Source organism: Rathayibacter sp. AY1E6, assembly GCF_002931115.1.
Taxonomy (GTDB): Bacteria; Actinomycetota; Actinomycetes; order Actinomycetales; family Microbacteriaceae; genus Rathayibacter.
The window spans coordinates 1-55,047 of record NZ_PSVK01000003.1 but is presented as its reverse complement, the minus strand read 5'-3'; the positions used below and the strand labels follow the sequence as shown (position 1 = coordinate 55,047).

The window sequence follows — 55,047 nt, the reverse complement described above, 5'->3', positions numbered from 1 at the left end:
CTGGTCGATCACGCCGCGGGCGGTCGACCAGTCGATGAGGAGCTGGCGGATCTCGAGACGCTCGTCGTAGACGAGCGGTGCCTGCGCGACGGCCGGGTAGGCGCCTCCGCCGCTCTGGCGGTAGTTGTTGACCGCCATCACGAAGCGATCGTCGTCGGCGACCGGGGTGCCGTCGGCGTGGGCGAGACCGCGGATCCGCGAGCCGGCGGGCTGGGAGACGTCGATCACGTAGTCCAGGCCCGAGATCGCGTCGTAGTTGTAGTCCGGGATGCCGTCGGGGCGGTCCTCGGTCGTCGCGTTGGTGCCGGTCTCGGGGTCGAACACGGCGCCCTCGGCGGTCTGCACGAAGTAGCGGGCCGAGAACTCGAGGTAGTCGCGCACCTCGGCTCCGGTCAGCTCCACTCCGCGGAGGGTGTTCTCGTAGATGTACAGGCCCGCGATGTCGCGGATGCTGACCTGCCCCTTCGGGAAGACGGCGGTGCGCGAGAACGGCGACGCCTGCGAGATCACCGGCAGGTCGGCCCACTCGGTGCCCTCGAGCGCCGACTCGACGGTCTCGGCCTGGACGGTGTTGATGAAGTCGATGATCGGGGTGTCCTCGTAGCGCGAGGTCGCGGCCGAGAGCTCCTCGACCGAGTCGGCGACGGGGGTGTTCACGTACTCGATCGTGGCGGCGCGCTGCTCGGCGAGGGCGTCGACCAGTGCGGGCGACTCCTCGGCGATGTCCTTCGCGTAGACGGGCTGCGTGACGGGTGCGTTCCCGGCCGACCAGTCGACCTCGAGGCCGCCCGCGGCGTCCGGCACCAGGTTCAGGGTGACCTCGGTGAGGCCCTGCGCCCAGAACTCGGGCTGGGTGACCAGCACCTGCTCGCCGGCGACGTTGGTGAACAGCGTCTGCGGCAGGTCCTTGTGGCTGTGGCCGGCGACGACCACGTCGATGCCGGGGACCTGCGTCGCGATGTTGTTGACGACGTCCTCGTTGAGTTCGGCGGCGTCGTACTCGGCGTCCGGCACCGTGCCCTGGCCGGTGTGCGCGAGGACGACGACCACGTCGGCCTGCTCCTGCACGATCGGGACCCACTGCTTCGCGGCGGCGACCATGTCCTGGAACTCGAGGACGCCGTCGACGTACTGCTTGTCCCAGACGCGGACGCCGGGCGTGACGAGGCCGAGGACGCCGACGGTGACCGTCTTCCCGTCGATCTCGCGCTCGATCAGCGTGTAGGGGTCGTGGTACGGCTTGCCGGTGGCGACGTCGACGACGTTCGCGCCCAGCAGCGGGGCGTTCAGGTCGCCCTCGTACGCGCTGAGCATGTCGAGCCCGTAGTTGTACTCGTGGTTGCCGACGACCTGCGCGTCGTAGCCGATGGTGTTGAACGCGGTGGCCATCGGGTGCGTCGTCTCGCCGGAGAGGACGCCCGCGGCGCCGTCGCCGAGGCCGTAGTAGTAGGTGAGCGGCGTGCCCTGGATCGCGTCGCCGTTGTCCATGACGAGCACGGACTCCTCGCCCTTCTCGGCGCGGAGGCGGTCGACCTCGGTCGCGACGCGGGTGAGGCCGAGCGCACCGTCGGCCGGGTACGGCGCGTTCGCGAAGTAGTCCCAGTCGTAGACGTGCCCGTGCGTGTCGGTCGTCGACACCAGGGTGAGCTCGACGCCGTCGTCGAGAGGGGCGGCCGAGGCGATCGGAGCGGCGGTGGCGGCTCCGAGTGCGACGACGGCGAGGAGGCTTGCGGCGCGGAGTCTGCGCATCGTGGTCCTGTTCGCGTGATGAGTGGAGTGTGAACGTCCTCGAATCTATGCGCCGCGTGTGAACTGCGCATGACGGGATCGAGAGCATTGCTCGGCGATGCGTCCGCGGTGCCGGCCCGGAGCCGGGGGAGTCCGCGGTGCCGCCCCCGCGCGCTGGAGCCGTCCTCCGGCCCCTCCGCTAGAATCGAGCGGCTGGTCGCGCGGAGGCGGCACGACTGCCGCGCCGCACCCGCCCACCCCCGCCCCTCCCGTCGAGAAGGACACGCCATGCCAGCAATCGTCATCACCGGCGCCCAGTGGGGCGACGAGGGCAAGGGACGCGCCACCGACCTCCTCGGCAGCCGCGTCGACTACGTCGTGAAGTTCAACGGCGGCAACAACGCCGGGCACACCGTCGTCGTGGGCGACGAGAAGTACGCCCTGCACCTGCTCCCCTCCGGCATCCTCACCCCGGGCGTCGTCCCGGTCATCGCGAACGGCGTCGTCGTCGACATCGAGGTGCTGTTCCACGAGCTCGAGGCGCTGAGCGCGCGCGGGGTCGACGTGTCGAAGCTGCTCGTCAGCGCCAACGCGCACGTCATCACCAGCTACCACCGCACCCTCGACAAGGTGACGGAGCGCTTCCTCGGCAAGCGCCAGATCGGCACCACCGGCCGCGGCATCGGCCCGGCGTACGCCGACAAGATCAACCGCGTCGGCATCCGCATCCAGGACCTCTTCGACGAGAACATCCTCCGTCAGAAGGTCGAGGGCGCCCTCGACCAGAAGAACCACCTGCTGGTGAAGGTCTACAACCGCCGCGCGATCCTGGTCGAGCAGGTGCTGGAGGACCTGCTGCAGTACACCGAGCGCCTGCGCCCGATGGTCGCCGACACGTCGCTCGTCCTCTCGCAGGCGCTCGACGCCGGCAGGACGGTGCTGTTCGAGGCCGGCCAGGCCACGATGCTCGACGTCGACCACGGCACCTACCCGTTCGTCACCTCCTCCAACGCGACCTCGGGAGGAGCGGCCACCGGCTCCGGAGTCGCGCCGAACCGCATCGACCGCGTCATCGCGGTCATCAAGGCGTACACGACCCGTGTCGGCGCCGGCCCGTTCCCGACCGAGCTCTTCGACGAGTGGGGCGAGTACCTCCGCCGGCAGGGCTTCGAGTTCGGCACCACGACCGGCCGCCCGCGCCGCTGCGGCTGGTACGACGCCCCGATCGCCCGCTACTCGGCGCGGATCAACGGGGTCACCGACTTCGTCCTCACCAAGCTCGACGTGCTCTCGGGCCTCGAGACCATCCCCGTCTGCGTCGCCTACGACGTCGACGGCGTGCGCCACGACGAGGTCCCGGTCTCGCAGAGCGACTTCCACCACGCGAAGCCGATCTACGAGGAGTTCCCCGGCTGGCAGGAGGACATCTCCGGCTGCCGCGAGTTCTCGGACCTGCCGCAGACCGCGCAGGACTACGTGCGCGCGCTCGAGGCGATGAGCGGCGCCCGGTTCTCGGCGATCGGCGTCGGCCCGGAGCGCGAGCAGGTCGTCGTGCTGCACGACCTGCTCGACTAGAAGCGGCGAGGAGCCGGGCCGGGCAGCCCTCTCGGAGGCGGCCCACGTGTTCACAACCGAGGAAGAACATCGGGGACCTCGCGGAGTGACGCGGATCCCGGGCCCTCTCGACGAATCCTGCCTCCGGTGTGGACACGACCGCCGCCGAGCGCGCCGGATAATCGGCGCATGCAGATCTACGCCGACCTCCCGGCCGTCCGCGCGCGGCAGATCCTGGCCGACGCCCTCGCTCTCGGCGTGGCCGTCGTGGCGATCGCCGCGGGGATCGCGGTCGGCTCGCTGATCGCCGGCCTGGCCGAGATCGGCCGTCGGCTCGAGAGCGCCGGCAGCGGCTTCGGCTCGACCATGAGCGACGCCGGGACCACCCTCGGCGGCATCCCCCTGCTCGGCGACGCCGTGCGCGCGCCGTTCGACGAGGCGAGCGGGGCCGGCTCCGTGCTGGCCGCCGCCGGACGCGACCAGCAGCAGCTCGCGAGCGCCCTGGCCGTGGTCGCCGGGCTCGCCGTCGGGGGCCTCCCGCTCCTGCTCCTGGCCGTGCTCTGGCTCCGGCCCCGGCTCCGCTTCGCCCGCCGGACCGCCGAGCTGCGCGCCCTCGGCTCGACCGGCGGCGGAACCGAGCTGCTGGCCCTGCGCGCGCTCACCCAGGCGTCCCCCCGCGACATCCTCGCCGCGCACCCGGAGGCCGCCGCGGGCTGGAGGACCGGCGACCCCGCCGTCACCGCCGCGCTGGCGGCCCTCGCCCTCCGCCGGGCGGGACTCCGGCCCCGCTGACCCCGCAGGACCATCGCGGGTCCGCCGGAGGGATGACGCCGCGAGCCACTGCGGACGACGCCGGCGACACGGGTGCCTCCGTAGCGTCGAGGACATGCAGAACCAGACCTCCTCCGTCGTGGCGCGCGTCGAGGGCGTGCGCAAGCTCTACGGCAGCACGCCGCCCGTCGTCGCCCTCGACGACGTCACGCTCTCGATCGAGCGGGGCGAGTTCACCGCGGTGATGGGCCCCAGCGGATCCGGCAAGTCGACGCTCATGCACGTCCTCGCCGGCCTCGACACCGCCTCCTCCGGCCGCGTGTTCCTCGGGGACGCCGAGATCACCTCGATGAGCGACGCCGAGCTGACCGTGCTCCGCCGCCGCAGCGTCGGCTTCGTCTTCCAGGCCTTCAACCTCGTCCCCACGCTCGACGTGCGCAACAACATCCGCCTCCCGTTCGAGCTCGACGGCCGCTCCGTGACCGGCGACGAGGAGCAGTGGATCGCCCGGCTGATCGAGTCCCTCGGGCTCCGCGAGCGCCTCACGCACCGGCCCCACGAGCTCTCGGGCGGGCAGCAGCAGCGTGTGGCGATCGCCCGCGCCCTCGCCACCCGGCCGCAGCTGATCTTCGCCGACGAGCCCACCGGCAACCTGGACTCGCGCACCGGTCGCGAGGTCCTCAGCCTGCTCCGGGCATCCACCCGCGAGTACGGCCAGTCGATCGCCATGGTCACCCACGACCCGATCGCGGCGGCCTATGCCGACCGCATCGTCTTCCTCCGCGACGGGGCCGTGGTCGACGACCGCCGCGGGATGAGCGCCGAGGAGATCTCGCGCGCGATGCTCACGATGGAGGGCGCGGCGTGAGCGGCGTGCGCACGGGCTCGAGCCAGGGCGGGGGCGCCATCGTCACCGTCGCCGCGCTCGCCGCGGCGTTCGGCGCCGTGCTGGTGCAGGTCATCGCCGACATGGTCGCGGCCTTCGCGGCAGCGGGGATCGACGGCATCGGCCAGGTCGCACTCATGCTCGGGATGGTCGGCGCCGTCTTCTTCGGCATCGCGGTGTTCGTGGGCGGGATCGTCACGGCCAACGCCGTCTCGACCGTCATCGCCGGGCGCACCCGCGAGATCGCCCTGCTGCGCCTGCTCGGCGCCTCCGGCCGGTCGCTGCGCAGGGGGATCGTCCGCACGGGCCTCCTGCAGGGGCTCCTCGGAGCGGCGATCGGCCTGGTCGCCGGCGTCGCTCTCGTGGCGCTCGCCGCGGAGCTCGCCATCCGGAGCGGCACCCTGCCCCGCTTCGACTACCCGCTCGTCTCGCCCGGCCTCGTGCTGCCGCTGATCGCCGTGGTCGCCTCGACGGTCATCGCCTCGTGGTCCGGATCGCGCCGCGTGCTCGCGGTCGCGCCGTCGCAGGCCGCCGGATCGTCCGCCGAGCCCCGCTACGAGGAGCTGCGCGGCCGCACCGCCCGCAACGTCACGGCGATCGTCTTCGTCGTGGTCGGCGCGCTGCTGCTCGCCGCCGGCGTGGTGTTCGGGCTCGCCAACCCCGGCGGCGTCCTCCTCGGGCTGGTCGGAGGCATGGCGTCCTTCACCGGCGTGATCCTCGGGGCGCCCGTCCTGCTCCCTCCGCTCACGGCCCTCGTGGGCCGCGCCTTCGGCCGGGGCCCCGTCGCCCGCCTGGCGTCCGCCAACGCCGTCCGCAATCCGGCGCGCAGCGCCCGCGCCGTCATCGGACTGGTCATCGGAGTGTCGCTGGTCACGATGTTCGCGGTCGCCGCCGCCACGTTCGGCACGATCATGGAGCGCTCGGGCGAGACGAACCCCGAGGTGATCGCGGCGTTCGAGCAGTTCATCCAGGTGAGCACCGCGGTGATGAGCGTCCTGCTCGGCTTCTCGGTCGTCCTGGCCGCCGTCGGCATGGTCAACACGCTGTCGCTCAGCGTGCTGCAGCGCCGGCGCGAGCTGGGCCTGCTCCGCGCGCTCGGCTTCACCGGCTCGCAGGTGCGGTCGATGGTGGTGCTCGAGGCGGCGCAGATGATCATCGCTGCCGCGGTGCTCGGCATCGTGCTCGGGATCGTCTACGGCTGGTGCGGCGCGATCTCGGTGTTCGGCTCGCTGCCGGGCATCGGACTGATCCCGCCGACCGTCCCGGTGCCGATCCTGGTGGCGGTGCTCGTGGTCGGTGTCGTGATCACGGTCGTCTCGGCCGTGCTGCCCGCCCGCCGCGCCACGAAGGTGTCGCCGGTCGCCGCTCTCGCCGTGGCCTGAGGACCGGCACCACGTAGAACCCGCAGCCGGGGGCCGGCGCCCTCACACCACCGAGAACCCCGCGGCGAGGGGCTCCCGCCCGCTCAGCGCGAGCAGGAGCTCCTCGCCGCGTCCGGATCGAGCGGCCAGCCCGCCGGTCAGCGCGCAGCACGCCTCGACGGCCTCGCCGGGCAGCGCGTGCGGGATCCCGGTGGCCCGCGAGAGGTCGAGCGTGTGCACGACCAGCTCGAGCAGCCGGGTCCGGAGGTACTCGTCCAGCTCGATCGCGTGGCCGCCCACGGCGACGAGGCGGCCGGGACGCTGGGCGGCGACCAGCTCGACCGCGCGGCCCGCCGCCTCCGCCAGCGCCTGAGCCGGCCTGTCGCCGAGCAGCAGCCCAGCCTCGACCCCGCGCCGCGCCACCGCCGCGGGGTCGGCGACGTTCCCGGCCAGCGCGGCGTAGTAGTCGAGCGCGTCCTCGATGGTCGGCTCGGGCGGCTCCGGAGCGAGGAGGTACGCCTCGACCGTCAGCACCGCCCGCGACGCGTGTCCCGCGAGGCCGCGGACGTCCCAGGCACCGAGCCCCGGCTGCTCCCACTGGTCCTCCCGCACCTGCGCGAGCAGGCCGACGAGGGCGGCGGCGGCGGACTCGAACAGCGCGGCGGTGCTCATGGAGCCATGCTGGCACGGTGCCCCACACTGATCGCATGAGCAGTCCCCGCCGCCCCGGTCCCGTCACGCTCGTCGGCCGCTCGATCGTCCTCGAGCCGCTCGCCGCCGACCACGTCGAGCCGCTCGGGCGGGCGATCGGGCATCCGGCGGTGTTCGCCGGCGGCTACGGAGGAGGACCCGCCGGCCTCCCCGGCACCCCGGAGGAGTTCCGCGCCTTCGTCGACCGCTACTACCCCTGGGGCACGGGCCTGCCATTCGCCGTGCTGCAGGAGGGGCGCGTCGTCGGCACGACCTCGCTGGCTGACTTCGACGAGACGCGCGAGGCGGCCCACCTCGGCTGGACGGCCTACGCGCCCGAGACGTGGGGCACCGTCGTGAACCCGGAGGCGAAGCGGCTGGTGCTCGGACTCGCCTTCGACAGCGGCTACGAGCGGGTGAAGCTCCAGGCGGATGCGGTGAACGCGCGCTCGCGGGCCGCGATCCTCCGCCTCGGCGCCGTGTTCGAGGGGGTGCTCCGCCACGACCAGCGGCGGGCCGACGGCTCGTGGCGCGACACGGCCGTCCACTCGATCCTCGCGGCCGAGTGGCCGGCCGTCCGCGACGCGCTCGACCGCCGGATCGACGCGGCGCTAGCGCTCCCTCCCTCGACCGCGCAACCGCTGACCGGGCGGCCGCCCGAGGAGTAGGAAGGAGGCATGGAACGCATCCACTACGCCGGCAGCTCCGTGCTGACGGGTACCGCCATCGCGCGGTCGCTGCTGGCCTACGCGGAGGCGCTGGCGCTCACCAAGGGGTCGATCACGGTCGACATCCCGATCCGCCAGGAGTCCGGCCGGCCCGGACGGGCGGCGCTGCTGATCGGACCGGCGAGCCAGCTGTTCTCGGAGTCCGAGGACGACGGAGCCGAGGAACTGCTCGACGAGGAGCTCGTCGAGCGCTTCACCCGCGAGACGGCCCGTCTGGGCGTCTCGCACCCCGTGGCCGAGGAGGACGGCGGCGCCGGGCCGCTCTCCGCTGTCGACACCGAGATCCCGCAGTTCCACGGCGAGGACGACTCCTGGTGAGCATCCGGGGCGCCGGTAGGATCGACACTCACGACTCCGCCCGACCCTTCGCGGACGGGCGACTTCCCGAACGGAGAACCGCCTGATGGGGCGACTGATCTACGACTCGACCCTCGAGGCCGACTTCGACGACCGTCTGCTGGCGCACCTGCAGATCGTGATCGGCTCGAAGCTCGCGCGCAACGAGTCCTTCTACTTCTCGTGGAAGGACTCGCAGGCGGTCGGCGACGGACGCACCTCGATCTGGCTGCACCCCGCCATCCCGCTGCGCTTCAAGTACCACGGCGGCCGTGCCCCGAACATCAACCCGGACTGGATCCGCCAGCTGCTCGCCGATTCGCACACGGCGCACGGGCTGCGGATCAGCGAGGAGCCCCACGGGACCGCCCGTCAGAGCGAGGAGAGCATGCTGTGAAGCGCGTCGAGATCATCTACGGCGGAGCGCCGTTCAGCCTGAGCGAGACGTCGGCCGCGGAGGTGCGCGAGAGCATCGACCGCGCCCTGGACGGCTCCGCGTCGCGCTGGATCACGGTGAACCAGGGCGAGGGCGAGCCCCGCGAGACCTCGATCCTGATCACGCCGGGAGTGGCGTTCTCGGTCGCCGACGTCGCGCACTGAGGTCGACGCCGCGGTCACGGTGATCGCCGCCGCTCACGCCGCCGGCTCGGTCCGGGGCGCTCGCACCGCCGGCCCGCCTCGGAACGACTGCCGTCCTCAGTGCACCCGCGCCGCTCAGCCCGCCAGCACGCGCGGGAACTCCCCCGGGATCTCGCTCGCGAGGTACCCGGCCGGGCCGATCCGCGCGGAGAGGCGCGTGTCCGCCTCCGTGTGCAGGAACGCGCCCCACGCGGCCGCGCCCATCGGATCGACGCCGCGCCCGCGCAGGCCCGCCGTCGCTCCGGCGAGCACGTCGCCGCTGCCCGCGGTGGCCAGCCCGGGGTGCTCGTCCTCGATCCGCACCGCGTCGCCGTCGGGCGAGGCGATCGTGTTGAACAGGCTCACCACCGCGCCGTAGCGCTTGGCGACCGCGAGGGCGGCCCGCTCGACGTCGTCGACCTCCTCGCCGAGGAGCCGGGACGCCTCCTCCGAGTTCGGGGTCAGCAGGAGCCGGCCCGCGAGCCTCCGTGCGAGACGGCGCTGCCCGGGCAGGACTCCGAGCGGGAAGGCGTCGAGGTGCACGGCCGGCACGTCGTCGAGGAGCGGAGCGAGGGCCCGCAGGGTCGCGGCGGTCGCGCGCGGGTCGTCCAGGCCGGGTCCGATCAGGGCGACGTCGGCGGAGGAGAGCTCGCCGGCCAGGACGTCGAGCCCGCGGCCCGAGACGGAGCCGGTCCGGGTCTCCGCGAGCGGGACCACTCCGCACTCCGGCAGCGCGACCGCGGTGGCCGACGCGACCGACTCGGCGACGCAGAGCGTGATGCGCCCCGCGCCGGTCCGCAGCGCGGCGATCCCCGCGAGGATCGCGGCGCCGGGCGTCTTGCGGGCGCCGCCGACGACGACCACGTCGCCGCGGGAGTGCTTCGAGCCTCCGGGCTCCGGGAGGGGCCAGCGCTGCTCGAGCAGGGCGCGGGAGACGAGGTCACTCATGAGGGTCTCCTTCTCCGTCCGCGCGGTCGTCGTGCCGGGTGACGGGGGCGCCGGAGCGCTCGAGGTGGGACGTGCGGTTGAAGAGGTCGAGGCGCCACGCGCCGCCGTCGCGGACGAGACGGGTGACGGAGCCGTTGGCGACGGGCGTCGAGGCGCCGATGTCGAGCAGCTCGTGCTCGGAGAGGCCCTCGAGGACGTAGCGGAGGACGAGGACGACCGCGTCGTGGCAGAAGAGGATCGCCGGCCCGGGAGGCGCGGCGACGGCGAGGTGGTCGACGAAGGCGCGGACGCGGAGCGCGAGGTCCGTCCAGGCCTCGCCTCCCGGCGGCCGGTAGTAGAACTTGCCGAGCCACTCGCGCCGCGCCGCCTCCTCGGGCATCCGGGCCCGCACGCCGGCGGAGGTGAGGCGGTCGGTGACGCCGAGGTCGCGGTCGCGCAGGCGCTCGTCGGGGCGCAGCCGCAGGTCGATGCCGGCCTCGCCGAGGGCGAGACGCGCGGTCGCGGAGGCGCGGCGGTAGGGCGACGTCCAGGCGGAGGCGGGCCGCGCCTCCTCGGCCAGCCAGCGGCCGAGCGCGCGCGCCTGCTCCTCGCCGGCGGGGGAGAGCTCGACGTCGGGGTCGCGGCGGTCGACGGCGATCTCGTGAGCCCCCGAGGCCTCGGCGGCGCTCGCCGCGATGTTGGCGAGGCTCTCGCCGTGACGGACGAGGAGGAGCTCGGTCGGGCCGGTGGAGGAGGTGGGCATGGCTCCACGCTCCGCCTCGCGGGCCGGAGGCGCCAGGGGGTTCCGCCGCGGCGACGCGGGTTGCTACGGAGTCGTCAGGGGTTCCGCCGTCGTCAGGGCGCCTCTCCGTCGGCGCGCTCCTCCGCCGAGACCGCCGTGACGACCGCGGTGAGCGTCTCGGGGTCGCTCAGGATGCGGAAGTGCCCGCCGGTCTCGATCCGGACGTTGACCGCGCCCTCGAGCATGCTGCCCTCGGGGATGTGCGGATCGAAGAGGCCGAACACGGAGGTGATCCGCGCGTTCGCTCCGGAGCGGCTCGACAGCAGCAGGGTCGTGGCGTCGCGCGGCGAGAAGGCGCGCAGGCTCCGGAGGACCAGGTAGGGCGCGTAGCGGGAGCCGCCGAACGGGGTCGCCACGGCGACCATCCGGTCGACCCGGCCGTCCGGGTCGAGCTCGGTCATCACGTACTTGCCGATCAGCCCGCCCTTGCTGTGGGCGACGATCACCACGTTGCGGAGCCCGTGCTCGGCGAGGTAGGCGGCCACGTCCTCGGCCGTCCGGGCGACCGGGCGGCCGTTGCGGCCGAGGCTCGTCAGCACGTGGAGAGGGTGCCCGCGCTCGTGCAGCGGATCGATGATCGGGCGGAGGAAGGACCAGGTCTCCCAGATCCCCGGCAGGACCACGACGGGCCGCCGGTCGCCGTCGAGGTAGTCGTCCGGGGCACGGCGCGAGAGGACGCCGCGCACCTGCCAGGCGACGGCGTAGGCGTAGTCGCGGATCCACCAGACGGCGTCGCGGACCAGGCGCCGGAGCCGGCTCATGCGGCGGGCTCCGACCGGAGGGGCAGCGGGGCGGCGGGCCTCTCGCCGAGCGCGGCGGCGAAGCGGAGGATCTCGCGGGCGAGCGCTCCGGGCTCGGTGCGGGGGACGACGTGGCGCGAGCCGGCGAACTCGACGAGCCGCCCCTCGCGCGCGCGGGCCGTGAGCCGCTCGCACCAGTCACGGGTGGCGATCGGATCGTCGCGGCCGCGGGCGACGAGGACCGGCACCTCCAGCTCGGCGACGCGCACCTGGACCGGATGCCGCAGCATCTCGGGCAGCTGGCGCAGGTACCAGCGCAGGCCGCCGCGCAGGTAGTCGGCCAGCAAGATCGCGTCGACGCCCACCGGCTCGCCGAGGCAGTCCCGCAGCAGCGCGAGCCCCTGGCGGACCGCTCCGGGCCGCTGCGGATCCACCACCGGCCCGATGAGCACCGCGCCGTCGACCAGGCCGGGCGCGCGCAGCCCCAGCTCGACCGCCACCTGCGACCCCATCGAGTGCCCGACGACGACCGCGCGCGAGACGCCCAGTCCGCGGAGGACCTGCTCGACCTGCCGCGCGTGGTCCTCGAGGCCGACCCTCCGCCGCGGTCGCGCGTTCGCGCCGAAGCCGGCGAGGTCGACGCCGATCACCCGGCCGTGCCGCTTCAGGCGGGCGGCGAGCGGCGAGAAGGTGTGGTGCGACATCCCGATCCCGTGGATCAGGACGAACACCGCGCCCGCTCCGGCCGGACCGGTGTCGACCGTCCGCAGCGTGACGCCCTCGACCTCGTGTCGCACGGGGAGGACGCGGCGGGGCGGTGTCGGCAGCATCGTCCCAGGCTAGGGATCGGCGGCCGGCCGCGCGGGGGGATGCGCCCGCTCCCGCCGTGGTCTAGGCCGCATCCGCCCTGGGGAGGAGCGTCCACCCCGCCGGCCGCCGGCGGTCCCCGCCGAGCGTCCCGTCGTCCCCGCTGTCAAGCGGCTCCTCCGCGGCGGCGCCCCTGCCTAGCCTCGGAGGAGGGGGCCGGCATGCGCCGCTTCCGGAGGGATGACGCCATGCGGATCGCGATCGTCGGGGCGACCGGCAACCTGGGTACGGCGCTGCTGCGGCGCCTGCACGGCGAGGCCGGGGTGGAGGAGATCGTGGGCATCGCCCGCCGGGCCCCTCGGCTCCGCTCGGAGGAGTACCGCGACGTGCGCTGGGTCGAGATCGACCTCGCGTCGAGCGTCGCCCCGCGGCGGCTCCGCGAGGCCTTCGCCGGCGTCGACGCCGTCGTGCACCTCGCCTGGGCGCTGCAGCCCAGCCATGACGAGCCGTTCCAGCGGCTGGTCGACGTCGGAGGCACCGCGGCCGTGCTCGAGGCGGTCGCCGCCGCGGGAGTCGGCCAGGTCGCCGTCGCCTCGTCCGTGGGTGCCTACAGCGCGGCGCCGAAGTCGATCCGGGTGACCGAGGACTGGCCCACGGGCGGCCTGCACACCTCGACCTACAGCCGCCACAAGGCCGCGAACGAGCGGCAGCTCGACGCCTTCGAGGAGCGGCACCCCGAGATCGTCGTCACGCGCCTGCGCCCGGGGCTCGTCTTCCAGCGCGGAGCGGCGACCGAGATCGCCGGGCTCTTCGCCGGACCCCACTACCCGACGCGGTGGCTGAAGGCGGTCCGGATCCCGGTCCTTCCGCTGCCGAGGAGCATCGTCTTCCAGGGCGTGCACGCCGACGACGTGGCCGACGCCTTCTGGCGCGCGCTCGACCGGCGCGCCGGCGGGGCCTTCAACATCGCGGCCGAGCCGGTCCTCACTCCGGAGCGGCTGGCGCACGCCTTCGGCGCCCGCCTGGTCACGGTGCCGTTCGGGCTGCTCCGCTCCGTCGTCACCGCGACCTGGCACCTGCGCCTGCAGCGCACCGACGCGGGCTGGCTCGACATCGCGGGCAACGTCCCTGTGATGTTGACCGAGCGCGCCCGCGCCGAGCTCGGCTGGGCGCCGACCCGCACGGCGGAGGAGGCGCTCGCCGAGCTCGTGGCCGGCCTGGCCGACCGCTCGACCGTCCCGGGCTCGCCCCCGCTCCGGGGCTGATCCGGCCGGGAGTCGATCAGAGGCGAGCCCTCGCGGTCAGTCGGCGACGCGGATGAGCACCTTTCCCGTCGCGCCCTGCTCGACCGCGTCGTGGGCGGCCGCGATCTCCTCGAGCGGGAACCAGGTCAGCGGGAGGCCCGCCTCCTCGCCCACCGGGAGCGCGCCGTCGACGAGCGCCGCGGTGATGTCCTCGGCCGCGGCCTGCAGCGCCTCCTCGCCCACCGTGTAGAGCAGCAGGCCCTGCCACCGGGCGTTCTTCGCGAAGCTCGCGACGATCGGCACGGTGAACTCGTCGCCGTTGTTGTTCGCGTAGTACCCGATGCTGCCGTGGTTGGCGAGCACCTCGACGTCGAGCGCGGCGTTCTGAGCCGGTGCGACCTCGACCACGTGCTGGACGCCCTCGGGGGCGAGCTCGCGGATCCGGTCGGCGAGCGCGTCGTCCGGGTACTGCAGCACGTGCTGCGCACCGGCCGCACGGGCGAGCCGCTCCTTGGGGTCGCTGCTCACCGTCGCGATGACGGTCGCCCCGGCCCAGACCGCGAGCTGGATCGCGGCGTGCCCGACGGCTCCGGCGCCGCCCTGGACCAGGACGGTGCGGCCGGCGAGGGTGCCGGGCGCGAGACGGGAGGGGCCGTGCTCGTGCACGGTGAGGGCGCGGTGGGCGGTCATCGCGGGGACGCCGAGGCTCGCGGCGACGTCGGCGCCGACGCCCTCGGGCAGGCGCACGACGTGCTCGGCGGCGAGCACCGCCGACTCCTGCGCGGTGCCGGTGGGGCGGCGGTGCGCGGAGAGGTACATCCAGACCCGGTCGCCGACGGCCAGGCCCTCGACGCCCTCGCCCAGCGCCTCGACGACACCGGCGCCGTCCTGGTTCGGCACGACCTCGTCGAACGCGAGGTCGCCGTCGGCGCGCGCCTTCCAGTCGGTCGGATTCACGCCCGACGCCAGGACGCGGACGCGGACCTCGCCGGCGCCCGGCGCCCGCTCCTCCCGGTCGACGAGGGAGAGGACGGAGGAGTCACCGGTGCGGGAGTAGACGATCGATCGCATACGGAGGGCAAGGAGCGCGGGCGGCGGTGTATTCCCGGCGGCACGACGAAGGGCGGCGGGCCCGGAGGCCCACCGCCCTGTCAGCGCCGACGGATCAGTGCTGCACGTCCTCCTGGACGGCGTGCTTGGCCTCGCGGGCCGAGTCCTTCACGTCGTCGGTGGCGGAGGTGCCCGCCTCCTTGACGTTCTGCGCGGCGTCGGTCGCGGTCTCCTTGACGGAGGCGAAGGCCTGCTGCGCGGGCTCGCGGAGCTCGCTCGCCGCCTCCTTGGCCGCGTCGGTCACCTTGTCGACGACCGGCTGGGCCTGCTCCTTGACGCGGCTCGCCGCCTCCTTCTCCTTGCTGGAGGCGGGGATGAGCGAGGCGACGAGGAGTCCGGCGCCGAGGGCGATGAGCCCCACGGCGAACGGGTTGCCCTCGGCCTTGGCCTTCGCCGAGCCCGCACCGCTCGAGAGCGAGTCGGAGGCGTCGTGCGCCGAGCCCATCACCCGGTCGCGGACGGAGCCCACGGCCGACTTGACCTTGTCGGTCTGACGCTGCGCGATGGCGGACGGGCTGACCTTCTCGGCCAGCGCATCGACGTCTCCGCCGAGCTCGAGGCGCGTGCGCTCGATGTCCGCCCGGATCTCCTCGGGTGTCTTGTTCTGTCCTGCGTCGTACGTCATCGTCCTGCCCCGTTCGGCTTGAGGGTGTCGGGAATCTTCTTGAGGGAGTCGACCGTCTCGGGAGCGCCGTCGACCTGCTTCAGGCTCTTGCGGCCCACCGCGTAGAGGATCGCGGCCACGATCGCCCAGATGACGGCCACGACCACTCCGGACCAGCCGTTGCCGATCAGAGTGCCCAGGCCCCACCAGAGGGCGATCGAGAGGAAGAGCACGGCCATCAGCGCGGCATAGCCCGCCCCGCCGAGGAGGCCCGCTCCCTTGCCCGCCTTGCCGGCGGACTCCTTGAGCTCGGCCTTCGCGAGGGCCATCTCCTGGCGGATCAGCGTGGAGAGGTCGCGCGAGACCTCGCCGAGCAGATCACCCAGCGACGTCGACCCGGCCCGCTGGTCGGGCGTCTCCGTCGAGCGGTGGACGCCCGTCGGGTCGGTCACAGCCGGCCGCCGTTCGGGAAGCCGCCGTCGAGCGGGTCGGCGACGGGCTCGGTCGGCGCGTAGTCGCGCTCGAGGGAGCTCGAGCCGACGGTGCCGTAGGCGGACGCGACGGGCGCGTCGTACGCGGAGGCGTCGGAGTACGCGGTGGTCGAGGCGGGGGCGTCGAACTCGGGCCCGTCGGTGCGGGTGCTCGTCGCCTCCTTCTCGTCCTTCGCCTCGGCGGTCAGGGCGCGGATGAGGCGCCCGCCGACGAGTCCCGTCGCCGCGGCGATGAGGATGAAGGCACCCGGACGGCGGCGGGCGAACGCGCGGACGTCGTCGAGGAGCTCGGACGGGTCGCGGTTCTCGAGCCACGAAGCCACACCCTGCACGCGGGTGGCCGCCTGGGAGACGAGCTTCGCCGCGGCGTTGTCGCTGCCGCCCTCGCCGTTGGCCAGCGCGGTCAGGTCGTCGCTGAAGGCGCGGGCGCCCTTGGCGGCGTTCTCCTTCTGGGCGTGGGCCTGCTCGGTGAGCTGGGTGCGGCTCTGGTCGTAGAGGTCCTTGACCTGGACCTTGGCCTCCTGGACCACGTTGGCGGCCTCGTCCTTGCCGGTCGAGAGCACTTCGCTCGCGGCCTGCTTGGCGTCGCCGGCGACGGCGCCGGCCTGGTCCTTGGCGGTGCCCGCGGCGGCGCTCGCCTTCTCCTTCGCGGAGTCGGCCGTGCCGCCCGAGGAGGAGCCGGAGGAGGTGTCCGTGGAGGCGACGTGCGCCCCGCTGTCGATGGGGGTCTCGGTCGCGCCGAAGTTCGCGGCGCCGTCTCCGAACGGAGGTGAAGCGGGATCGATGTTCGACATCGTCTGTCCCTTCCAGGATCGAGTGGGGAATGAATGCGTGCCGGCGTCGCCAGTCTGTTCGGGCCCTCGAGTACCGGGAAGGGCATAGCGGCTGACCCCCCGATGGGGCTACCATCCCGCGCCCACGAGGGCGGGTCCCGAGGGCCCGTGGATCGACTGCTCCGCCGCCGCGTCAAGCCCCTTCTGACCCGCGAACAGGGCTCCCTACCGTCGAGAGGACAGACATCGGACGTCCGCACCCGGATCCGCCCGGCTACCCCGGAAAGGCAACCAGTCATGTTCTTCCACCGTCAGGAACTCCAGTTCACGTCCACGCCCTCGAAGCCCGACGCGGTCTTCGCCCGCCGCTTCCAGGAGGTGCTCGGCGGCCAGTACGGCGAGATCACCGTGGCGATGCAGTACGGCTTCCAGGCCTGGAACGCCCACGACCCGGGCAAGTACCGGGACCTGCTCTTCGGCATCGGCGCCGAGGAGTTCGGCCACGTCGAGATGATCGCCGTGATGATCGCCCAGCTGCTCGAGAAGGCCCCGGTCGAGCAGTCCGAGGACGCGATGAAGAAGGACCCCGTGCTCGCGGCGGTCATCGGCGGCTCCGACGTGCAGCACGCCATCGTGGCCGGCGCCGGCGCGCGCCCCGTCGACAGCATGGGCAACCCGTGGCAGGGCTCCTACATCACCGCCAGCGGCAACCTGCTGGCCGACTTCACCGCCAACGCGAACGCGGAGATGCAGGGCCGGCTCCAGGTCGCCCGGCTCTACCACATGACCGACGACCACGGCGTGCGCGACCTCCTGTCGTTCCTCCTGGCCCGCGACACCATGCACCAGAACCAGTGGATCGCGGCGGCCGCCGAGCTGCGCGCGGAGGGCCGGGAGGACCTGCCCGTGCCCTCGAACTTCCCGATCTCGAAGGAGGAGCGCTCCGTGTCGTACGAGTACATCAACTTCTCGGACGGAGCAGCGGCCTCCGAGGGCAGCTGGGCCTCGGGCCCGACCCCGGACGGCAAGGGAGAGTTCAGCTACCGCGTCGCGGAGCCCGGCGGCGACGTCCCGATGCCCCCGCCCACCCAGCCGGACGAGCGCCTCTACGGCACCGACCCGAAGCCGAACATCGTCGAGAAGGCAGTGGGGGCCGTCAAGGACGCGGTGACGGGCAAGTGAGCGCCGCACGGGTCCTCGGGGCGCTCGGCGCCTCCGCCCTGACGATCGGCCTGCTGGCCGGCTGCACCGGCGACGCCCAGACGCCGTACCAGTCGGGGAGCGCGGTGCCCACCAGCGCCGACGACGGATCGTCGCAGACGCCCACGAACGCGCCCTCGCAGTCCGCTCCGTCCGAGTCCGCCGCCCCGGCGACCTGATCCCGCGCCCTCGGCCGGCCGGCCCCGGTCGAGGGCGCGAATCATCGCAGTCCAGCGGGCACCCGGGCAAGCCCCTTCCCGCTCCCAGGAAGCGGGCAGTTCCCGGTCCTACGGTCGTGCCAACGATCAGCGAAGGAGGCACCACCATGGGGCTCGATGACAAGATCAAGAACGCCGCTCAGGACATCGCCGGCAAGGCGAAGGAAGCCCTGGGCGACCACAAGAACGACGACAGCCTGAAGGCCGAAGGCCAGAAGGACCAGGCCGCGGCCTCGGCCAAGAAGGCCGGCGAGGACGTCAAGGACGTCTTCAAGTAGGTCTCGGCAGTACCGCGAAGGCGGCGCTCCCCTCGGGGGGCGCCGCCTTCGCTGTTCCCCGGCTAGGGGTGCAGGACGACCTTGATGCAGCCGTCCTCCTTCTTCTGGAAGGTCTCGTAGAGGGCCGGAGCGTCCTCGAGCGGCGCCCGGTGGGTCACGAGGTCCATCACGCCGAGCGGATCGGAGGAGTCCTCCACCAGCGGCAGCAGGTCGTCGATCCAGCGCTTCACGTTGCACTGGCCCATCCGCACCGTCACCTGCTTGTCGAACATCGACTTCAGCGGCATCGGGTCGGCCTCTCCGCCGTAGACCCCGCTCAGCGACACGGTGCCGCCGCGGCGCACCAGGTCGAGGGAGGCGTGCACCGCGGCGAGGCGGTCGACGCCGACCGTGTCCATCGCCTTGCGGGCGATCGGGTCGGGCAGGAGCCCCGCCATCGACTGCGCGAACGAGCCGACCGGCGAGCCGTGCGCCTCCATGCCGACTGCGTCGACGACGGAGTCGGGGCCGCGCCCGTCCGTGAGGTCGCGCAGTTGCGCGGCGATGTCATCGGACAGGTCGAACGTCTCCACGCCGTACCGCTCGGCCATCGCGCGCCGCTCGGCGACGGGCTCCACGGCGAGGACGCGGTAGCCGCGGTGGGCGCCGATCCGCGCCGCGAACTGGCCGACCGGGCCGAGTCCGAAGACGACGAGGGTCCCGCCGTCGGGCACCTGCGCGTACTCCACCCCCTGCCAGGCGGTGGGCACGATGTCGCTGAGGAAGAGGTAGCGCTCGTCCGGCAGGTCCGTGCCGACGACGATCGTGTTGTAGTCGGCCAGCGGCACGCGGAGCAGCTCGGCCTGCCCTCCGGGGACCTGGCCGTACATCTTCGTGTAGCCGAAGAGCGCCGCTCCCGAGCCGTACTCGGTGACCTGCGTCGTCTCGCACTGCGACTGCAGCCCTCGGCGGCACATGAAGCACTCGCCGCAGGCGATGGTGAAGGGCACGACGACGCGGTCGCCGGGCTTCAGGGTGGTGACTCCGGAGCCCACCTCCTCGACGACGCCCATCGGCTCGTGGCCGAGCACGTCCCCGCGGTCGATGTAGGGCCCGAGGAGGCGGTAGAGGTGCAGGTCGGAGCCGCAGATCGCGGTCGAGGTGATCCGGACGATCGCGTCGGTCGGCTGCTGGATGCGGGGGTCGGGGACGGTCTCGACCGAGACCTTCTCGATGCCCTGCCAGGTGAGTGCTCGCATGCTCGTGTCCGTTCTCCGGCTCGCGCCGGTCGGGGTCGGTGTCCCTCCACCGCACACCCGGAGGGCGCCGAGGGGGAGGGGCTTGACGCTCCCCGGAGCGCTTCCGAGGGGGATTCCCGGGAGAACGCACGGACGTGCATCCCGCGTTCACCCGACTCACGGCGGCCGAGTGGTGGGATGGGGGGATGGATGCTCTCTACACCGCCATCGCCCACGCCTCCGGTGGAGGACGCGACGGCCACGTCCGCACCGAGGACGACCGTCTCGACCTCGACACCCGCGCCCCGCAGGAGCTCGGCGGCTCCGGCGAGGGGACCAACCCCGAGCAGCTGTTCGCGGCCGGCTACTCCGCCTGCTTCCTCAGCGCCCTGCACGGAGCCGGTCGCCAGCTGAAGATCGACACGACCGACGCGGCCGTCTCGGCCAGCGTCTCGATCGGGAAGAACGACTCCGACGGCTTCGGCCTCTCGGTCGAGCTCGACGTCTACGTGCCGAAGGCGAGCTCCGAGGACGCGCAGAAGGTCGCCGACGCGGCGCATCAGCTCTGCCCGTACTCCAACGCCACCCGCGGCAACATCCCCGTGCAGATCAACCTGGTCGACTGACCGGGCCCTCTCGACGGCCCCTCCCGGACTCCGGGCAGGGGCCGTCGTCGTGTCCGGGGGCGGTCCGTTAGGGTCGGGGCATGACCGAGGAGCTGTCGCACGAGGAGCCGTCGCACGAGGAGTCCCTGGCGCGGGCCGAGCTCGTGCAGATCCGTCAGAGCATCGACAACATCGACGCGGCGCTGATCCACCTGCTCGCCGAGCGCTTCAAGTTCACGCAGAAGGTCGGCCGGCTGAAGGCCGCGCACGGGCTGCCCGCCGCGGACCTCGAGCGCGAGGCCCGCCAGATCGCGCGGCTGCGGGCGCTCGCCGAGGAGTCGCACCTCGACCCGGCGTTCGCCGAGAAGTTCCTCGGGTTCATCGTCGCCGAGGTCATCCACCACCACCAGCGCATCGCCGACGGCGCCGAGGACTGAGGCTCAGCCCTCGATCCGCAGCAGCCCCGCCGTGCGCTCGCGCAGCACGCCGAGCAGCAGCGGGTAGTCGGGGAAGAGCTGGTCGCGCCGCAGCGTCGGCACCCGCAGCCCGAGGGGGACCTCCGTGATGCGGCCGTTCGTCTCGGTGAGGGTCAGGCGGAGGCTATGGCTCCCCGTCGGGCTCGAGGCGACGACCGAGCGCAGGGCCTCGAGCGGGAAGATCAGCCCGTCGATCTGGATGGCCGACTCCGACACCACGATCGAGCCCGGCAGCCCGGGCCGCAGCGCCAGCCGCGCCGCGACCAGCCCGAGCGGGAGGGAGAGCGCCACGACGACCGCCCCCAGCGCGATCTGCGCGCGGTCGCCCGACGGGGATCCCGCGAGGGCGACGGCCAGGACGCCGGCGGCGAACGCCTCCGTGGCGACGACGACCAGGGCGACCGCCCGGCGCTGGAGCGGAGCGCGGTGCGGTCGGAAGCGGACGGCCGAGGCGGGCCCGGCCAGAGCGGGCGGCAGGGCGTGGCGGACGCGGGCGGCGGCGCCGAGGTCGGCGAGCAGGGCGGCGAGGTCCTCCGGGCGGAAGTGGCCGCAGCGCACCTCGACTCCGTCGCCGCGGCACCAGGCGACGAAGCCGTCGCCGTCGGCGGACTCGAGGAAGCGGACCGACCGGCGGGGCCACTGCTCGCGGCGGCGGCGGCCGCGCATCAGCACGACCTGCGTCTCGGTCGTCATCACGCGGGTGGGGGAGACGACGAAGAGCGAGACCGCCGAGGCCAGTCCGATGACGACGGTGAGGGCGAGGAGGCCGAGCGCGAGCACCGACTCGTCGAGGACGCCGCGGCGGTCCGCGAGGACGGCGAACGGGATGAGCACGGCCGCGAGGCCGGCGCCGAGGAGCCGCAGGAGGAGGGCGCGGAGGCGCCGCAGGACCGATGGGCCGTACACCCGTCGCGTCCGGATCGCCATCGGTTCCGACTCCATCGCGTCAGGCTAGCCCCGGCCGGGGCCGGTCGCCGGGAGAGGCGCGGCGGTGGCGCGATCCTCGCGCCACCCGTCCCCGGTTCGGGGGAGGAGTGGCGCGAGGCGCGGCCTACGCCTCCGCGGTGCGGTGCAGGGCGCGGACCGAGACGACCCGGCGACGGGCGATCGCGGCGACGGTGAGCAGCAGGCCGAACAGCAGCCAGATCACCAGGCCGACGACGGCGCCGGCCGTGCCGTCGGTGCCCTCGACCACTCCGGACAGCGCGTTCTGCGCCGCCGAGAGCGGCAGGAACCCGAGCACGTCGTCGAACAGCCCGGGGACCGTCGAGATGATGCCCGCGCCGAGCGCGATCACCGCCGCGACCATCGCGAGGAAGCGGCCGATCCCTCCGAGCAGGGCGACCAGCCCCTGGTTCACCGCGGCGAACGAGGCGCCGGTGAGCATCGCCAGGAGGGCGAAGCCGACCCAGCGGCCCGGCTCCAGGCCCGCGACCCCGCTCATCACGATCGCGACCGCGAGTCCCTGCACCACGCCGATCACGAGCGCCGGCACGTAGGAGGAGAGGGCGAGCGCCGCGGAGGAGCGGGTCGAGGAGAGTGCACGGTGCGAGAACGCCGCGAGCACCAGGAACGTCGCGAGGGCGCCCAGCCAGAGGGCGATCGTCGCGAAGAACGGGACGCTGGAGGCTCCGAACAGGTCGGTCGCGCTGCTCGCGTTCTCGACCGGGTCCGAGACGACGTCGGCGAGGTTCGTCGACTCCGACTCGGTGTAGGTCGGGAGCTGCGCGACGGCGGCGTCGAGGCCGGTCGCGAGCGTGCGGGTGCCGTCGGCGAGCTGCACGGCGCCGTCCGAGACCCCGCTCGCTCCGTCGGCGAGCTGGTCGGCTCCGTCGGCGGCGGAGGAGGCTCCCGTGGCGAGGTCGGCGGCACCGCCCGCGGCGGTGGTCGCGCCGGTCGCGAGGTCGCGGGCGCCGGCCGCGGCGGCGGTGGCGCCGGTCGCGAGCTGCGCCGACCCGGCCGCCGTGGTGTCGAGGCCGTCGGCGAGCTGGGACGCTCCGCCCGCGGCGTCGTCCGCGCCGTCGGCGAGCTGCGTCAGGCCGCCGGACAGCTGTCCGATGCCTCCCGAGAGAGTGCGGGCGCCGGTGGCGGACTGCCCGACCGCGTCGATCAGCGAGGGCTGCCCGTCGCCGCCGAGGCGGATGCCCGCGTCGATCCCGGCGACGGCTCCCGCGGTCGTCGTGGCGAGGGTGGTCGCGCCGGTGGGTCCGTCGGCCGAGGCGATGACGGCGCGCGCGGCGAGGCACTGCGTCGTCTCGCAGCCCTCGAGGGCGGCGCTGAGCGCCCCGAAGGTCCCCGCAGTGGCGGCGGCGGCGCCGGCGCTGAGGGCGGCGACCTGCTGGGTCCCGTCGCCGGTCCTCACCACTCCCTCCCTCAGCTGGTCGAGCCCGTCGGCCAGGTCGGAGGCGCCGCCCTGCAGCGCGGTCGCTCCGGTCGCCGAGTCGCGGGCGCCCGTCGCGAGCTGTCCCACTCCGCCGGAGAGGCCGCGCGCACCGGTGGCCAGCTGCGCGACTCCGCCGGAGAGGTCGGAGGCTCCGGTGCCCAGCTGTCCCACGCCGTCGGCGAGGGACGAGGCTCCGGTGCCGATCTGCCCGACGCCGTCCGAGAGCGAGGAGGCGCCGGTGGCGAGCTCGTCGATCCCGTCGGCGAGGCTGCTGGTGCCGTCGGCGAGGGTGGAGGCGCCGGTGCCGAGCTGGTCGGCGCCGTCGGCGAGCGTGCCCGCGCCCTCGGCCGCCTGGCCGATCTGCTCGTTGAGGGTGTTGAAGCCGACGTAGACGTTCTCGAGGTAGGCCGTGGTCAGCTGCGTGTTGAGCAGCGAGGTGGCGGTGCTGGTCACCGTGGCCGAGATGGCGTCGTCGACGAGTTTGGCCTTCTCGCTGGTGGCGATGTCGATGGTCGCCTTCGTCGCCTCCGCGGCGTCGCCCGAGTACGAGGTGGCGGCGGCGGAGAAGGAGGAGGGGATCGTCACGACGGTCGCGTAGCTGCCGTCGGCGAGGCCCTTCGCGGCGTCGTCCTTGTCCGTGAGGACCCAGGTGAAGTTGCCCGTCGAGTCCGAGCCGGAGACGTTGGGCACCGGGGTCGTGCTCGCGGACGGCGTCGCGCTCGCCGAGGGGGTGGAGGAGGGGGCGTCCGAGCTCGAGGAGTCGGTGCCGCCCGTCACCAGGCCGGCCGCGAGCTGGCGCCCGAGCGGCACGGTCTGCCCGTTGATCTCGACCGGGGTGTCCTCGTTGACCACGGCGGCCGTGATCGTGTCGAGTCGCTCGGTCGGGTTCCACAGCGCCCACACCAGGAGGCCGCCGATGACGAGGGGGACCAGGACGATCCCGAGAAGGGTCAGCCAGGACACCTTCTTGACGCCGCGGGGGCGTTCGAGGGAGAGGAGAGCCATCTGTCAGAGGACCTTTGCGATCGCGCGGCGCTCGGCCGCGGGCGAGACCGCGAGCACGCCGCGGTCGGAGGGGAGGAGGTCGTCGAGCGCCTCGGCGTCGACGGAGGAGGCGACCACGGTGAACGCGTCGTCGGCGGCGCGGGCGGCGTCGAGCTCGGCCCGGATCGCGCCGCGCAGCTGCGGGTCGGTGACCGTGTCGAGGTCGTCGAGCACCAGGATCGGCGGGGCCGACTCCAGGGCCGACCGGACGTCGGCGACGGGGTCGGCGGCTCCGGCGAGGCGCACCAGCCCGACCCGGCCGCGCACGGCGGCGGAGCGGATCGGCACGACCAGGCCCGCGACCTTCAGGCGCCCGGAGTCGGGGGCGAGCCGGCCGGCGATGCTCAGCAGCAGCGCGGTGCGGCCGGAGCGGTGCGGCCCGTGGACCACGAGGGAGGAGCCGGGCGCGACCCGCAGCGAGACGCCGCTGTAGACGGGACCGTCGGGTCCGTCGAGGCGGAGGTCCTCGGCCGCTATCACGTCCGTGGATCCGGGCTCCGGCCAGTCGGCCAGCGCGAGCTCCTTCGTGAGGCCCTCGCCCTCGACGTCGAAGGACGGCAGGACGCGGTCGAGCCAGCGCGGCATGTGCCAGGCGCGGTCGCCGAGCAGGTGCAGCACGGCGGGCACCAGCGTCATCCGCACGATGAACGCGTCGACGAAGACGCCCACGGCGAGCCCGAGCGCGATCGGCTTGATGTTGGTGTCCCCCTCCGGCACGAAGGCGGCGAAGACCGAGAACATGATGACCGCGGCGGCCGTGACCACCTTGGCCGAGCCGACGAAGCCCGACTCGACAGCGGCGCGCGCCGGCCTCCCGTGCACGTAGTCCTCGCGCATCCGCGAGACCAGGAACACCTCGTAGTCCATCGCGAGGCCGAAGAGCACGCCCATCAGGATGATCGGCATGAAGCTGATGATCGGGCCCGTCTTGTCGACGTGCAGAGCGTCCGAGAACCATCCCCATTCGAACACCGCCGCCACGGCGCCGAAGGACGCACCGACCGACAGCAGGTAGCCCAGCGTCGCCTTGATCGGCACCCAGAGCGAGCGGAACACCATCGTCAGCAGCACCAGCGACAGGCCCACGACGAGCAGGCCGAACGGCAGCAGGGCCTTGGCGAGAGTGTCCGAGATGTCGATCCCGACCGCGGTCTGGCCGGTCACTGCGAGGTCGACGCCGTACTCCTGCTGGAAGTAGTCGTGCTTGTCGCGGATCTCGGCGACCAGCGCCTTGGTGGCCTCGGAGTCGGGGCCGCCCTCGGGAATGACCTGGATGATGCCGGTGTCGGCGGTCTCGTTGGGCGTCGCGAGCGGCACCGAGGCGACTCCGTCGAGCTTCTCGATCTCGCCCTTGAGGTCGTCCATCAGGCCGAGCGGATCGGTCGAGCCGATGATCGTGCCGGTGACGATGAGCGGGCCGTTGTAGCCGGCGCCGAAGTTCTCGGCGAGCAGGTCGTAGGTGGTGCGCGCGGGAGTGCCCTCGGCCTGGTAGCCGGCGTCCGGCAGGGCGAGGCGGAGGCTGAGCGCCGGGATGCTCGCGACGCCGAGCACGCCGATCACCGCGATGATCGTCACGATCGGGAAGCGCGTGACGACCCGGACCCAGCCGCGGAAGAACCCGCGCGGGACCTCGGCGTGCACGTGGCCGCCGGGGGAGGCGGTCGCCGCCTCCTCGTGCGCCTCGGTGTCGACGTGGGTGCCCGCGGCGGCGGCGGCCTTCGCGGCCTTCTTCTTCGCGCGGCGCTCCTTCGGGCGCAGCCGCGCGCCGGCGAAGCCGAGGAGGGCGGGGGTCAGGGTGAGCGCGATGACCACGGCGATCGCGACTCCGCCCGCCGCTGCGACGCCCATCGTGGTGAGGAACGGGATGGCCGCGACCGAGAGGCCGACGAGCGCGATGATCACGGTCAGGCCCGCGAAGACGACGGCGGAGCCCGCGGTCGCGGTCGCCCGCGCGGTCGACTCCTCCGGGTCCATGCCCTGCTTCAGCTGGTCCTGGTGGCGGCTGATGATGAAGAGGGCGTAGTCGATGCCGACCGCCAGACCCAGCATCAGCGCCAGGAGCGGCGTGGTCGAGGAGATCGAGGCGAAGCGGGTGGCGATGAAGATGGCCGACATCGAGAGGGCGACGCCGAGCAGTGCGGTGATCAGCGGCATGCCGGCGGCCAGGAACGAGCCGAAGGTGAGCACGAGGACGACGAGGGCGACCACGAGGCCGATCGCCTCCGTGATGGTCACGCCGGGGAGGTTCTGGGCGAAGAGGTCGCCGCCGAGCGAGACCACGGAGCCGGCGGGCAGCGCGTCCTGGAGGGTCGTCGCCTCGGCCTTCAGCGCGTCGCGGCTCTCGGGGCTCGTGGTGGTGGCGGAGCCGTCCATCTGGGCGGTGATGACGAGGGCGTTCCCGGCGTCGGAGATCGTGCCGGAGACGCTGTCGGAGTAGGGGTCCGTGACGGCCGCGACCTCGTCGACGTCGCCGAGCGCGGCGACCGCGTCGCTGACGGGGCCCTTCACGTCGGCGTCCCGGACGCTGCCTCCGTCGGGCGCGACGACCACGTACCGCGCGGACGTGCCGCTGACCTGGGGGAAGGTGCGCTCGAGCTGGTCGAGGGCGGTCTGCGACTGCGTGCCCGGGATGGAGAACGTGTTGTCGGTGCCCTGGTTGAGCAGCAGCGCTCCTCCTCCGCCCGCCACCACGATCAGCAGCCACAGGACGGCGACGAGGCGGTGGGCGCGGTACACGCGACGACCGAGACGGTAGAGCAGCGACGACACGCGGTCTCCTGACGATGGGTGGGGAGGGTGGCGATACGTCTCTGTACCAGGGCGGAGCCGGGCTCCGATACACGAGCGTATCCGATACAGGACCGTATTCGATACGTGAATGTATCGGATAAGGTGAACGGCGTCGAAGGTGTTGACAGGGCGGGCAGGAGGCTGGTGATGACGGCGATCGACTCCACCCCTCCCGAGACCTCCCGCCGCGGCCGCACCCGCGAGCGCCTGCTCGACGCGGCCTACGACGTCTTCGCCGAGACCGGCGTGCACAGCGCGTCCGTCGAGCAGATCTGCGAGCGCGCCGGGTTCTCGCGCGGCGCCTTCTACTCCAACTTCTCCACCAAGGAGGAGCTGTTCTTCGCGCTCATGGAGCGGGAGAACGGCGCCCGGGTGACCGCCCTCGTCGAGCAGATGGACCGTACGATCCCGCGCGTCGTCTCGGCCGACGAGCCGCTGACGGCCGAGACGCTGGCCGTGGTCATCCTCGACTTCCTTCAGGGTCCTGCCACCGACAACCGCCGCTGGTGCGTGGTCGAGTCGGAGTTCGAGCTGCTCGCGCTGCGCGACCCGCGGATCGCTCCGCAGTACCGCGACTTCCGCGCCGGCTTCGACGCCTCGCTCGTGCAGATCGTGCACGGGGCGCTGCGCCAGGTGCGCCGCGAGTTCTCCCTCGAGCCCACGACCGCCGTGCGCCTGCTGGTGGCGGGCTACGACGACGCGGTCAAGCAGTCGATCCTCGAGGACGAGTCGGAGCCCGAGTCGCTCGAGCGCCTGCGGGCGACGCTGACGGCGATCGTCCTCGCGATCTCGTCCGCCGACGCCTGAGCCGGGCCGGCTCTCGCGACGGCCGCCGCCGTACCCGACGGCCGGCTCCGCACAGGCAGGCCGAGCGGCCGCTGGAGAGTGTCTGGTCCGGTCCCCGCTCCTCCGCCCGCGCGACGAGGATGGACCCATGGAACTGCGTCAGCTCGAACACTTCCTCGCCGTCGCGAAGGAGCAGCACTTCACCCGCGCCGCAAGCGCCCTGCAGATCTCGCAGTCGGGCCTCTCGGCGTCGATCCGTGCGCTCGAGAGCGAGCTGGGCAGCCCCCTCTTCACCCGCAGCACGCGCCGGGTCGAGCTGACGCCGGCCGGCCGGGCGATGCTCGCGGAGTCGGAGCGCTCGGTCGCCAGCGCGCTCGCCGCCCGCGACGCGGTGCTCGCCGTGCAGGGGGTGCTCCGCGGGAGCCTCGCGGTCGGCACGGAGGAGTGCCTCGGCGGCGTGCACCTGCCGCGCGAGCTCGCGACCTTCCGCGAGCAGCACCCGGGAGTCGCGCTCCGGCTGATCCACGAGGGGTCCGGCACGCTGCTCGACTCCGTCGCCGCCGGCCGCCTCGACCTGGCGCTGGTCGCCGACATCGGAGCCGTGCCGGGCGGCGTGCGGACGATGCCGCTGGCGAGCGAGGGCTTCGCGGTGCTCGTACGCCCGGGTCACCCGCTCGCGAGCCGCGTCGGCTGCCGCATCCCGGACCTGGCGGGCGAGACGATCGTGGGGCTGCAGGAGCACTGGGCGGCGAGTCACCTCGCGGCGCGGGCGTTCGCGGCGCACGGCCTCGCGTTCGAGGTCGAGCTCGAGGTGAACGACGTGCACACGCTGCTCGACCTGGTCGAGTACGGCATGGGGATCGCGGTCGTGCCGGCGCACTTCGCCGAGAAGCGCCCGGCCGGGCTGCGGGCGGTGGCGCTCGCCGATCCGCTCCTGGTGTGGCGGACGATGGTGGCGGTGCCGGAGCGGCCGAGCGCCGCGGCCCGCGCGTTCGTCTCGGCTCTCCCGCAGCCGCTGCAGGACGCGGTCTGAGTCGGATCGCGCTCGCAACGGAGGAGGGATCAGCGCCGAGATCCCGCGATCCGCGTCGGACCGGTGTCTCGACCGGATCCCTCCTCCGTGATGAACGGGCTCAGTCGAGCGAGGCCCGCTCCTCGGGCGTGAGCTCCAGGTCGGCCGCCGTGGCGGAGTCGCGGATGCTCTCGGGGCGGGAGGCGCCCGGGATCGGCAGCACGACCGGGGCCTTCGCCAGCTCCCAGGCGAGGCAGACGACCTGCGGGGTCACGCCGCGGGCCTCGGCGACCGCCGCGAACGCGGAGTAGCGCGAGCCGAGCTCGCCCGCCGAGGAGATGCCGCCGAGCGGGCTCCACGGCAGGAACGCAAGTCCCAGCTCGGCGCAGAGCTCGAGCTCCGGCTCGCTGGAGCGGAACGACGGCGAGAACTGGTTCTGCACCGAGACCAGGCGCTCGCCGAGGATGCCGTGCGCCTCGCGGATCTGGTCCGGGTCGGCGTTCGAGATGCCCGCGCGGAGGACGACGCCCTCGTCGAGCAGCTCGGCCAGCGCTCCGATCGAGTCGGCGTAGGGGACCGCCGGGTCGGGCCGGTGGTACTGGTAGAGGCCGATCGCATCGACGCCGAGGCGCTTCGCGGACGCGCGAGCCGCCTCCTTGAGGTACTCGGGGCGGCCGTCCTGATCCCAGGGGCCGGGCTCGCGGCGCAGGTGGCCGCCCTTGGTGGCGACGAGCACGGCGGAGGTGTCGCCGCCGTAGCTGCGCAGCGCCTCCGCGATCAGCAGCTCGTTGTGGCCGAGGTCGTCCTGGGTGGCGAGGTGGTAGGCGTCGGCCGTGTCGATCAGGGTCACGCCGGCGTCGAGGGCGGCGTGGATCGTGGCGATCGAGCGCTCGCGGTCCGGGCGGCCCTCGATCGACATCGGCATGCCGCCGAGTCCGATCGCGCCGACCTGGAGGTCGCCGAGAGTGCGCTGCTTCATGAATGCTCCTTCGCAGTGGGGTGGGTGGTCACCAGGCGTAGTCCTCGGGGGCGGTCCGGTGGCCGGGGAAGATCTCGTCGAGGCGCGCGAGGGCCTCGGCGTCGAGGGTGATGTCGACGGCGGCGACGGCGCTCTCGAGCTGCTCGAGCGTCCGCGGCCCGGTGATCGGACCGGTGACGGCGGGCTGGTGGAGGAGCCACGCCAGCGCCAGCTCGCCGGGCGCCTCGCCGCGCTCGCGGGCGAACGCCTCCCACTGCTCCAGGGCGGGGCGGTGCTCCTCGATCGCGGCGAGGGTGCGCTCGGAGGAGCGGCGCCCGCCCTCCGCGGTCTTCTCGAGCACGCCGCCCAGCAGTCCGCCCTGCAGCGGCGACCAGGGGATGACGCCGAGCCCGTAGTGCAGCGCGGCGGGCAGGACCTCGCGCTCGACGTCGCGGACGAGCAGGTTGTAGATCGACTGCTCGGAGGCGAGGCCGGTGAAGTGGCGGGCGCGCGCCGCCTCCTGCGCCTGGGCGAGGTGCCAGCCGGCGAAGTTGCTGGAGCCGACGTAGAGGACCTTGCCCTGCTGGACGGCGACCTCCATCGCCTGCCAGATCTCGTCCCAGGGCGTCGTCCGGTCGACGTGGTGGAACTGGTAGAGGTCGATGTGGTCCGTCTGCAGGCGGCGGAGGCTCTCGTCGAGCGCGCGGCGCAGGGTGAGCGCCGAGAGGCGGCCGCCGTTGGGCCAGGAGTCGCGGCCGCGCTCGGCTCCGGGAGCGGCGAACTCGCCCATGTCGCCGAAGACCTTGGTCGCGAGGACGGTGCGCTCGCGGCGCTCGCCGCCCTGCGCGAACCAGCGGCCCACGATCTCCTCGGTGGCGCCGCGGCCGGCCTCGCCTCCGTACACGTTGGCGGTGTCGAAGAAGTTGACGCCCAGCTCGTGCGCGCGGTCCATGATCGCGAACGAGTCGTTCTCCTCGGTCTGCATGCCGAAGTTCATGGTGCCGAGGACGGTGCGGGAGACGGACAGGCCGGTGCGGCCGAGGTGCGTGTACTGCATGGTCCCAGTCGACTCCGGTTCGGGCCGCGTGTCCAACAGGTGCTCGGCATGGGTGCGATCGACGGGGGAGGTCAGTCGGGGGCGCGCCGTCCAGGGGCCACCCCGCGCCCCGCCTCGGGCCTGCGCGTCGGCCGGGTCCAGCGGCCTCGACCGGATCGCCCGCAGCCCGCTGGGCGCGGTGGCGCCCGGCCGCCCGGGTGCCGGGTTAGAGTCGCGGAATGGTCCGGACGACGCAGCGCCTCGTGATCGCCCTCTCCGCCGTGGTCCTGCTCGCCGGCTGCACGGCGGAGGCGACGAGCCCCGCCGCCCCACCCGCCGAGCCGACCGCCTCCACCGCACCGCCCGCCGCCGGAGCCGAGTCCACGCCGCGGCCGGTGCCGAGCGTCTCGACCACTCCCGCACCCGTCGAGGACGTCTCGGGCGAGTGCGTCGTCCAGGCGCTCGACGAGGGGACGCTCGACGGCGTCGACCTCGAGCGCGTGCGCGACCGCGGCACCCGCGTCGGCGCGACCGGGACGGCGAGCACCGCCTCCGACGGCGCCCCGGCCTCCTATCTGGTGGCAGCGGGCGACATCAGCGAGCGGATCGCGGGCCGGTTCTGCATCAGCTCCGACTACCTCTCCGCGCTGAACTCGGTGCGCCGCGACGGCGTCGACATCGACAGCCTCTACGGCGGCGACACCCTCAACCTCCGCCCGGCGACCGTCCTGAGCGTCGGCGACCAGAACGGCCGCGTCCTCGACAACGCCGAGCCCGACGACCTCCCCGCGCAGACCGGCTGACGCCGCCGACGCCCGCCGCCACTCCTCCCGCCTCGCAGCAGCACGCGACCACCGCGGAAGGCGCGGATCCGACGGCACGTGCGCGGCACTCAGCCCAGGACGCCGATCAGGACCGCCGACACGGCGACGGTCGCCGCGAGCCCGGTCGTCCGCGAGCGGCGGCGCGCCGGATCCTCGAACCACGGCAGCCCGCCCCAGCGCAGCACGGCGCCGGCCGCCCCGGCCGCGGTGAGAGCCACCAGCGCGGCCCAGGGGAGCAGCGTCAGCGCCGACCAGTCGACGAGCGCCCGCCCGAGCAGCAGCACGGCGACGGCCTCGACGCCGCGGGCGAGCGTCCGGACGCGGTCGCGGTCGAGGAGCCCGGCCGCCCGGCGCCGGGGGACGCTCCCCAGAGCGAAGCGGCCGACGGTGAACGCGACGACGAGCAGGACGAGGATCGAGGCGATCATCACGACTCCTCCCCGGCGCGCTCCAGCAGGCGCAGGCCGAGCTCGTCGACCGAGCTCGCCGTGTCCCCGTTGACGAACACGGCCACGCCGCGCTCCCGGTCCATCGCGAGCATCGTCGAGTAGCCGGAGGTCCCTCCGTTGTGCCAGGTGACGGATCCGCCGTCCTCCGACTCCGAGGTGAACCAGCCGAGGCCGATCCGCGCCCCGTCGGCATCGAACCGCGGATCCAGGACGCTCGCCGCGGGCACCCCCAGCGCGGGGTCGTCGGTGAGGAGGGCCTGCGCGTAGCGGGCCATGTCCGCCGCCGTGGAGCGGACGCCGCCCGCCGGCGCGTAGCCCGCCATCGTCCACGCGTCGACGGACCGCCCGCTCGCCGAGAAGCCGGTCGGCGCGTCGGCGGGGAGGGCGTCCGCGGTCTCCGGGACGGAGGTCGCGGTCATCCCGAGCGGAGCGAGGACGCGCTCGCGGAGGAGGTCGGCGTAGTCGCGGCCCTCGGCGCGGGCGAGCGTCTGGCCCAGCACCGCCGCACCGAGGTTCGAGTAGGCGTGCACGTGCTCGCCCTGGTCCGCCTCGGCGGCCTGCCGGAGGACGTCGTCGGCCGACCAGCCCGAGTAGGGGTCCGTGCCGCGCAGCTGGGCGACGAGCGTCGAGGCGAGGTCGCCGACACCGGTGGGGAGGCGCGGCAGGCCGGAGCGGTGGGTCGCCAGCTCCTCGAGCGTCCCGGTGAAGCCGCCGACGTCGGCGTGCTCCGCGGCGGGGTCCTCGAGCCCGACCGTCCCGTCGGCGGCGCTCCGGGCGAGGAGGAGCGCGGTCATCGTCTTCGTGACCGATCCGATCTCGACCTCGGTCCGCTCGTCGGCTCCGAGTCCGCCGTAGCGCACGCCGTCGGGCGTGATCACGGCGGCGACGAGGTGGTTCCGCGCCCCGTCTCCGACGTCGGTCCGGAGCCACTCGGCGATCTCGGCGTCGCCCGTCGCCTCGGTCGAGAGGGTGGGAGCGGAGGGGCGGAGCAGCACTCCGCCGAGCAGGACGACGGCCGCGGCGGAGGCGGCGGCGAGGGCGAGGCGGCGGCGGGTCATCGGGGTCCTCCGGAGGCGAGCAGGATCACGAGCAGGGGGACGAGGCGCTCCGGCGGGACGCCGTAGCGGCCGCGGCCGCGCGCCTCCAGCCAGCCGGCGGCGACCAGCTGGTTGACGTGGTGGTAGATCTGCCCGGTGGTGCCTGCGCCCTCGCTCTCGGCGAGCTGCGCGACGGTCTCGACTCCGCCGGCCACCGCCTGCAGGAACCGCAGGCGCACGGGGCTGCCCAGCGCGGCGAGCGCGGTCGGCCCGGGGCTCGCTCCCCAGTCGCGCTCGAAGAACGCGTCGGTGCTGAGGCCGTACTGCCACTCGACGGGGCCGGCCGGAGTGGCGACCGAGCCGGCGAAGACGACTCCGCCGGGAGAGGGCAGGCGCTCGCGGAGAGCGGTCAGGGCCCAGAGCGGATCGTCGGCGGCGGGCGCGGCGGGAGTGTCGGCGCGCTCGAGGCGGTCCAGCCGCGCTCGGAGCTCGTCGACCTCGCCGGCGAGGTCTCGGGAGGAGGTCATGCTCCACTATTGCAAACATTCCGTAATCACGGAACTCCGGAGCGGAGCCGGTGCCGCAGGAGTCGCGGTGGTCCAGCTCGACCACCGCGACTCCTGCGGACTCGGATCGCCCGGACGCTCAGCCGAAGTGGCGCGGCAGCACGGCGCCGTTCACCGAGCGGAGCTCGTCCAGCGGCAGCGTGAAGAGGCCCTGCACCTCGACCGCGGGGGTCGCCGCGTCGGTCACGCCGATGCGCAGCACCGGGTAGCCCCGGCCCTCGCAGAGCCCGCGGAACTTCACGTCGTCCTCGCGCGGCACCGACACGAGCACGCGGCCGGTCGACTCCGAGAACAGCGCGGCCGTCGCGTCGACGCCGTCGCGCTCCATCAGCTCGTCGAGCCAGATGCGCGCCCCGACGCCGAAGCGCAGCGCCGACTCGGCCAGCGCCACCACGAGCCCGCCGTCGGCGAGGTCGTGAGCGGAGGCGATGAGCGACTCCTTCGCGCCCGCCGAGATCAGCTCGGCCAGCGCGCGCTCGGCGCCCAGGTCGAGCTGCGGGGGCAGCCCGCCGAGGTGGTCGTGGATCGTGCCGGCCCACGCCGAGCCGTCGAGCTCGTCGCGGGTGGTGCCGAGGAGGTAGAGGTTGTCGCCCTCGTCCTGCCAGCCGGAGGGGATGCGGCGCGCGACGTCGTCGATCACGCCGAGGACGCCGACGACCGGGGTCGGGAAGATCGGCACGTCGCCGGTCTGGTTGTAGAACGAGACGTTGCCGCCGGTGACGGGGATCTCGAGCTCGAGGCAGGCGTCGGCGAGCGCGCCCACGGCCTCGCGGAACTGCCACATCACCTCGGGGTTCTCAGGGCTGCCGAAGTTGAGGCAGTCCGAGACGGCGACCGGGGTCGCTCCGGTGACGGCGACGTTGCGGAACGCCTCCGCCAGCGCCAGGCGGGCGCCCTGCGCCGGGTCGAGCTGGCACCAGCGCCCGTTCGCGTCGGTCGCGACCGCGAAGCCGAGGCCCGACTCCTCGTCGACGCGGACCATGCCGCCGTCGTCGGGGTAGCTGAGCGCGGTGTTGCCGAGCACGTAGCGGTCGTACTGCGAGGTGATCCAGCTCTTGTCGGCGAGGTTCGCCGAGCCCAGGAGCGCCAGGGTCTCGGCGCGCAGCGCGTCGCCGCCGGTCGAGCGGGGCAGTCGGGAGGAGGAGTCGGCCTGCAGCGCGTCGAGCCAGGAGGGGTACTCGATCGGGCGCTCGTAGACCGGGCCGTCGACCGCGACGGTGCGCGGGTCGACGTTGACGATCTCCTCGCCGTGCCAGTTGATGATGAGGCGGCCGGAGTCGGTGACCTCGCCGAGCACGCTGGTCTCGACGTCCCACTTGCCGACGACCTCGAGGAACGCGTCGAGCTTCTCGGGCGTGACGACGGCCATCATCCGCTCCTGCGACTCCGACATGAGGATCTCCTCCGCCGTGAGCGAGGGGTCGCGCAGCAGCACCGAGTCGAGCTCGATGAACATGCCGCCGTCGCCGTTGGAGGCCAGCTCCGAGGTGGCGCACGAGATGCCCGCGGCGCCCAGGTCCTGGATGCCCTCGACGAGGTCCTTGCGGAACAGCTCGAGGCAGCACTCGATGAGCACCTTCTCGGCGAACGGGTCGCCGACCTGCACCGCGGGGCGCTTGGTCGGTCCGCCGTCGGCGAAGGTGTCGGAGGCGAGGATCGACGCGCCGCCGATGCCGTCGCCTCCGGTGCGCGCCCCGAACAGCACGACCTTGTTGCCGACGCCGCGGGCGTTCGCGAGGTGCAGGTCCTCGTGGCGGAGGACGCCGACGGCCAGCGCGTTGACGAGCGGGTTGCCCTGGTAGACCGAGTCGAAGTAGGTCTCGCCGCCGATGTTCGGCAGGCCGAGGCAGTTGCCGTAGAAGGAGATGCCGGCCACGACGCCGTGCACCACGCGCGCGGTGTCGGGGTCGTCGATCGCCCCGAAGCGCAGCGCGTCCATCACCGCGACCGGCCGGGCGCCCATCGAGATGATGTCGCGGACGATGCCGCCGACCCCTGTCGCCGCACCCTGGAAGGGCTCGATGTAGCTCGGGTGGTTGTGGCTCTCGATCTTGAAGGTGACGGCCCAGCCCTCGCCGACGTCGACCACTCCGGCGTTCTCGCCCATGCCGACCATGAGGTTCTTCTTCATGGCGGGGGAGACCTTCTGCCCGAACTGGCGGAGGTACATCTTCGACGACTTGTAGGAGCAGTGCTCGCTCCACATCACCGAGTACATCGCGAGCTCGCCGCTCGTGGGGCGGCGGCCGAGGATCTCGCGGATGCTCGCGTACTCGTCGGGCTTGAGTCCGAGGGCCGCGTAGGGCTGCTCCCGCTCGGGCGTCGCCTCCGCGTTCGCAGTGGTGTCGGGAACGGCGGTGCGGCTGTCTGCCATGTGCTGGAGGCTCCAGGGGAGGGGGACGGGATGCGCGTCGATCCTACCCGCCGCGGTCGCCGGGGTCCGGGCCCTCCGGTGGAGCGGTGCGGGCATCGGCGCCTAGGATCGGGCGGGTGAAGCGGGCGGCTCTGATCGGGACCGTGCTGTGGGGGCTCTACCAGTGCTTCGGGAACCTCGGAGCGGCGAACATCTCGTCGGACGAGCCCGTGTACCTCGCCGCGGGGTGGGACTACCTGCACGGCGACGTGAGCGCGAACCTCGAGCATCCGCCGACGGCGAAGTACCTGATCGGGCTCGCGCAGGTGCTGCTCGGCGAGGGGCTGCTCGCGGGCAGGATCGCCGCCGGCGCGGCCGCGTTCCTCACCGGGGTGGTGCTCTGGCTCTGGTTCCGGCGCGAGCTCGGCCCGACGCTCGCGCTCGTCCCGGCCGGCCTGTTCCTCCTCCTCCCGCGCACCGCCGTGGGCGCCGGCACCCGGATCGACCGCCTCGCGCTCCTGGAGCCGTTCATGGTGCTCTTCGCCGTCGCGGCGATGGCGGCGGCGTGGACCTGGTCGCGCGCCTCGCCGGGCAGGCGGAGCGGCTGGCTGATCGCGCTGGCCGGTGCACTGCTGGCGCTGTCGGTCACCTCGAAGCTGACCACCGCGGTCCTCGCGCCCGTGCTCCTGCTGCCGCTGCTGTGGTCGGGGAGCAGGGCCCGGGCTCTGCGGGGCGGTCTCGCCCTCTCCATCGCGTTCGTCGTCACCGGGGTGCTCGCCTACCTGCCGGTGCACCCGGTCGAGGCGGTCCGGTACCTGCTCGAGTTCCAGTCCGAGCACAACGCCGACGGCCACCTGATCGAGGTCGCCGGGACCGCGTACGTCTTCCCTCCGTGGTGGGCGAACCTCTGGTTCATGGTCGTCGGCATCGGGCCGGCGGCGCTCGCCGTGCTGCTCCTCGGGACCCTGCTGTCCCTGCTCGCTCCGCGGCGCCGCGCGCTGGTGCTCTACCTGGGCGCCGCGACGCTGCTCCTCCTCGTGTTCCACCTGGCGATCAGCTCGGTCGCGCTGCCGCACTACTACGCGGCGTGGGCGTGGCTCCTCTGCGCGCTGGCGGGCATCGGCATCGCGGAGGCACTGCGCGGCGGGATCGTGCTGCCCGCACCCCTCGCCCGCGGCGCCGGCGCGGTGCTGCTGGCCGCCTCCCTCGTGATCGCGATCGCCACCTCGGCGGGGATCGCCCAGGAGCGGCCGACCGGGATCGCGCGAGTGGCCGACGTGCTGCGCGAGCGCGGCCTCGACGGCGGCCTGGTCCTCGCGCAGGGCATGTCCTCGGGCGTCTACGTGCCCTACATCGGCGACCGGGTGACGACCGATCCGTCGTCCGCCGGGATCGTCGCCATCGCGATCGAGCGGTCGGCGCGCTTCCCCGTCGATCCGCGCGTGTCCGCCTACCTCGAGTCGGCGCGGCCCGAGACGGTGCGGCTCGACGACCTCACCCTCGTGCTGGTCGACGGACCGCTGCCGTGACCGCTCACTTCGAGCGGCAGGCCCCCGGATCGACGGCGTCCGTCAGCGAGGCGGCCTGCTCGACCACGGGAGTGAGGACCGAGAGCGGGATGGCGTAGCCGACGTTGTCGACGGAGGCGGCCTTGCCGAAGACGACGCCCGACACGGTGCCCTCGAGAGAGAGCAGCGGACCGCCCGAGTTGCCCTGGTTGACGATGGCGGCGAGGGTCAGCACCTCCCGTGAGGTCGGTGCTCCGTCGACCATCAGCGAGACCGTGGCGTCGGAGGAGATCTCGGCCGAGCCGAGGGTCAGCGGGCCGCCGAAGGGGTAGCCCGCGACCACCGCGTCGTCCCCGGCGGCGACGGCGTCGTCGAGCGGGAGCGGGGAGGCGTCGAGCCCGTCGACGGCGATCACGGCGAGGTCGGCGGCCGGGTCCAGGTAGACGACTCGGCCGGTGCGCGGGGCCTCGCCCGGCGCCTCGACGACCGGCTGCGAGACTCCGCCGACCACGTGCGCGTTGGTGATCACGCGGTCGTCCGAGACGACGAAGCCGCTGCCCGTCACTCCGACGTCACAGGCCCAGGCCGTGCCGGAGACGCGCACGACCGAGCGGGTGGCGGCGGCGACCTCCGGGTCGTCGGTCGAGACGTCCGGGATCGCGGGCGCCCGGGTGGGAGCGTCGAGCGCCTCGACGACCCACGACGTGCCCTCGTCGACCACGGTCGACTGCAGCTGGGCGAGGAAGGCGCGGACGGGGGAGGGGGTGAGGTCGTCGATCGTGCGGATGACCGTCGAGCCGGCGACCGAGGTCGTGACGAGGGGGACGCCGAGGAGGGAGACGGCCGAGGTGACGGCGATCCAGACCAGGCCGGAGATCGCGACGCCGGCGACGCCGCCCGCGAGTCGGTCGAGCAGGCCGAGCTTCACGCGGTCGGCTCCGCGGCCGATGACCGCGCCGAGCGTCGCTCCGATCGCGTAGCCGACGCCCAGCAGCAGCACGGCGGTGCCGATCACGGCGAGCAGGCGCCACTCGCTGCCGGCCGCCCACGACGAGACGGCGGGCACGGCGAACGAGGCGCCGATCGCGCCCGCGACGATCCCGGCGAGACCGCCGAGGGTCCGGAGCAGACCGCGCCGCAGACCGTCGACGAGCGCGCCGATGAGGCTCAGCACGACGATGACGTCGACGATCACGGATGCACCCACGCGGAACTCCTGCCGATGTCGGGGACGGGTCCTCCAGCATGACCGACGCGGGATGCGCGGACGCCCGGAGGCGGCTGGCAGTCCGCGGCGGCCGCGGATGCGCGGGGGCGGCGGCGGCGCGGGAGCCGGACACCGCCGGCCGCGCGCTGCCGCCGAGAGGGCGGTGCCGCCGGGAGGGCGGTGCCCCCTAGAAGAACGAGATGCAGTACGGCGTCGCGATCGGCGCGAACAGGCGGTCCATCCGCCCCGCCTCGCCCGTGACGCGCGCCAGCCCGGCCTTCGCCAGGATCGACGGCCGCACCGAGCCCAGCAGCAGCGAGCCCAGGTCGGCCACGTCCAGCGCGAGCTCGGCCTCGTCCCCGGTGCGCTCCACGGTGGCGGAACCGCCCGAGGCGGTGAGGCGGTAGCGGCCGTCGGCGAGCCCGAGCCCGTCGGCCACCTCGACCACGACCGAGCCGTCAGCGGTCCACGGCCGGGCCGAGAACGCGGCGGCGACGTCGAGGATCCGCAGCCAGATCAGGTCGCCCACGTGGCTCACCTGCACCACGCGCGCGTCGCGGAGCGCCCAGGTCAGCGGATCGTCCACCGGCGCCATGTCCCAGGTCACCGCGGAGGCGAGGTCGACCGCGCCGAGGTAGCCCCAGAGCGCGAGGTAGGCGTCGGCGCCGGGGGCGACGAGGTCGACGATCTCGAGGGTCTTGTCGTCCTCGGGCCCGACCGCGCGGTAGGTCACGAAGCCGTCGAGCGTCCCCTCCTCGTCGAGGTGGACGGCCGAGCGGACGTCGAGGCCGGGCGTGGTCTCGCCGGACGCGGTGCCGACGGAGTTCGCCTCGTAGCGCGACTGCCGGGTGAGCGAGCCGGGGGTCGACGCCTGGAACGCGGCGAACACCGCGGGGATGCGCGGCTGCAGCCAGCTCGTCGCGACCACCTCGACGCGGCCGGCGGGCTCGGTCTGCAGGCCGAAGCGCGGTCCGGTGTCGACGCGGATCGAGCGGGTGAAGGCCGAGCGGCCGAAGCCGAACCGGCGGTAGATGGAGGCCTCGCTCGCCGTGAGCGCGGCGACCGGGGTGCCGGCCTCCTTCGCCAGGCGCAGGTCCTCGGTGATCATCGCGCGCAGGATGCCGCGGCGCCGGTGCGTGGGCCGCACGGTCACCTGCGACACCAGGTGCGCCGGCAGCTCGCGTCCCCCGCCGACCTGCAGGGCCCCGGGGAACGCCGCGTAGGTGCCGACCGGCACGCCCGCGCCGTCGAGTCCCTCGGGGGCGGAGGAGTCGACGACCGCGGTGAGCACGCGCTGATCGGCGACCATGTGCTCGGCCCAGTCGCGCAGCTTCTCCGGCGTGAACTCCTTCTCGTGGAAGCCCGCGTTGATCGCGGTGGCCCACGCGGCGGTGGCGGCGTCGGGACCGCCCTCGTCGTTCAGGGCGGCGGGGAAGCGGCGGAGGTCGAGACCGGTGAGAGGCATCCGTCCAGCCTATTCACCCGGGGTGCGCGGGGGCTGAACCGGTGCGCGAACGGTCACCGCGACGGGCGCGCCCGTAACGCGGACCGCCGTCAGAGCACGGTCCACCGCTTCTCGAGCGCCGCGTCCACCGCCTGCGCGAGCTCGTCCAGCCGCCGGGAGTCGAGGCGCCCCGGGACCACGGCCGCCCGGATCCGCCCGCTCATCGCTGCGATCGCCGAGCGCCGCCGCGGCAGGGTCGCGGTGAACGCGCAGTCGCGCAGCAGCACCAGCAGCTCGCCCGCCCGGCCCTGCGCCTCCGCGAGGACCTCGAGCCGCCGCTCGAACGGCGACTCCGGGACCGTCACGCGCAGGAACCCGTCCGGATCCTGGAACGCCGCCGGCGGATCCGGGACCCGCGCGAGCAGCGCCAGCGCGGCGCCCAGCTCGTCCAGACCGCCCTCGTGCGCCAGCTCCCGCAGCCGCGAGTCCACGTCGTCGGCCGGCCCCGCCCCGAGCTCCACCGTCCGCAGCACGAGCGCGTCGAGCCGGCGCTCCTCCTCCTCGCCCGGGACCGACGGAGTCGCCGACCACCACGAGAGCACCGGAGTCGCGGCCACCGCGTGCTCGCCGATCCGCCGCTCCAGCGCGATCAGCAGGTCCTCCCGCGCGGCGAGCGCCACCAGCGCGTCCACGTCGAGGTGGAGCAGGGTGCCCGAGGCGGGCGGCGCCACCAGCCGGCGTCCGGAGGGAGGGACGGTCTCCGCCCGCGTCCTCGCCCCGGGTCCGCGCTCGCTCGCCCGCAGGATCTCCTCCTCGAGGGTCCGCCGGGGTCGTCGTCGTCCGCTTCCGCGCGCCATGCCGTCACGCTACCGTCGGCCGCATGACCCGGTTCCTCGCCCTCCTCCGCGGAGTGAACGTGAACGGCCGCACCGTCCGCAGCGCCGAGCTCGCCGAGACGGTCGCCGGGATCGGCGTGGACCGGGTGCGGACGGTCCTCGCGAGCGGCAACGCGGCCTTCGACTCCGACCGCCCGGCCGCCGAGCTGAAGCCCGCGCTCGAGGCGGCGCTCGCCGAGCGGTTCGGCTACGACGCCTGGATCGTGCTCGTGACGCAGGAGGCGCTCGCCGCGGTGCTCGCCGCCTACCCGTTCCCGCGGATCGACGAGGAGGCGCATCCGTACGTCGTCTTCGGCTCGGACGAGGAGGCGCTCGACGCCGCGCAGGCCGCGATCGGCGAGCCGGATCCGGCGGTCGAGCTTGTCACCCGGGGCGCCGGTGTCCTCTACTGGCGCTGCCCGCGCGGCTCCTCGACGGACACGCCGGTCGCACGGATCCTCGCCCGATCCGCCTACCGCTCGAGCACCACGACCCGGAACCTGCGCACCGTCGAGAGGCTCGCGACGGCGTGACGTCCGCGGCCGTGGCAGGGCCGTCGCCGGGCTCCGCGAGCGGCACCTCCGGGCGCCTCCGACCTCGGGAGGCGAGGAATCGGGGCTGAGAGCACGCACATTCTTTGGTTAGGCTGTCCTTAGTGCCGGTCCACTCGGACCCTGCGCCGCCTCCCGCACAGCCTCTCGAAAGGGACCCATGCCCCGCGCCACCACGCCCCTCGCCCTGCTCGCCGCCACCGCGCTGACGATCGGCCTCGCCGGCTGCAGCGGCTCGGCCGCCGGAGACGACGCCGCCGCCGACAGCGGCTTCGCGCCGATCACGATCGAGCACGCTCTCGGCACCACCACCATCGAGTCGGCGCCCGAGCGCGTGGCGACCGTCAACTGGGCCAACCACGAGGTCCCGCTCGCGCTGGGCGTGGTCCCCGTGGGCATGGCCGCCGCCAACTTCGGCGACGACGACGGCGACGGGCTCCTCCCCTGGGTGAGCGAGAAGCTCGACGAGCTCGGTGCCGAGACCCCCGTCCTCTTCGATGAGACCGACGGCATCGACTTCGAGGCCGTCTCGGACACCGACCCGGACGTCATCCTCGCCGCCTACTCCGGCCTCACGCAGGAGGACTACGACACCCTGAGCGAGATCGCCCCGGTCGTCGCCTACCCCGAGACCGCCTGGGGCACCTCCTGGCGCGACATGATCACGCTGAACAGCGAGGCGATGGGCAGGGCCGACGAGGGCGCCGCGCTGATCACCGAGCTCGAGGGCGAGATCGAGGAGAAGGTCGCCGCGCACCCGCAGCTGGCCGGCACCTCGGCGATGTTCCTCACCCACGTCGACCCGACCGACCTCAGCCAGGTCAGCTTCTACACCTCGCACGACACCCGCCCCGCGTTCTTCGAGGACCTCGGCATGGCCACCCCGGGCAGCATCGCGACCGCCTCCGCCGCGACCGACAAGTTCTCGCTCACGCAGAGCGCCGAGCAGGCCGACGCCTTCAGTGACGTCGACGTGATCGTCACCTACGGCGACGACGAGCTCGTGAGCACCCTCAAGGCCGACCCGCTGCTCTCGCAGATCCCCGCGGTCGCCGACGACGCCATCGTGCGCCTGCCCTCCACCCCGCTCGGCACCGCCGCCAACCCGACGCCGCTCTCGATCTCGTGGGTCCTCGACGACTACCTGGACCTGCTCGACGAGGCCGCCGCCAAGGCCGCGCAGAGCACTCCGGCCGCCTGAGCCGGGACCCGACCCGCGTGCCCCTCGCCGCTCCTCCCGCCGCCTCGGGCGTCGCCGCCGTGCGCCGCCCGAGGCGGCTGCGCGCCCTCTGGCTGGTCGCGGCCGTGGCCGTGCTGCTCGCCGCCGCCGTGGTCTCGGTGCTGGTGGGGTCGCGGGAGGTGGCGTGGAGCGACGTGATCGCCGCGTTCGGCGGGTCCACGGACGGGTTCGCGCAGGCCGCGGTCGCCAAGCGCATCCCGCGCACCGTGCTCGCCGCGATCGCGGGCGCGGCCCTCGGCGTCGCCGGCGTGCTGATGCAGGGGGTGACCCGCAATCCGCTGGCCGACCCCGGCATCCTCGGGGTGAACACCGGCGCCTCGCTCGCGGTCGTGACGGGCATCGTCTTCTTCGGGCTGACGAGCTCCGCCGCCTACGTCTGGGTCGCGATCGGCGGGGCCGCGGTCGCCGCGGTCTTCGTCTACACGGTCGGGTCGCTCGGGCGCGGCGGCGCGACTCCGCTCAAGCTCGCCCTGGCCGGCGCCGCCACCTCGGCCGCGCTGGTCTCGGTGATCAGCGCGATCGTCCTGCCGCGCGCCGACATCGCGGGCGGCATCCGCTCCTGGCAGATCGGCGGAGTGGGCGGCGCCACGTCCGCGAGCATCGCGCAGGTGCTCCCCTTCCTCCTGGCCGGCCTCGTCCTCTGCGTTCTCTCGGCCAAGAGCCTCAACACCCTCGCGCTCGGCGACGAGCTCGCCGCGGGCCTGGGGGAGCGGGTCGCCCTCGCGCGCGGCGGGGCCGCCCTGGGCGCGGTCGTGCTCTGCGGAGCGACGACCGCGGTCACGGGGCCCATCGGCTTCGTCGGCCTGGTCGTCCCGCACGCCTGCCGCCTCCTCGTCGGCGTCGACCACCGCTGGCTGCTGCCGTTCTCGGCGGTGACCGGCGCCGTGCTCCTGATCGCCGCCGACATCGTCGGCCGCGTCGTCGCGCGCCCGAGCGAGATCGATGTGGGCATCGTCACCGCGCTGGTCGGCGCCCCGGTGTTCATCGCGATCGTCCGCCGCCAGAAGGTGCGCGAGCTGTGACCGCGCTGGTCGAGGCGCCCGCCGCCACCGCCCGCGCCGTCGCGGCCGGCCGCCGCCGCCGCGGGGCCCGCCGCCGGATCGTCGTCGCCGTGCTCGCTGTCCTGATCGCGGCCGTCCTCGCCGTCTCCCTGCTGGTCGGCCAGACCGTCTACTCGCCCGACGAGGTGCTCCGCGTGATCCTCGGCGAGCAGGTCCCCGGGGCGAGCTTCACCGTCGGGCGCCTCCGCCTCCCGCGCGCCGTCCTCGCCCTGCTGGTGGGCCTGTGCTTCGGGCTCGGCGGAGTGAGCTTCCAGACCATGCTCCGCAACCCGCTCGCCAGCCCCGACATCATCGGGATCAGCGCCGGGGCGAGCGCCGCCGCGGCCTTCGCGATCGTGACGCTCTCGCTCGGGGCGGCGCAGGTCTCGGCCCTCGCGATCGTCGCGGGACTCGTGGTCGCCCTGCTCGTCTACGCCCTGTCCTACCGCAGCGGAGTCGCCGGCACCCGGCTGATCCTGATCGGCATCGGGGTCGCCGCGATGCTCGACTCCCTCACCGCCTACGTGCTCTCGCAGGCCGCCGCGTGGGACCTGCAGGAGGCGTCCCGCTGGCTCACCGGGAGCCTCAACGGCGCGAGCTGGAGCGAGGTCGTGCCGGTCCTCGCCGCGGTCGTCGTCCTCACCCCCGTCCTGCTCTCGCGCTCGCGCGACCTCTCCGCCACGCAGCTCGGCGACGACACCGCCTCCGCGCTCGGCATCCGCGTGAACGCCACCCGCCTCGTCGTGATCGTCGCCGCGGTCGGGCTGATCGCCTTCGCGACGGCCGCCGCCGGCCCGATCGCGTTCGTGGCCTTCCTCTCCGGCCCGATCGCCGCCCGCCTGATCGGGCCCGGCGCGTCGCTCCTCATCCCCTCGGCCCTCGTCGGCGCGCTGCTCGTGCTCGTCGCCGACTTCGTCGGGCAGTTCGGGCTGGGCCTGCGCTATCCGGTCGGAGTGGTCACCGGCGTCCTCGGGGCGCCGTACCTCGTCTACCTCATCGTCCGCAGCAACAGAGCGGGAGGCTCACTGTGACCACCGCGCATACCCTGACGGCCGAGGGGGTCACCCTCGGCTACGGCGACCGGACCGTCGTCGACGGCCTCGACCTCGTCGTCCCGCCCGGCCGCATCACCGCGATCGTCGGAGCGAACGCCTGCGGCAAGTCGACGCTCCTGCGCTCGATGTCGCGCCTGCTCGCGCCCCGCTCCGGCGCCGTGCTGCTCGACGGCAGGGCCGTGCACCGGACGCCGGCGAAGCAGCTCGCCCGCACGCTCGGCCTCCTCCCGCAGTCGCCGATCGCCCCGGAGGGCATCACCGTCGCGGATCTCGTCGGCCGCGGCCGCCATCCGCACCAGGGGATGCTGAGCCGTTGGAGCGCCCACGACGACGAGGCCGTCGCGACCGCGCTCGACGCGACCGACACCGCCGCCCTGGCCGACCGCTCCGTCGACGAGCTCAGCGGCGGGCAGCGCCAGCGCGTCTGGATCGCGATGGCCCTCGCGCAGGAGACCGACGTGCTGCTGCTGGACGAGCCGACCACCTTCCTCGACGTCAGTCACCAGATCGAGGTGCTCGACCTGCTCGTCGACCTCAACCGCACCCGCGGGACGACGGTGGTGATGGTGCTGCACGACCTCAACATGGCCGCCCGCTACGCCGACCACCTCGTGGCCATCGCGCACGGCGCGGTGCACGCCTCCGGCACCCCGGCCGCGGTGCTCACCGAGGAGACGGTGCTCGCCGTGTTCGGCCTCGACAGCCGCATCATCACCGACCCGACCTCGGGCACCCCGCTGATGCTCCCCCTCGGGCGGCACCGCCTCGCCCCCGAGCGGATCGACGCCCCCGGCGGCGCGCAGATGACGGACGTGTAAACGGTTCCACACGGCGGCCGGGGGGCGTATACGATACCTGCAGTCCGCGGCGGACGACCGTCATCGGCGGAACCGCCGAACGCCTGCCCCCGATCAGAGGTCCTCCCCGCCGTGACTGCATCCCCGACGCGCCCCGACGCCTCCGCCCTCCGCGGCGTCCGCGCGCTCCTGTTCGACCTCGACGGCGTGCTCACGCCGACCGCCGACGTCCACATGCAGGCCTGGTCGCGGCTGTTCACGGAGTACCTCTCCTCGCGCGGGATCGCCGAGGGCTACACCGACGCCGACTACTTCCGGTACATCGACGGACGCCCGCGGTACGACGGCGTCCGGGCGCTCCTCGCCTCGCGCGGCATCACCCTCCCCGAGGGCGCGCCCGAGGACGACCCGTCGCTCGAGACCGTCTGCGGGCTCGGCAACCGCAAGAACGACGCCTTCAACCGCACCCTCGCCGAGACCGGCGTCGCTCCCTACCCGGGCTCGCTCCGCTTCGTCGACGCCGCGATCGCCGCGGGCGTGCAGGTCGCCGTCGTCACCTCCTCCCGCAACGGCGTGCCGGTGCTCGAGGCGGCCGGCCTCCGCGACCGCTTCGAGGTCGTCGTGGACGGGCTCCTCGCCGCCGATCGCTCGATCGCCGGCAAGCCCGCGCCCGACACCTACCTCTACGCGGCCGAGCTCCTCGGCCTCCCGGCCGCCGAGTGCGCCGTCCTCGAGGACGCGCACTCCGGAGTCGCGGCAGGCCGCGCGGGCGGCTTCGGCCTCGTCGTCGGCGTCGACCGCGGAGTCGGGGCCGACACCCTGCTCGAGCACGGCGCCGACCTGGTCGTGGACGACCTGGCCGAGCTGCTCCCCTTCCTCCCCACCGCTCCCGCCCCCGAGGACGCCGCATGAACCCCATCACCTCCGACCCGCTCGACCGGAACCGCTTCCCGATCGACGAGTGGGCCCTCGTCGAGACCGAGTTCGCCTCCGAGCTGCAGGGCCGCACCGAGACGCTCTTCGCCACCGGCAACGGCTACCTCGGCCTCCGCGGCAACGTGGAGGAGGGGCGCGACGGCTACGCCTACGGCACCTTCATCAACGGGTTCCACGAGACCTGGCCCATCCGCCACGCGGAGGAGGCGTTCGGCTTCGCCCGCGTCGGCCAGACCATCGTCAACGTGCCGGACGCCAAGATCATCCGCCTCTACGTCGACGACGAGCCCTTCGTGCTGAGCGAGGCCGACGTCCTCGCCTACTCGCGCCGCCTCGACTTCGCGAACGGCGTGCTCACCCGCGAGCTGGAGTGGCGCACCCCCTCCGGCAAGCGCGTCCTGATCCGCTCGCGCCGCCTGGTCTCGTTCACCGACCGGCACCTCGCGATCCTCGACTACGAGGTCGAGATGCTCGACCACGACGCGTCCGTGCTGATCTCGAGCCAGATCCTCAACCGCCAGGACGGCGTGGACGAGTACCACGCCCCCTCCGGCAGCGAGGGCGCCGGCTTCGACCCGCGCAAGGCGGAGTCGTTCGAGGACCGCGTGCTCCAGCCGCGCCTCAAGCGCGTCAGCGGCACCCGCTACCTCCTCGGCTACCGGACCACCAACTCCCAGATGACCGTCGCCTGCGGCGCCGAGCACCAGCTCGAGACCGAGAACGAGTGGGACCAGACCTCCCAGATCGACGACGACCTCGCCAAGCACGTCTACCGCGTGAAGGCCAAGGCCGGCCGGCCGGTCCGCCTGGTCAAGACGCTGACCTACCACACCTCCCGCGGCGTGCCCGTGCGCGAGCTCGCCGACCGCTGCGACCGCACGCTCGACCGCGCCCGCGAAACGCCGGTCGAGGAGCAGTTCGTCAAGCAGCGCGAGTGGCTCGACGACTTCTGGACCCGCTCCGACGTGCAGCTGGACGGCCAGCCCGCCATCCAGCAGGCCACCCGCTGGAACCTCTTCCAGCTCGCCCAGTCCACCGCCCGCACCGACGGCGGCGGAGTCGCGGCCAAGGGCGTCTCGGGCTCCGGCTACGGCGGCCACTACTTCTGGGACACCGAGGTCTACGTCCTCCCGTTCCTCAGCTACACGGCGCCCCTCGTCGCCCGGAACGCCCTGCGCTTCCGGCAGAACATGCTCGAGGCCGCCCGGGCGCGCGCCTCCGAGCTCAACCAGCGCGGCGCGCTCTTCCCCTGGCGCACCATCAACGGTCAGGAGTCGTCGGCGTACTACGCCGCCGGCACCGCTCAGTACCACATCGACGCCGACATCTCCTACGCGCTCATGCAGTACGTGGGTGCCACGGGCGACGACGACTTCCTCGCCCGCGGAGCGATCGACATCCTCGTCGAGACCGCGCGGATGTGGGCCGATCTGGGCTTCTGGCGCAGCAACGGCGACGATCACTTCCACATCCACGGAGTGACGGGGCCGGACGAGTACACGACCGTCGTCAACGACAACCTGTACACGAACGTCATGGCCCGGGCGAACCTCCGCTCGGCCGCCCGCGCCGTCGAGCTGCTGAAGGCCGTCGAGCCCGCCGCGTACGAGCGGATGGCCGACCGCCTCGCTCTCGACGAGGGCGAGGTGCTCGAGTGGGCGCGCGCCGCCGAGAAGATGCACATCCCCTTCGACGCGCGGGCGGGCATCCACCCGCAGGACGCGGCCTTCCTCGAGAAGGAGCTGTGGGACCTCGAGAACACCCCCGCGAGCAAGCGCCCGCTGCTGCTGCACTTCCACCCGCTGGTGATCTACCGCTTCCAGGTGCTCAAGCAGGCCGACGTCGTGCTCGCGCTGCTGCTGCAGGGCAACGAGTTCACCGCCGAGCAGAAGCGTGCCGACTTCGAGTACTACGACGCGCTGACCACCGGCGACTCGACCCTCTCGGCCGTCGTGCAGTCGATCATCGCCGCCGAGGTCGGCTACAGCGACCTGGCCCGCCACTACTTCCTATCGGCGCTGTTCGTCGACCTCGCCGACCTGCACCGCAACACCGCGGACGGCATCCACGTCGCCTCGACGGGCGGCGTCTGGAGCGCCCTCGTCTACGGCTTCGGCGGGATGCGCGACCACGGCGGCCGGATCACGCTCGATCCGCGCCTTCCCGACGACTGGGACCGCCTCGCCTTCCGCATCACCCTCCACGGCACGCGCGTGCGCGTCGAGGTGACGCAGACCGAGGTCCTGCTGACGGTCGAGACCGGCGACTCCGCCGCGATCACCGTCCGCGACGAGCGCGTGCACGTCGCCGCCGGCAGCCCCGTGCGCGTCCCGCTCACGCACCAGGGCCGCCGCCTGCACGGCGCGCCGACCACGTCCGACATCGAGGGCACCCGCCGCTCCGACGGCACCGTGATCACCGCCTCGATCCCCACCATCTCGATGACCCCCGAGCCCGAGGTTCTGACCGGGCCCTGAGCGGCGCCGCGAACATCGCCCATCACGCACGAGACCCCCGGCCGGAACCGGGGGTCTCGTGCGTCGCGGGCGGGCGGAGCCGCCCGGACCGGATGCGTCAGGCGGAGGCGAGCAGCGACTTCAGCGCCGACGTGAAGAACGTCAGCCCGTCCACACCCGAGCGCATCGCGGCGGCCGTGTCGGGCCCGAAGCCCTCCTCGACGGCGTGCTCCGGGTGCGGCATGAGCCCCACCACGTTGCCGCGGCGGTTGCTGATGCCGGCGATGTCGTTCATCGAGCCGTTCGGGTTGTGGCCGAGGTAGCGGACGACGACGCGTCCCTCCGCCTCGAGCTCGAGCAGCGTGTCGGCCGAGGCGATGTACCCGCCCTCGCCGTTCTTCAGCGGGATCGTGATCTCCTGGCCGGGCTCGAAGCCGTTCGTCCAGGCGGTCTCGGTGCTCGCGACCATCAGGCGCTGGTCGCGGCAGACGAAGGATCCGATGTCGTTCGCGATCAGGCCGCCGGGCAGCAGGTGCGCCTCGGTGAGCATCTGGAAGCCGTTGCAGATGCCGAGGACCGGGGTCCCGGCGTTCGCCGCGTCGACGACCTCGCGCATGATCGGGGAGTGGGAGGCGATGGCGCCGCAGCGCAGGTAGTCGCCGTAGGAGAAGCCGCCGGGCAGGACGATCGCGTCGACGCCGTCGAGGTCGTGGTCGCCGTGCCACAGCGCGACCGGCTCCGCACCCGCGAACCGGACGGCGCGCTGGGCGTCGCGGTCGTCGAGCGAGCCGGGGAAGGTGATGACGCCGATCCTCATCGGGCGGCCTCCGCCGGGTAGTGGATCCCGACGACGTCCTCGATCACCGAGTTCGAGAGCATCTCGTCGGCGATGCGCTGCACCGAGGCGCGCACCTCGTCGGTCACCTCGTCGACGGTGATCTCGAAGCGCTTGCCCACCCGCACGCCGTGGAGGGCGGAGTGGCCCAGCCGCGCGAGCGCGCCGGCGACGGCCTTCCCCTGCGGGTCGAGCAGCTCGGCCTTGGGCATGACTTCAACGACGATCGTGGGCACCGTGTTCTCCGGAGTCTCGGGGGAGTGCGGTCTTCCGCGCGACCATCGTACCCGCGGGGGTCCCCGCGGTCGGCGGCGCTCAGAAGGTCGTGACGCGGATCGCGTTCGCCCAGGGGTCCTCGAAGGCGAGGGTGCGGCCGTCGTCGCGGGTGGCGACTCCGGAGCGGGCCAGCCGCTCGCCGAGCGCGCCGAGGTCGTCGGCGCCGGGCACCACGATCTCGACCTGTCCGAGGCCGAGGGCCTGCTGCCGGCGTCCGGCGCCCGCCGAGTTCCAGGTGTTCATCGCCATGTGGTGGTGGTAGCCGCCCGCCGAGACGAAGAGCGCCTGCCCGCCGTACGCGATCGTCGTCTCGAAGCCGAGCCGGTCGACGTAGAACTCCTTCGCCGTGGCGACGTCGCCCACGCTCAGGTGCACGTGGCCGACGGAGGCGCCGCCGAGGCGCGGCTGCGCGATCGACTCCTCGGTGAGGTGCTCCTGCAGGAACGCGTTCGGGTCGAGGAAGAGCGTGCTCATCTCGATCCGCCCGTGCGTCCACGACCACTGCGTGCGGTCGCGGTCCCAGTAGAGCTCGACGCCGTTGTGCTCGGGGTCGTCGAAGTAGAAGGCCTTGCTGACCAGGTGGTCGGAGCTGCCGGTGAAGGAGCCGGGGTGCCGGCTCGCGACGCTGTACACGGCCGCGGCGAGCGCCGCCTCCGATTCGAAGAGGATCGCCGTGTGGAAGAGGCCGGCGCTGCGCGGCGAGGCGTGCACCAGCTCGGGCGCGTGCTGGAGGATCACGGCCGGCACTCCGCCGCGGCCGAGCACCGCGACCGGTCCGTCGTGCGAGAGCAGCTCGAGCGTCACGGCGTCGCGGTAGTAGGCGATCATCCCGTCGAGGTCGGCGACGCGGAGGGTCACCGCGCCCATCGCGGTGTCGGGAGCGAGCAGGTCGGGGGAGGAGGTGGTCACGGCGGAGACGCTACCCGCTTTTGGTTGAAGCTACAACCATTCAGAGGGGCGAGCGCTCATAGGAACCGCATAAGCATCGTCCAGGCGGCGCCGGGAGGCCGGGCGTGGAATGGGAACCGGTCGCCGTCAGGGGCGGCCCCGGCACGAGGACGACACCATGAACGAGCGACACGAATCCGACGAGCGAGAGCTCACCGACCAGCCCGCCACCACCGAGGCGACGGGCGCCGACGAGGTGCGCGCGCTGCGCGCGGACGACCGTCGTCGTCGTCGTCGGGCACTGATCGCCGGCGGCCTCGGCCTCGCCGTGCTGATCGGAGTGACAGCAGGCGGAGTCGCCACCGCCGGCCGCACCGAGGCGGCCTCCTCCGCCTCGGCCGGCGCCGCTACGATCGTCTACCCCGGCGGCTCGCGGGGATCCTTCGGCGGCGGGTACGTGATCGTCCCCTCCTGGGGCGGATCGACGCAGGGCGGATCGACGCAGGGCGGCTCGACGCAGGGCGGCTCCTCCCCGTACGGCTCGACGCAGGGCGGCTCCTCCGCCGCCGAGCCGGCCACCGGCGCGACCGACGCCGTGGCCGCGAGCACCGCGCAGACCGCCGGCGTCGTCACGATCACCTCCGAGCTCACCTACCAGGGCGCCCGCTCGGCCGGCACCGGCATGATCCTCACCTCCGACGGCATGATCCTCACCAACAACCACGTCGTCGAGGGCGCCACCGCGATCTCGGTCACGGTGGAGTCGACGGGCCGCAGCTACACCGCCCGCGTCGTCGGCACCGACGCGACGAACGACGTCGCCGTCCTGCAGCTGGAGGACGCCTCCGGCCTCACCCCCGCCTCGCTCGACACGGACGGGGTCGCTGTGGGCGACACCGTGACCGCCGTCGGCAACGCGGGAGGGACGGGCGACCTGGTCGCCGCCACCGGCACGGTCACCGGTCTCGATCAGCAGATCACCACCCGCTCCGAGTCGGGGATCTCCGCCGAGACGCTGACCGGGCTGATCCAGACGGACGCCGACATCGTCTCCGGCGACTCCGGCGGCCCGCTCGTCGACTCCGCCGGCCGCGTCGTGGGGATGGACACCGCCGCCTCCAGCGGGACGGTCGACATCACCGGCTTCGCGATCCCGATCTCGAAGGCCCTGGACATCGTGGCCACCATCGAGGCGGGCGCCGACACGGCCACCGTCGAGATCGGCTATCCGGCCTTCCTCGGCGTCTCCCTCTCCTCCGGCACCGCGTCGCCGACCTCGCGCGCGCTCGCGACCACCGCGTCCGGCGCCGTGATCGGCGGAGTCGTCGAGGGCGGGCCGGCCGCGCAGGCGGGCCTCGAGGCGGGGGACGTCGTCACCGCGGTCGACGGGGTCACCGTCGCCTCGGCCGACCAGCTGTCCGCCTCGCTCGCGCAGCGCGAGCCCGGGGAGTCGGTGACGATCTCGTGGACCGACTCCGCGGGCGCCGCCCGCTCCGCCCAGGTCGTGCTGGTCGAGGGTCCGGTCGCCTGATCGGAGCCTCCGCGTGGCCGCCGGAGCGTTCCCGGCCGTTCACCCGGACGAGCGCGCCACGCCGCCCGTTGTTTTGATCCGCTCAAGACAACTCGGGTAGTGTCCTCGGCATGACGACAGTGGACGAGCGGCTCCGAGCCTCCGGGCTCAAGGTCACCGCCACCCGGCGCGCGGTGCTCCTCGCTCTCGAGGAGCACCCGCACTCCGGGGTGGACGCGGTCCTGGCCCGAGTGCGCGAGGGCCTCCCCGAGGCTTCGGCCCAGGCGGTCTACGGAGTGCTCTCGGCGTTCACCGACGCCGGGATCGTCCGCCGCATCGAGCCGGAGGGCCACCCCCGCCGGTTCGAGCTGCGGGTCGGCGACAACCACCACCACGTGGTGTGCCGGCGCTGCGGGGCCGTGGCCGACGTCGACTGCGTCGTCGGGGAGGCGCCGTGCCTGCATCCGCAGACCGCGAGCGGCTTCGCCGTGGACACCGCCGACGTCACGTTCTGGGGCACCTGCCCCGACTGCCTGGCCCTGGCCCACTGACCGACATCCGCTACACCGCAGCGGCGGGCCCCGTGCCCCTCGCCGACAGGAGGAACATGACCGAGGAACGATTCACCACCACGAACTCCGGAGCACCGGTCGCGAGTGACGACCACTCGCTGAGCGTCGGAGCCGACGGACCCCTCGCGCTCCACGACCACTACCTCGTCGAGAAGCTGGCCCAGTTCAACCGTGAGCGCATCCCGGAGAGGGTCGTCCACGCCAAGGGCGGCGGAGCCTTCGGACGCTTCACCACCACCGCCGACGTCAGCGCCTACACGCGTGCCGCGCTCTTCCAGCCCGGAGTCGAGACCGAGATGCTCGCGCGGTTCTCCACGGTCGCCGGCGAGCAGGGCTCGCCCGACACCTGGCGCGACCCCCGCGGCTTCGCGCTGAAGTTCTACACGAGCGAGGGCAACTACGACCTCGTCGGCAACAACACCCCCGTCTTCTTCATCCGCGACGGCATCAAGTTCCCCGACTTCATCCGCTCGCAGAAGCGCCTGCCCGGCAGCCACCTGCGCGACCACGACATGCAGTGGGACTTCTGGACCCTCTCGCCCGAGTCGGCCCACCAGGTCACATGGCTCATGGGCGACCGCGGCCTCCCCTCCTCGTGGCGGCACATGGACGGCTTCGGCTCGCACACCTACCAGTGGATCAACGCCGCCGGCGAGCGCTTCTGGGTCAAGTACCACTTCAAGACCGATCAGGGCGTCGAGATCCTGAGCCAGGAGCAGGCCGACCAGATCGCCGGTGAGGACGCGGACTTCCACATCCGCGACCTGTCCTCCGCCATCGACCGCGGCGACTTCCCCTCGTGGACGCTGTCCGTGCAGGTCATGCCGTACGAGGACGCGAAGAGCTACCGGTTCAACCCGTTCGACCTCACCAAGGTCTGGCCCCACTCGGACTACCCGCTGATCCAGGTCGGCACCATGACGCTCGACCGGAACCCCGAGAACTACTTCGCGCAGATCGAGCAGGCGGCGTTCGCCCCCTCGAACTTCGTGCCCGGGATCGCGGCCAGCCCCGACAAGATGCTCCTCGCGCGCATCTTCAGCTACGCCGACGCGCACCGCTACCGCGTGGGGACCAACCACGCGCAGCTGCCGGTGAACGCGCCGAAGTCGCCGGTGCACTCGTACTCGAAGGACGGCCCCATGCGGTTCGACTTCCAGAAGTCCGAGGTGCCCGTCTACGCGCCGAACACGATGGGCGGCGCCCACGCCGATCCCGCCCGGGCGGCGGAGTCGGCCGGCTGGGAGACCGACGGCGAGCTGACGCGCGCCGCGGCGACCCTCCACCCGGAGGACGACGACTTCGGTCAGGCGGGGACGCTCTACCGCGAGGTCCTCGACGACGACGCGCGCGCCCGCCTGGTCGCGAACATCGCCGGCCACGTGTCGAAGGTCACCCGTCCGGAGCTGCGGCAGCGCGTGCTCCAGTACTGGGCGAACGTCGACTCGTCGCTCTCGCAGCGCGTCGCCGAGGCGCTCGAGCCCTCGGCTCCCGGTGCGGACGTCTCCCCCGAGGCGGTCGGCATCGGGGCGTAGTCCCGGCATCCCCTCGAGGAGCGCGCGGTACCGGAGCGATCCGGGCCGCGCGCTCCTCGTCGTTTCCGGGGAGGGTCCTTCCACTCGGTGGAGTCGGATCCCGCGCGCGCGGGTGCCCGCCTCGGTCCGATGCAGCCGGCTCGGACCCCGGATCCGCCCGCGGAACCGGGCGCCGACGGGGAGGACCCCTGATCCCGACACGCCCGGGATGTGCGATTTCGGCCCGTCGTTTGACAGCACCGCGATCGCTGCGTAACTTATTCCGAGTCGCCACAAAGGCCGCAGGGAAACGGAAAGAGCAGCAGCTCCTACGTCCCGGCCTCAATCGGGACCATCCACTCGGCAAGACGGCTTTTCGGAGCAGGTCTGCCGCACGGATGTAAAGCCTTCGCAGGATCCCTCGGATCCAAGCAACTTCGCCGCCCGGCGCAAGACTCAAGTCCTGAACCGAGCAACGTCGGAGCGCCTATGAGCGTGACGGCATCGCGAAGAAGCCGGATTTGACACGGCCTGCGGATGTGCTAAGTTATACAAGTTGCCACGGCGACAGGGAGAAAGAAACTTCTCCTAGTCTACCGAGAAGACGCGTATGACGCAAGCAACAGCAAACTTCGATCACTTCCGTTGTGAAGCACCGTTCTGGTGTGGAGGCGGGATGTGTCCGATTCTTGAGAACTCAACAGCGTGCACTATGTTCAATGCCAATTTTATACCCCGGCCTTGATCTTCGGATCGGGTTGGGATTCCTTTGGAAATTGATGTCAGCTTCCGGCTTTCGGGTCGGAGAGATGTCTTATTTGCTAGAGGTCAAACTTGACTCTCCTTCTCTTCGGGGTTGGGGGTCGTAATTTTTTTACGGAGAGTTTGATCCTGGCTCAGGACGAACGCTGGCGGCGTGCTTAACACATGCAAGTCGAACG

The 55,047-nt window shown here is 73.2% G+C and carries 54 protein-coding genes and 1 rRNA gene (1 of these 55 only partly in view); 29 read left to right on the top strand and 26 right to left on the bottom strand.

Annotated elements, in window-relative coordinates; all coding sequences use genetic code 11:
- Positions 1-1,749, bottom strand: partial view of a bifunctional UDP-sugar hydrolase/5'-nucleotidase gene (locus C5C46_RS03765; RefSeq protein WP_104225709.1) — the 5' portion only. The gene continues 276 nt to the left of window position 1, outside the view; only the first 1,749 of its 2,025 coding nucleotides appear in the window; the start codon lies at positions 1,747-1,749; its stop codon lies beyond the left edge, outside the window.
- Positions 1,750-2,016: 267 nt separating this feature from the next.
- On the opposite strand from C5C46_RS03765, the gene C5C46_RS03760 reads away from it, so the two are divergent.
- The 4 genes from C5C46_RS03760 to C5C46_RS03745 all read left to right on the top strand — a co-directional run bounded on the left by C5C46_RS03760 (position 2,017) and on the right by C5C46_RS03745 (position 6,321).
- Positions 2,017-3,303 (top strand): adenylosuccinate synthase, encoded by a 1,287-nt coding sequence (locus tag C5C46_RS03760; protein WP_104222783.1) that lies wholly within the window; start codon positions 2,017-2,019, stop codon positions 3,301-3,303.
- A 168-nt stretch (positions 3,304-3,471) separates the two neighbouring features.
- Positions 3,472-4,074: a hypothetical protein gene (locus tag C5C46_RS03755; RefSeq protein WP_104225708.1), complete on the top strand. Its 603-nt coding sequence runs from the start codon at positions 3,472-3,474 to the stop codon at positions 4,072-4,074.
- 94 nt (positions 4,075-4,168) lie between these two features.
- Positions 4,169-4,921, top strand: coding sequence for an ABC transporter ATP-binding protein (locus C5C46_RS03750; RefSeq protein WP_104225707.1), 753 nt, complete (start codon positions 4,169-4,171; stop codon positions 4,919-4,921).
- Entirely contained in the window at positions 4,918-6,321 is a 1,404-nt protein-coding gene (locus C5C46_RS03745) for an ABC transporter permease (protein WP_258059308.1), read from the top strand. Before C5C46_RS03750 ends, C5C46_RS03745 begins: the two co-directional genes overlap by 4 nt.
- 42 nt (positions 6,322-6,363) lie before the next feature.
- Here C5C46_RS03745 and C5C46_RS03740 read toward each other — a convergent pair whose 3' ends face one another.
- Positions 6,364-6,972: a maleylpyruvate isomerase N-terminal domain-containing protein gene (locus C5C46_RS03740; RefSeq protein ID WP_104225706.1), complete on the bottom strand. Its 609-nt coding sequence runs from the start codon at positions 6,970-6,972 to the stop codon at positions 6,364-6,366.
- A gap of 35 nt (positions 6,973-7,007) precedes the next feature.
- Between C5C46_RS03740 and C5C46_RS03735 the strand changes: the two genes are divergently transcribed.
- The 4 genes from C5C46_RS03735 to C5C46_RS03720 all read left to right on the top strand — a co-directional run bounded on the left by C5C46_RS03735 (position 7,008) and on the right by C5C46_RS03720 (position 8,654).
- A complete protein-coding gene (locus C5C46_RS03735) occupies positions 7,008-7,658 on the top strand; it encodes a GNAT family N-acetyltransferase (RefSeq protein WP_104225705.1) in 651 nt (216 codons plus the stop codon).
- Positions 7,659-7,667: 9 nt separating this feature from the next.
- Positions 7,668-8,036: a hypothetical protein gene (locus C5C46_RS16740; RefSeq protein ID WP_104225704.1), complete on the top strand. Its 369-nt coding sequence runs from the start codon at positions 7,668-7,670 to the stop codon at positions 8,034-8,036.
- Between the two features lie 85 nt (positions 8,037-8,121).
- Positions 8,122-8,451, top strand: a complete 330-nt coding sequence (locus C5C46_RS03725; protein ID WP_104222776.1) for an ATP-dependent DNA ligase — start codon at positions 8,122-8,124, stop codon at positions 8,449-8,451.
- Positions 8,448-8,654 carry a hypothetical protein gene (locus C5C46_RS03720; RefSeq protein WP_104222775.1) on the top strand — a complete coding sequence of 69 codons (207 nt, stop codon included), beginning with the start codon at positions 8,448-8,450 and terminating at the stop codon, positions 8,652-8,654. Before C5C46_RS03725 ends, C5C46_RS03720 begins: the two co-directional genes overlap by 4 nt.
- Positions 8,655-8,768: 114 nt before the next feature.
- Here the strand turns inward: C5C46_RS03720 and C5C46_RS03715 are convergent, their stop codons facing one another.
- From C5C46_RS03715 to C5C46_RS03700, 4 genes are all read right to left on the bottom strand, one after another.
- Positions 8,769-9,620 carry an NAD(P)H-hydrate dehydratase gene (locus C5C46_RS03715; RefSeq protein ID WP_104225703.1) on the bottom strand — a complete coding sequence of 284 codons (852 nt, stop codon included), beginning with the start codon at positions 9,618-9,620 and terminating at the stop codon, positions 8,769-8,771.
- Positions 9,613-10,362 (bottom strand): histidine phosphatase family protein, encoded by a 750-nt coding sequence (locus C5C46_RS03710; RefSeq protein ID WP_104225702.1) that lies wholly within the window; start codon positions 10,360-10,362, stop codon positions 9,613-9,615. Before C5C46_RS03710 ends, C5C46_RS03715 begins: the two co-directional genes overlap by 8 nt.
- Positions 10,363-10,454: 92 nt before the next feature.
- A complete protein-coding gene (locus C5C46_RS03705; RefSeq protein ID WP_104222772.1) occupies positions 10,455-11,162 on the bottom strand; it encodes a triacylglycerol lipase in 708 nt (235 codons plus the stop codon).
- Positions 11,159-11,971, bottom strand: coding sequence for an alpha/beta fold hydrolase (locus C5C46_RS03700; RefSeq protein WP_104225701.1), 813 nt, complete (start codon positions 11,969-11,971; stop codon positions 11,159-11,161). The genes C5C46_RS03705 and C5C46_RS03700 overlap by 4 nt, the downstream gene beginning before the upstream one ends.
- Positions 11,972-12,196: 225 nt before the next feature.
- Here C5C46_RS03700 and C5C46_RS03695 point away from each other — a divergent pair, with 225 nt between their 5' ends.
- Complete coding sequence (locus C5C46_RS03695; protein ID WP_104225700.1) at positions 12,197-13,213, top strand: NAD-dependent epimerase/dehydratase family protein; 1,017 nt, start codon at positions 12,197-12,199, stop codon at positions 13,211-13,213.
- Between the two features lie 36 nt (positions 13,214-13,249).
- Here C5C46_RS03695 and C5C46_RS03690 read toward each other — a convergent pair whose 3' ends face one another.
- The 4 genes from C5C46_RS03690 to C5C46_RS17185 all read right to left on the bottom strand — a co-directional run bounded on the left by C5C46_RS03690 (position 13,250) and on the right by C5C46_RS17185 (position 16,191).
- Positions 13,250-14,263: an NADPH:quinone reductase gene (locus tag C5C46_RS03690; protein ID WP_104225699.1), complete on the bottom strand. Its 1,014-nt coding sequence runs from the start codon at positions 14,261-14,263 to the stop codon at positions 13,250-13,252.
- 94 nt (positions 14,264-14,357) lie between these two features.
- On the bottom strand, positions 14,358-14,927 hold the full coding sequence (locus C5C46_RS03685) for a DUF3618 domain-containing protein (protein WP_104222768.1): 570 nt from the start codon (positions 14,925-14,927) through the stop codon (positions 14,358-14,360).
- A complete protein-coding gene (locus tag C5C46_RS17190) occupies positions 14,924-15,358 on the bottom strand; it encodes a phage holin family protein (protein WP_104222767.1) in 435 nt (144 codons plus the stop codon). The genes C5C46_RS03685 and C5C46_RS17190 overlap by 4 nt, the downstream gene beginning before the upstream one ends.
- The gene (locus tag C5C46_RS17185) at positions 15,355-16,191 is read right to left on the bottom strand and encodes a hypothetical protein (protein ID WP_104225698.1); all 837 of its coding nucleotides are present in this window, start codon (positions 16,189-16,191) and stop codon (positions 15,355-15,357) included. Before C5C46_RS17185 ends, C5C46_RS17190 begins: the two co-directional genes overlap by 4 nt.
- 276 nt (positions 16,192-16,467) lie before the next feature.
- Between C5C46_RS17185 and C5C46_RS03670 the strand changes: the two genes are divergently transcribed.
- The 3 genes from C5C46_RS03670 to C5C46_RS03660 all read left to right on the top strand — a co-directional run bounded on the left by C5C46_RS03670 (position 16,468) and on the right by C5C46_RS03660 (position 17,866).
- The gene (locus C5C46_RS03670) at positions 16,468-17,352 is read left to right on the top strand and encodes a manganese catalase family protein (RefSeq protein ID WP_104225697.1); all 885 of its coding nucleotides are present in this window, start codon (positions 16,468-16,470) and stop codon (positions 17,350-17,352) included.
- Positions 17,349-17,549, top strand: coding sequence for a hypothetical protein (locus C5C46_RS03665; protein ID WP_104225696.1), 201 nt, complete (start codon positions 17,349-17,351; stop codon positions 17,547-17,549). The genes C5C46_RS03670 and C5C46_RS03665 overlap by 4 nt, the downstream gene beginning before the upstream one ends.
- 146 nt (positions 17,550-17,695) lie before the next feature.
- Positions 17,696-17,866: a CsbD family protein gene (locus C5C46_RS03660; protein ID WP_104222763.1), complete on the top strand. Its 171-nt coding sequence runs from the start codon at positions 17,696-17,698 to the stop codon at positions 17,864-17,866.
- 62 nt (positions 17,867-17,928) lie between these two features.
- On the opposite strand, the gene C5C46_RS03655 is transcribed toward C5C46_RS03660, so the two are convergent.
- Positions 17,929-19,104, bottom strand: a complete 1,176-nt coding sequence (locus tag C5C46_RS03655) for a zinc-dependent alcohol dehydrogenase (protein ID WP_104222762.1) — start codon at positions 19,102-19,104, stop codon at positions 17,929-17,931.
- Positions 19,105-19,289: 185 nt separating this feature from the next.
- Between C5C46_RS03655 and C5C46_RS03650 the strand changes: the two genes are divergently transcribed.
- Both C5C46_RS03650 and C5C46_RS03645 read left to right on the top strand, forming a co-directional pair.
- Positions 19,290-19,709, top strand: coding sequence for an organic hydroperoxide resistance protein (locus C5C46_RS03650; protein WP_104222761.1), 420 nt, complete (start codon positions 19,290-19,292; stop codon positions 19,707-19,709).
- 80 nt (positions 19,710-19,789) lie between these two features.
- Positions 19,790-20,125: a chorismate mutase gene (locus C5C46_RS03645; RefSeq protein WP_104222760.1), complete on the top strand. Its 336-nt coding sequence runs from the start codon at positions 19,790-19,792 to the stop codon at positions 20,123-20,125.
- A 3-nt stretch (positions 20,126-20,128) separates the two neighbouring features.
- On the opposite strand, the gene C5C46_RS03640 is transcribed toward C5C46_RS03645, so the two are convergent.
- The 3 genes from C5C46_RS03640 to C5C46_RS03630 form a co-directional block, all read right to left on the bottom strand.
- Positions 20,129-21,106, bottom strand: a complete 978-nt coding sequence (locus tag C5C46_RS03640) for a hypothetical protein (protein WP_146078928.1) — start codon at positions 21,104-21,106, stop codon at positions 20,129-20,131.
- 109 nt (positions 21,107-21,215) lie between these two features.
- Complete coding sequence (locus tag C5C46_RS03635) at positions 21,216-23,552, bottom strand: YhgE/Pip domain-containing protein (RefSeq protein WP_104225694.1); 2,337 nt, start codon at positions 23,550-23,552, stop codon at positions 21,216-21,218.
- A 3-nt stretch (positions 23,553-23,555) separates the two neighbouring features.
- Positions 23,556-26,360: an MMPL family transporter gene (locus tag C5C46_RS03630; RefSeq protein WP_104225693.1), complete on the bottom strand. Its 2,805-nt coding sequence runs from the start codon at positions 26,358-26,360 to the stop codon at positions 23,556-23,558.
- Positions 26,361-26,528: 168 nt separating this feature from the next.
- Here C5C46_RS03630 and C5C46_RS03625 point away from each other — a divergent pair, with 168 nt between their 5' ends.
- Together C5C46_RS03625 and C5C46_RS03620 are read left to right on the top strand one after the other, a co-directional pair.
- On the top strand, positions 26,529-27,188 hold the full coding sequence (locus C5C46_RS03625; protein ID WP_104225692.1) for a TetR/AcrR family transcriptional regulator: 660 nt from the start codon (positions 26,529-26,531) through the stop codon (positions 27,186-27,188).
- A 127-nt stretch (positions 27,189-27,315) separates the two neighbouring features.
- Positions 27,316-28,200 (top strand): LysR family transcriptional regulator, encoded by an 885-nt coding sequence (locus C5C46_RS03620; protein ID WP_104222755.1) that lies wholly within the window; start codon positions 27,316-27,318, stop codon positions 28,198-28,200.
- A gap of 100 nt (positions 28,201-28,300) precedes the next feature.
- On the opposite strand, the gene C5C46_RS03615 is transcribed toward C5C46_RS03620, so the two are convergent.
- Positions 28,301-29,158, bottom strand: coding sequence for an aldo/keto reductase (locus C5C46_RS03615; protein ID WP_104225691.1), 858 nt, complete (start codon positions 29,156-29,158; stop codon positions 28,301-28,303).
- A 28-nt stretch (positions 29,159-29,186) separates the two neighbouring features.
- Positions 29,187-30,194: an aldo/keto reductase gene (locus C5C46_RS03610; RefSeq protein ID WP_104225690.1), complete on the bottom strand. Its 1,008-nt coding sequence runs from the start codon at positions 30,192-30,194 to the stop codon at positions 29,187-29,189.
- 218 nt (positions 30,195-30,412) lie between these two features.
- On the opposite strand from C5C46_RS03610, the gene C5C46_RS03605 reads away from it, so the two are divergent.
- A complete protein-coding gene (locus C5C46_RS03605) occupies positions 30,413-30,976 on the top strand; it encodes a hypothetical protein (RefSeq protein ID WP_104225689.1) in 564 nt (187 codons plus the stop codon).
- Between the two features lie 89 nt (positions 30,977-31,065).
- Here the strand turns inward: C5C46_RS03605 and C5C46_RS03600 are convergent, their stop codons facing one another.
- From C5C46_RS03600 to purL, 4 genes are all read right to left on the bottom strand, one after another.
- A complete protein-coding gene (locus tag C5C46_RS03600; RefSeq protein ID WP_104225688.1) occupies positions 31,066-31,425 on the bottom strand; it encodes a hypothetical protein in 360 nt (119 codons plus the stop codon).
- Entirely contained in the window at positions 31,425-32,504 is a 1,080-nt protein-coding gene (locus C5C46_RS03595) for a serine hydrolase (protein ID WP_104225687.1), read from the bottom strand. Before C5C46_RS03595 ends, C5C46_RS03600 begins: the two co-directional genes overlap by 1 nt.
- Positions 32,501-33,010 carry a helix-turn-helix transcriptional regulator gene (locus C5C46_RS03590; protein ID WP_104222749.1) on the bottom strand — a complete coding sequence of 170 codons (510 nt, stop codon included), beginning with the start codon at positions 33,008-33,010 and terminating at the stop codon, positions 32,501-32,503. The genes C5C46_RS03595 and C5C46_RS03590 overlap by 4 nt, the downstream gene beginning before the upstream one ends.
- Before the next feature lie 118 nt (positions 33,011-33,128).
- The gene (gene purL, locus C5C46_RS03585; RefSeq protein ID WP_104222748.1) at positions 33,129-35,423 is read right to left on the bottom strand and encodes a phosphoribosylformylglycinamidine synthase subunit PurL; all 2,295 of its coding nucleotides are present in this window, start codon (positions 35,421-35,423) and stop codon (positions 33,129-33,131) included.
- A gap of 116 nt (positions 35,424-35,539) precedes the next feature.
- On the opposite strand from purL, the gene C5C46_RS03580 reads away from it, so the two are divergent.
- On the top strand, positions 35,540-36,931 hold the full coding sequence (locus tag C5C46_RS03580) for a glycosyltransferase family 39 protein (protein ID WP_181068040.1): 1,392 nt from the start codon (positions 35,540-35,542) through the stop codon (positions 36,929-36,931).
- Positions 36,932-36,935: 4 nt separating this feature from the next.
- Here C5C46_RS03580 and C5C46_RS03575 read toward each other — a convergent pair whose 3' ends face one another.
- From C5C46_RS03575 to C5C46_RS03565, 3 genes are all read right to left on the bottom strand, one after another.
- Positions 36,936-38,117: a MarP family serine protease gene (locus tag C5C46_RS03575; RefSeq protein ID WP_258059306.1), complete on the bottom strand. Its 1,182-nt coding sequence runs from the start codon at positions 38,115-38,117 to the stop codon at positions 36,936-36,938.
- 187 nt (positions 38,118-38,304) lie between these two features.
- Positions 38,305-39,582, bottom strand: coding sequence for a GNAT family N-acetyltransferase (locus tag C5C46_RS03570; RefSeq protein WP_104222746.1), 1,278 nt, complete (start codon positions 39,580-39,582; stop codon positions 38,305-38,307).
- An 89-nt stretch (positions 39,583-39,671) separates the two neighbouring features.
- Positions 39,672-40,418: a DUF2254 family protein gene (locus C5C46_RS03565; RefSeq protein ID WP_104225685.1), complete on the bottom strand. Its 747-nt coding sequence runs from the start codon at positions 40,416-40,418 to the stop codon at positions 39,672-39,674.
- A gap of 23 nt (positions 40,419-40,441) precedes the next feature.
- Between C5C46_RS03565 and C5C46_RS03560 the strand changes: the two genes are divergently transcribed.
- The 7 genes from C5C46_RS03560 (at position 40,442) to C5C46_RS03530 (ending at position 48,532) form a co-directional block, all read left to right on the top strand.
- On the top strand, positions 40,442-40,969 hold the full coding sequence (locus C5C46_RS03560; RefSeq protein WP_104225684.1) for a DUF1697 domain-containing protein: 528 nt from the start codon (positions 40,442-40,444) through the stop codon (positions 40,967-40,969).
- A 178-nt stretch (positions 40,970-41,147) separates the two neighbouring features.
- Complete coding sequence (locus C5C46_RS03555; protein ID WP_104225683.1) at positions 41,148-42,188, top strand: iron-siderophore ABC transporter substrate-binding protein; 1,041 nt, start codon at positions 41,148-41,150, stop codon at positions 42,186-42,188.
- 17 nt (positions 42,189-42,205) lie between these two features.
- On the top strand, positions 42,206-43,249 hold the full coding sequence (locus C5C46_RS03550) for an iron ABC transporter permease (protein ID WP_104225682.1): 1,044 nt from the start codon (positions 42,206-42,208) through the stop codon (positions 43,247-43,249).
- Positions 43,246-44,298, top strand: coding sequence for an iron ABC transporter permease (locus C5C46_RS03545; protein WP_258059305.1), 1,053 nt, complete (start codon positions 43,246-43,248; stop codon positions 44,296-44,298). Before C5C46_RS03550 ends, C5C46_RS03545 begins: the two co-directional genes overlap by 4 nt.
- The gene (locus C5C46_RS03540; RefSeq protein WP_104222740.1) at positions 44,295-45,140 is read left to right on the top strand and encodes an ABC transporter ATP-binding protein; all 846 of its coding nucleotides are present in this window, start codon (positions 44,295-44,297) and stop codon (positions 45,138-45,140) included. The genes C5C46_RS03545 and C5C46_RS03540 overlap by 4 nt, the downstream gene beginning before the upstream one ends.
- Before the next feature lie 111 nt (positions 45,141-45,251).
- Positions 45,252-46,031 carry an HAD family phosphatase gene (locus C5C46_RS03535; protein WP_104225681.1) on the top strand — a complete coding sequence of 260 codons (780 nt, stop codon included), beginning with the start codon at positions 45,252-45,254 and terminating at the stop codon, positions 46,029-46,031.
- Positions 46,028-48,532 (top strand): glycoside hydrolase family 65 protein, encoded by a 2,505-nt coding sequence (locus C5C46_RS03530; RefSeq protein ID WP_104222738.1) that lies wholly within the window; start codon positions 46,028-46,030, stop codon positions 48,530-48,532. The genes C5C46_RS03535 and C5C46_RS03530 overlap by 4 nt, the downstream gene beginning before the upstream one ends.
- A 97-nt stretch (positions 48,533-48,629) precedes the next feature.
- Here C5C46_RS03530 and purQ read toward each other — a convergent pair whose 3' ends face one another.
- From purQ to C5C46_RS03515, 3 genes are all read right to left on the bottom strand, one after another.
- Positions 48,630-49,328: a phosphoribosylformylglycinamidine synthase subunit PurQ gene (purQ, locus tag C5C46_RS03525; protein WP_104222737.1), complete on the bottom strand. Its 699-nt coding sequence runs from the start codon at positions 49,326-49,328 to the stop codon at positions 48,630-48,632.
- Complete coding sequence (purS, locus tag C5C46_RS03520; RefSeq protein ID WP_104222736.1) at positions 49,325-49,582, bottom strand: phosphoribosylformylglycinamidine synthase subunit PurS; 258 nt, start codon at positions 49,580-49,582, stop codon at positions 49,325-49,327. Before purS ends, purQ begins: the two co-directional genes overlap by 4 nt.
- Positions 49,583-49,661: 79 nt before the next feature.
- Complete coding sequence (locus C5C46_RS03515) at positions 49,662-50,489, bottom strand: VOC family protein (protein ID WP_104225876.1); 828 nt, start codon at positions 50,487-50,489, stop codon at positions 49,662-49,664.
- A 199-nt stretch (positions 50,490-50,688) separates the two neighbouring features.
- Here C5C46_RS03515 and C5C46_RS17090 point away from each other — a divergent pair, with 199 nt between their 5' ends.
- The 4 genes from C5C46_RS17090 to C5C46_RS03495 all read left to right on the top strand — a co-directional run.
- Positions 50,689-52,041 carry a S1C family serine protease gene (locus C5C46_RS17090; protein ID WP_146087086.1) on the top strand — a complete coding sequence of 451 codons (1,353 nt, stop codon included), beginning with the start codon at positions 50,689-50,691 and terminating at the stop codon, positions 52,039-52,041.
- A 110-nt stretch (positions 52,042-52,151) separates the two neighbouring features.
- Positions 52,152-52,571 (top strand): Fur family transcriptional regulator, encoded by a 420-nt coding sequence (locus C5C46_RS03505; protein ID WP_104222735.1) that lies wholly within the window; start codon positions 52,152-52,154, stop codon positions 52,569-52,571.
- A 56-nt stretch (positions 52,572-52,627) separates the two neighbouring features.
- Positions 52,628-54,127: a catalase gene (locus C5C46_RS03500; RefSeq protein ID WP_104225680.1), complete on the top strand. Its 1,500-nt coding sequence runs from the start codon at positions 52,628-52,630 to the stop codon at positions 54,125-54,127.
- Between the two features lie 852 nt (positions 54,128-54,979).
- Positions 54,980-55,047: ribosomal RNA gene (locus tag C5C46_RS03495) — 16S ribosomal RNA — on the top strand; the annotation flags it as partial.

Coding starts and splice junctions, on each gene's coding strand:
- C5C46_RS03515 (WP_104225876.1), bottom strand. CDS start 50,489: ATGGGCGCGGTGACCCTCCGCGTCGCCGACCTCGACGGGATGATCGCC.
- C5C46_RS03620 (WP_104222755.1), top strand. CDS start 27,316: ATGGAACTGCGTCAGCTCGAACACTTCCTCGCCGTCGCGAAGGAGCAG.
- C5C46_RS03635 (WP_104225694.1), bottom strand. CDS start 23,552: ATGGCTCTCCTCTCCCTCGAACGCCCCCGCGGCGTCAAGAAGGTGTCC.
- C5C46_RS03660 (WP_104222763.1), top strand. CDS start 17,696: ATGGGGCTCGATGACAAGATCAAGAACGCCGCTCAGGACATCGCCGGC.
- C5C46_RS03710 (WP_104225702.1), bottom strand. CDS start 10,362: ATGCCCACCTCCTCCACCGGCCCGACCGAGCTCCTCCTCGTCCGTCAC.
- C5C46_RS17090 (WP_146087086.1), top strand. CDS start 50,689: ATGAACGAGCGACACGAATCCGACGAGCGAGAGCTCACCGACCAGCCC.
- C5C46_RS03560 (WP_104225684.1), top strand. CDS start 40,442: ATGACCCGGTTCCTCGCCCTCCTCCGCGGAGTGAACGTGAACGGCCGC.
- C5C46_RS03655 (WP_104222762.1), bottom strand. CDS start 19,104: ATGCGAGCACTCACCTGGCAGGGCATCGAGAAGGTCTCGGTCGAGACC.
- C5C46_RS03615 (WP_104225691.1), bottom strand. CDS start 29,158: ATGAAGCAGCGCACTCTCGGCGACCTCCAGGTCGGCGCGATCGGACTC.
- C5C46_RS03565 (WP_104225685.1), bottom strand. CDS start 40,418: ATGGCGCGCGGAAGCGGACGACGACGACCCCGGCGGACCCTCGAGGAG.
- C5C46_RS03760 (WP_104222783.1), top strand. CDS start 2,017: ATGCCAGCAATCGTCATCACCGGCGCCCAGTGGGGCGACGAGGGCAAG.
- C5C46_RS03650 (WP_104222761.1), top strand. CDS start 19,290: ATGGATGCTCTCTACACCGCCATCGCCCACGCCTCCGGTGGAGGACGC.
- C5C46_RS03610 (WP_104225690.1), bottom strand. CDS start 30,194: ATGCAGTACACGCACCTCGGCCGCACCGGCCTGTCCGTCTCCCGCACC.
- C5C46_RS03690 (WP_104225699.1), bottom strand. CDS start 14,263: ATGCGATCGATCGTCTACTCCCGCACCGGTGACTCCTCCGTCCTCTCC.
- C5C46_RS03750 (WP_104225707.1), top strand. CDS start 4,169: ATGCAGAACCAGACCTCCTCCGTCGTGGCGCGCGTCGAGGGCGTGCGC.
- C5C46_RS03500 (WP_104225680.1), top strand. CDS start 52,628: ATGACCGAGGAACGATTCACCACCACGAACTCCGGAGCACCGGTCGCG.
- C5C46_RS03715 (WP_104225703.1), bottom strand. CDS start 9,620: ATGAGTGACCTCGTCTCCCGCGCCCTGCTCGAGCAGCGCTGGCCCCTC.
- C5C46_RS03600 (WP_104225688.1), bottom strand. CDS start 31,425: ATGATCGCCTCGATCCTCGTCCTGCTCGTCGTCGCGTTCACCGTCGGC.
- C5C46_RS03740 (WP_104225706.1), bottom strand. CDS start 6,972: ATGAGCACCGCCGCGCTGTTCGAGTCCGCCGCCGCCGCCCTCGTCGGC.
- C5C46_RS03735 (WP_104225705.1), top strand. CDS start 7,008: ATGAGCAGTCCCCGCCGCCCCGGTCCCGTCACGCTCGTCGGCCGCTCG.
- C5C46_RS03590 (WP_104222749.1), bottom strand. CDS start 33,010: ATGACCTCCTCCCGAGACCTCGCCGGCGAGGTCGACGAGCTCCGAGCG.
- purL (WP_104222748.1), bottom strand. CDS start 35,423: ATGGCAGACAGCCGCACCGCCGTTCCCGACACCACTGCGAACGCGGAG.
- C5C46_RS03505 (WP_104222735.1), top strand. CDS start 52,152: ATGACGACAGTGGACGAGCGGCTCCGAGCCTCCGGGCTCAAGGTCACC.
- purQ (WP_104222737.1), bottom strand. CDS start 49,328: ATGAGGATCGGCGTCATCACCTTCCCCGGCTCGCTCGACGACCGCGAC.
- C5C46_RS03755 (WP_104225708.1), top strand. CDS start 3,472: ATGCAGATCTACGCCGACCTCCCGGCCGTCCGCGCGCGGCAGATCCTG.
- C5C46_RS03725 (WP_104222776.1), top strand. CDS start 8,122: ATGGGGCGACTGATCTACGACTCGACCCTCGAGGCCGACTTCGACGAC.
- C5C46_RS03640 (WP_146078928.1), bottom strand. CDS start 21,106: ATGGAGTCGGAACCGATGGCGATCCGGACGCGACGGGTGTACGGCCCA.
- C5C46_RS03570 (WP_104222746.1), bottom strand. CDS start 39,582: ATGCCTCTCACCGGTCTCGACCTCCGCCGCTTCCCCGCCGCCCTGAAC.
- C5C46_RS03530 (WP_104222738.1), top strand. CDS start 46,028: ATGAACCCCATCACCTCCGACCCGCTCGACCGGAACCGCTTCCCGATC.
- C5C46_RS03555 (WP_104225683.1), top strand. CDS start 41,148: ATGCCCCGCGCCACCACGCCCCTCGCCCTGCTCGCCGCCACCGCGCTG.
- C5C46_RS03705 (WP_104222772.1), bottom strand. CDS start 11,162: ATGAGCCGGCTCCGGCGCCTGGTCCGCGACGCCGTCTGGTGGATCCGC.
- C5C46_RS03670 (WP_104225697.1), top strand. CDS start 16,468: ATGTTCTTCCACCGTCAGGAACTCCAGTTCACGTCCACGCCCTCGAAG.
- C5C46_RS03685 (WP_104222768.1), bottom strand. CDS start 14,927: ATGACGTACGACGCAGGACAGAACAAGACACCCGAGGAGATCCGGGCG.
- C5C46_RS03625 (WP_104225692.1), top strand. CDS start 26,529: ATGACGGCGATCGACTCCACCCCTCCCGAGACCTCCCGCCGCGGCCGC.
- C5C46_RS17185 (WP_104225698.1), bottom strand. CDS start 16,191: ATGTCGAACATCGATCCCGCTTCACCTCCGTTCGGAGACGGCGCCGCG.
- C5C46_RS03645 (WP_104222760.1), top strand. CDS start 19,790: ATGACCGAGGAGCTGTCGCACGAGGAGCCGTCGCACGAGGAGTCCCTG.
- C5C46_RS03700 (WP_104225701.1), bottom strand. CDS start 11,971: ATGCTGCCGACACCGCCCCGCCGCGTCCTCCCCGTGCGACACGAGGTC.
- C5C46_RS16740 (WP_104225704.1), top strand. CDS start 7,668: ATGGAACGCATCCACTACGCCGGCAGCTCCGTGCTGACGGGTACCGCC.
- C5C46_RS03695 (WP_104225700.1), top strand. CDS start 12,197: ATGCGGATCGCGATCGTCGGGGCGACCGGCAACCTGGGTACGGCGCTG.
- C5C46_RS03595 (WP_104225687.1), bottom strand. CDS start 32,504: ATGACCCGCCGCCGCCTCGCCCTCGCCGCCGCCTCCGCCGCGGCCGTC.
- C5C46_RS03605 (WP_104225689.1), top strand. CDS start 30,413: ATGGTCCGGACGACGCAGCGCCTCGTGATCGCCCTCTCCGCCGTGGTC.